Here is a 57,671-nt window from a genome sequence, read left to right as displayed (position 1 = left end):
ATCGAAAAATCTGGATACAAAAGAAATTCTGCACCATTCCACGCCGACTACGGAGTCCAATTCGAGACAAGGGAAACCACTCCCATCCTCGTATTCATAAACCTTAGCGGAGAGGAACTCCTCTTTACGGGAGGACCCCAGAAACTTGCCTGCAAGCTGACCGAAGAAGGAGCGAGCGAATTGCGATTCGTGCTCCGTCCTTGGATCAAAAACCGGCCTAGCCCTGAGCATAGAACGTTTTTCCAACAAGCCATCGAACTCAACGAAAACGGTGGCCTAAACGACGACTAGGCTCTGCGATGCCCCTACTTCAAATTGCCCACTCCGGGAGAATAGTTGGCAGAAACTACTGAGCTGGCTAGAAGCGAATCGCACTGCAGAACTCCGGAAAATTGCACCACCGGCGCATTGACTGATATATTGGCGGCATCGATTTCCAGCGTGGAACTTCGGGCTTCAATTTTGATTCCCGCTTCCAGCTGTATTGTTCCTCTGTCCAGCTTGATTAAATCCCCTTGCTCGCTGGAGAGAGTCACCGAACCATCGGAATCATCTAAACTCAGATAATGTCCACTCGCGGTCTTCAGCTCGACCTTTTGGTCGCTGAATACCAACTCATGCCCGGCCTTGGTTTTGAGCGACTTTACTTCAGGATCGCTTTCAACTCGAGCGTCGCTCGCCCGGGAGAGCGACCCAAGAACAACCGGCTCGCTGGATGTCGCCGTTGCAAAAGCAACCAGTACCTCATCACCAACTTCTGGAGTAAAAAACATGCCATATCCATTGCCCGAATACGGTGTAGACACTCGAGCCCAACGAGCAATACCGCCAGCGACTCCGACTGGAAGCACCTGCACTCGTCCCCGCCCTTGAGGATCTTCAACATCTATAACTTCCGCACTACCTATTGATTCGTACATAATTTCAAAATCTCCGTATCAGTTTGCAGGGTTCACATTTCCAAAGCCAGAAGGCCTCACGCTCCGGGTCCGCCGGTTCGAGACGATTCTGGACGACGTAGAGGGCGAACGAGTCGCCCTAGCTCGTCGAACCTTGGGCTTCGCCAGCTTCTTTTTATGAAACAAGCCCGACTCTGAAAATTCGCAGTCAAAGTAAGTTCTCCATCCCTGATCCCGATCATAGCAATGTCGGACTTCTGAAACGAACGCGACTCCATCATACGGACCTCCCAAGCCTGAAAACCGCAGTCGAGATCCAACCTGCATCGAGGGACTGAATACACACTCTCCTTCGCCCAAAATAAACTGCCGGCAGATTTGTCTAAAGACAGAGACCGCACCTTCTTGCAGATGGCTGTATCCCATTCGTCCGCCGGGCCAGGAGTGCAAGCATGGGCCAAAAACGAACTCCGCAGCGGCCGGCCCGGCGTTGCTTCCACTACTACGATTCGGTAAGGAATTTGCACTTACACTCACACGAACAGGGCTCCCCGTAGACTCATCCATCAATTCAGATTTAACCTCAGTAGCCATACCTCCCACATCCGCTACGGCACGAAACGACTTCAATTTCCTTTTGGGATTGAGCGTCAATGAGCTAGGGGGCGAAACATGACGCTTCGCAACTACGAGCCAATCCTCGTCGTTAATGTACCAATACAAGTCTGACTCGACCAAGAGATCCGTCAACAGGTCATAGTCCGTTTCACTCTCTTGAGCCAGTGTCTCCATTAGCCCACTGCCACCTTTCCAATCTAGCTGAAGACCACATCGGGAACAGGCAGACTCCACTAGGTCGGAAAGGCCCAGCTCTTGATGTAGCTCCGATCGTTCATCTGCCGCTAAGCGCTCTAGTTCCGAACCTACATACAACCTTAAGCAAGGGTGGGTTCCCGATTCGTATATTCCTTCGAGCCCTCGGACAAACCCCTTCATCAATCGAGTCCCATCGACTACGACTTCGATGACGTCTCCCATCAAAAACGGGGTTTTAAAAAACGGCAGCTCATCGGTCGCTTTGCTTCCTAAGGGCAGACGATTCTCTAAGACGATATTCGAACATCGACCGATCAGCCAATCTTCGAAGGTTTCCAATTTTAGCAGGTGATCAGACGCATCCAGACGCGGTTCACCATTGTGGATTATCTCAACGGAAGTTGGCATAGCAGCAAACGGGGTAGTGGGTTGGCCTTGTTCAACGAACAAGACGAGATGGCATACAAGAACTGTATTATCGCCCCATTTCACGAATTTGGCAATTCCCGGCTTCGAGAGTTTTGCCCGGCGATGCTGAACTAGTCGGTAGCCTACTCTAAAGAAGGCACCAATTCCCCGACGGCCGTTAGTTGCCCTCTGGGCCTCTTGAATAAAACGGCACGAGCTCGTTTAAGTGCCCCTGGATGATCTTAGCGATATTGGCCGCCGGCAGCTCCCGCTTGTGCAACTCGAAAATGGCGACCAAGAGAGACAGTTCGATATCGTTCTTCTTGGGCGACACGGCTTTCATCTCGGCCAATAGCTCCATCGCCTTCTTCTCGGCCTTTTTGTAATCTTGGAAATTTTTCTCGCTCGGTGTCGCCATAAATAGGAGCAAGCTTTCGATCCGCCTAAGCGTCAAATCTCAAACGCAGTTTGCGACTCCGCTCGCTCTGCCAAGCGTTGAACCTCTGTTCGCAATTCGATGGCGAGCTCCTTCCGGTCTCCACACGCTTGTCGTTGATTACCAAATACGATGGTCGCTAGCGTTTTACGCACCGCGAGCAGGCGAAACAAATGGGGAGCAAACGCCATATCGCCCCACCAGCAAACGTCCTGGCTCACATCTCCTCCTTCGCAGACGTATTTGAGATAAGTCGGAGTAATCGGCCAAGTGTTCGCAATGAGCGGCTGCAAGAGCGAAGCACGAAACGGCAACACATCCCGGCCATCCGAAGATGTCCCCTCCAAAAAGAAAGTCATGCCAATCCCCTCTTCGATCACCTCGGAAAAGCCCGCTTCCTTGCGAGCCACATCGCTACGGCGTTTTCGGTCGATATAAAGCGTTCCAGCCATGCGGGTGAATCGGCCCACGACCGGCCAATCATCTACCTCGATCTTGGAAAGAAAGACCTGCGGAGCCACTGAAGACAGAACAATGATATCCATATAGCTCATGTGATTCGGTGCGATAAACCCTCCAGGCGGAGCCTCGCCGATCTGCCGCACTTCAAACCTCAAGGCTCGCAAAAGTCTGCGAGCAGAACGCTGCAGCCAAACGGCTCGATCTTTCCGACTCGGATTGCGAGGGACGCGAAAAAGAAAATCCGCTCCAGCGATCGCGAAAACGCCCAAGACCGCTAGCAAGCGTTTAGTCTGACGAAGGCGTTTAAGCAAAGAATTCACGCCCCTGACAAAGCCCAGCGACGCTGCGATGACAAGCTTTGACCGACGCCTAAACCGAGCGTATTTTAGCCAAGAAACTTCGCCATGGCCCGAGGGCCCATCGATCTCAAGTCGATCAAGGTCAGGAAATCTATGGTTTTAAAATCCCTATCCAACGCGGGCTCCCCACAAATTCTGGCGCCCAAGGTCAGATAGGCTCGCATGAGTCTCGGGATATCCACGCTTCGAGATAATTCGATTACCTCGTATTCTCTCTCTGGCTCCACGTCGCAGCGGTAACGTTGCGTTGCGCGAGTCAGGAACTTGGCCTCCGCCAAGTAGCGCGACAGTTTGCAAAAAGCGGCCTGCCCCACGACTGGATCGGTTGATGTGATCGAGCTACACCCCACAAGATATCGAGCGCCAAAAATCTTAGCGTACTGAGCGATCCCTTTCCACAAGAGGCCAAGTACCACCATGTTCCGATGCTCTTTGGCGATACATGCCCGCCCGAGCTCAACGAGCTCAGAGCGTATCGGCTCAAAAGGGGCGAAATCGAACTCCTGCTCGCTGTAGTATCCGATGTGATCGCCCGCGGAGCGACCAGTCTGCAAACGATAGGTTCCTATGATCTCACCACTTGTCACGTGCTCGATCAGGAGATGGTCGCAAACCGCATCAAAGGGGTCTTCATCTTTTCCCGTAGCCTCGGATTCCTTGAGGCCTTCTCCCAATTCGACATTAAAAACCTTGTAGCGCAGACGCTGAGCTCCGGCTACGTCCAAATCGGTCCCCGAGATGCGAACCTTGTAAGCAGAAGTTGGAGACGGCGGGATAAACTGCTGGACGCGACGAATGCGATCGGTGGCACTAAGTGGCATTGTTTCGGAGGTTGGATTAGCAAGTGGCTCGGAAGCCTTAACTTAGCTGAAATTCTCCCGAGAGAAAAGCAGCAGTCAAGAGCGCCGAGATACGGCTCGTTCGAATTAACAGAGGCGTCACCCCTGCTTAACATTCCCGAAACAAGGAAAATAAATTAAAACTCCTGGAAGTAAAAGTCCTTCGACTTTTCATACTCTTCCATCGCATCGAACAAATAGCCATGCAAGGCGTTCAAACGGTCGACCGATGAAGGGTGAGTCGAATTGTAGGTGCCTCCACCTCTGCCGGAGTCGAGCTCCACCATTCGTTCCATCACAGTAATCGCCGCATGCGGATCATATCCCGCGCGGGCCATATAAATAATGCCAATGTGGTCCGCTTCCGCCTCCTTGTTTTGGTCCCATTTTGCAGCGCTTTGACCGGCCTTCATTCCGTAGAGTCCTGTGATGACAGAAGACATGTTTATATAGCTGCCACTTCCCACTCCGAGAAGCCCAGCGCCCGTTACGGCGGTGGCTACGTTTACGAGCGTGCCCCCTCCGTTGAGGACCATCGCCTGCGAAATTCTCTCGTGCGTGTGTCTCGCCGTCACGTGAGCGATCTCGTGGGCGACGACTGAAGCGAGCTCATCTTCGGTTTTCACGATCTTGAAAAGCCCTTCGAAAACGCCAACCTTCCCACCGGGCATGGCAAAAGCGTTTACGTCCTGCTGATCGAAGACGACGAACTCCCATTCCGCTAGCGGCATGGCCGAGAACACTTGCTGAGAAATCCGGAAACCAACCCGCTGCAACATATCGTTGTATTCCGGATCAGTCGATATCGGCATATCGGCCTTCATTTGCTCAAATGAGGCGATCGACATTTTGGCGACCTCCGTTTCGGAGGTGAGATTCATCTGCTTCCGTCCGGTTACTGGCGTGGTGCTGCAAGAGCACAAGAGCATGACGGCAGCGAGGATCGGGGTACCTTTTAAGAAAATCTTCATGGCAAATCGGTGTGAGATTGGGCGCTACGAAAAAAGGATACGCCTGAAATGCGAATTCGGTTTCACGCACACTCGTGCGAGCCGCCAAACATTGCAATAGATAAGGCATTAACCACGTAACGCTCTAGCGCAACTCAGGCCAAACTTTGAACAAATTTATACCAATAAAAGGAGCTCATTTAGCCCGCTGCGGTCCCTTAATTGAATCCGCAAGGAAACGGTTTTCGTATTTTTACACAACCACGCTTCACAAGTGCCCACAATTGGCATAGGTTGAGCGCTAAATTTGCTTCTCAAAAAGCCCTGACAACCAGACCCCACGATCGACGCGACCTCACCAAAGGAGAGTAAACTATGGCTGATCTTCAAGATCCATCACGGCAAACGCCCAAACGACACAAAGTAATCCACTGGAACCCGGAAGAAGAGGACCAAAGCGCTAACGCTAAACCAGCCGTGAAAGCGTACTTGGGTGGTGCGATCGCGACGCTAGTCATCCTCGGCATCGGCTTGATAAGCTACTTCCTCTTTTTCTACACGCCGCCCTCGACAGAGGTACAAATGACGGCCGATGGCGAAATAGTGGAAGTCGATCCTCGCAGAGCATTCGAAAGCATTTCGAGAGCCCAAGGCGTGAAGGACGCGGTCGATCGCAAGTTGGATGCGGCTCGCCAAATGCCAATCACCGGCAACGAGGTGCTCCGGCAGATGCTGATCAGAATCGAGAAGGAAAAGATAGATGCTGACGACCTCATGAACGATTCCCGCTTCGCCAGAGCCATCAATCAATACAATCAAGTCGACACCCTGATAGAGGATTTCACGACCGAGGTTGAAAACAAGCAGAAGGCTCGCGACCTCTACAACCAGTTCCTCGTACGCTCCAGCGAGCTCGAGATAGGCAAGCACCTCGCGCCCGATAGTTTCGAGGCCGCCTTTGGCGCCGCATCGGAGGGTAAGAATTTCTTGGACGACGGAAGCTTCTCGCCCGCTCTCACCCGCATGGAGGAAGCCGACGACTACCTCGACCAAGTCAAGCAATCCATCACGGACTTCATTCGCTCCAACGCCTCCCAAGGCATGCGATTCATCGCTCAGGGCAAAAGCGAGGAAGCTATCCAAGCATTTACCAAAGTGCTCGAAATTGAGCCGACCAACGAAGAAGCCATCAAACAGCTCGAGCGCGCTCGCGTAGCTGACAAAGTATTCTCCGCTTTGCAGTCCGCTGTCTCAGCCGAGCAGAGTGGCGATTTCGAAGCCTCCCTCAGCCACTTCCAAAACGCGGCTAGCATCGACTCTGGTTCGGCGAAGGCCCAATCGGGAGTGACCCGTCTTAAACGGAAGATCGCTGAGCGAGACTTCACAGCTGCCTACACCGCAGCCGAAACCGCGATGAGCGACTCTAGATTCGAAGATGCGATTCGCAACTACCAAGCCGCGTTGGCCATCTTCCCTGAACGTACCGATATCGAGGGCTCCATTTCTCAAGCCCGTTCAGAAAAGCGTCAAAACGACATCGTCACTCGGATCACCCAAGCCTACGATTACGAACGCGTCTACGACTGGGAAAGTGCCCGCGACCTCTATCAGGAATTGGTCAACATGGAGCCAGACCTAAAAGAAGCCAAAGACGGCCTCCTGAGAACAGGCCGCATGATTCGTAGCATCCTGCGCTACGAAACCTTGCTCGAAGTCGCCAAAACGGAAGCCCAGCGCACCGAATTCCAAATGGCTATCCGCACTTTCGACGAAGCCATGAAATCGAAGCCGGAGTATCTCCCGCTCACCGAAGAAGGCGACCGTCTCCGCAAGTTTCTGCAACTGCAAAGCCAACCCGTCAGCCTAACGCTCACTTCCGACGGAAGCACTTGGGTCAGTATCCAAGGGCCTACCATGCGCAAACCAGAAAAATTCGAGTCCACCACCGTGGCGCTCCTGCCGGGCAAGTACTTCATTATTGGCAGAAAAAAGAACTACCAAGACGTCCGCTTCGGGCTGCAAATCCGAGGAGGCATGACCCAAGACCCGATCAACGTAGCAGCCACCATCAAAAACGATTACTGATTAGCAGCCACCAACAATCAACTCCGCTCCCATTATGAAAGAACTCATTCCAAATCGCCGCCGGCTAGGACTGCTTTGCGCAAGCTTGAGCATCTCGTTTCTTTCCACTCTTCATGGGCAAATCGATCCGGATCCCTCGATCTACGACGCTGTCGTGAACGGAGCCAGCTCAAGCGGTGGCAACATACAGTCAGACAATAATCCACTCGGCGGCTCGATCAATGTAGTCAACGAATCCCAGCTTCCCCCGCTCGACATTCAGACCAACCTCCCCGGTTTGAACGGACTTAATCTACCGGGAATGAGCGGTTCTTCCTCTCAAAGCTCTAGCAGTTCAAGCAGCTCCAGCAGCATTCCAATCATGGGTGGAAGCAGTGGATCTAGCTCAAGCAGCAGCCAGCAAAGCCCCTTCCCCATGCCACCCCAAAGCCAGCAGAGCCAATCGCAAAGCGAGAGTCAGAGCCAAGGGCAAATGTCTGATTCCTCTCAACAACAGGGGCAGCAGGGCCAACAAGGGCAACAACAGAACCAGCAAGGTCAGCAGGGCCAACAAGGGCAGCAAAGCCAGGGGCAAATGTCAGATGCCCAAAGCCAGTCAGCCTCCGCTCAAGCAAGTAGCCAATCTATTTCGGACCAGCTTCCGGAAGCGCCGGCGGAACAAGCGATTGGAGACCAAGCGGCCCAAATCGATCCAGACGGTACTTCTCAGAGCGAAGGAGCGGGATCCGAGGGCGAGTCTTCCGAATCTAGCGAAACAGCCCAAAATAACTCCAAGCGGAATGGGAATCAAAACCAGCAAGGCGACCAGCAGGATAGCGAGGGCGACGGACAAGCCATGCCAGAGGACATCGGTGGCTCATCCGGCAGCAAACGGGAAAAAGGTACCATTGACGACGTTGCGGTTCCTTCGAACCTGTAGGGTCACTTTTCCAATCACGTATGAAAAAACTCCTTACCTTAGCGATGTTGGCACTCTCAGTCGCCACACTGCAGGCTCAAGCCGATAAAGTGATCGTTTACCCGCTTGAAGCCATTGCAGACGGTGCCAGATTTTCAAAACAGAAATTCGACGAAACGTATCCAGGCATCGACGTGACCCAATACGGCCTCTCTGACGAAGGCTGGTATATTCGCTATAAACACGAACTCCTCACCTACCTTTACGGCCCTATCGATGACTTGAATACGGCTCGTCGCCAAAAAAAGCTACTCGAGGAGATACGTCTCTCAGTCGTATTGAAAAAGCCATCACTCAGCAGCAGTACAGTAGATATTATCCGCTTCGACTTCAATGCAACCCCCGACAATATGGGAGTTAGCGAGGACGTTGATAATCCTTACCTCATTCCGGAGTTAACCGGAGAGGGCGATAAATAATACGTTCGAAACGACTCGCCCGAACAGGCTACAGGCTGACCCACGCTGAATCTTCAGCGATGGACTGGATGGCCGCATCGGTGAAGCGCATGTAAGCCAGCCCATCCGCGAAATTTGTTAACTCGATCGGGGCTCCATCCAGGATGCTGTCAACGAAATCTGCCTCCACGTTCCAAGCGGACACGTCTTCCTTGGCTGGTTCGACGACGACCTCCTTTTGCCCCGCGAGGGCGAGCTTCAAAACGCCCGCCGCCAGATCAAGCCGCAGCGTCCCTTTGCTGCCAGATATAACATAACCATCGGTCGCTTCTCCTAATTCCAAGCCACTCATACGGCAAACGAGCCGCATGCCACTTTCGTACTCCGCGATCACGTCAATCGTTTCAGGAATCTCGACATCGACCAAAGCTCCCCCCGCAGAGGATTGTCGTTGCTTGGTGAATACCTTACCGCTGGCGAGCAATCGTTCCGGCTCCACTCCAAGCCACCGCTGCACAACCTCATAGTAGATGCCCAGCATCAAAGTATTGTTACCACTAAGCGCTTTGTTTTGACGCCAGTTGAGCGGAGTCTCCGAGCTTACGTTCATCCCTAAGGCCTTAGAAAAGCTGACCTCTCGGAGTTCGCCTAGTGTTCCCTCCTCCAGAATTCGCTTGATAGTCTTGTCCCACTTCAGAGTGAACGGCGAAGGCACGATCTGGGCGACTAGGTGAGGATTGTCCAAAGATGCTTCTACCATGGCTTCCGCTTCCTCCGTGTTCATAGCCATGCGAGCCTCAGTCAAAACATGTTTGCCGGCTTTAAGGGCCGCGATGCTGATCTCCGCATGCAGGTAGGGCCAGGTCCCAATGCAAATGGCGTCCACATTCGGATCCGAGACCACATCCTGCCATTTTTCAGCAATTCGCGAGATGCCAAAAGCGTCGGCAGCGGAGCGGGATGAGGCTTCACTCCGGTTGCACACGACTTCTACACTGACTCCCTCGATTGCTTGAAAACCTGGTATGTGATGCAAACGCGTGTTTGTTCCGGCTCCGACAACTCCAATCCTCAAATTTTGCATTTAACCAAAATGGCGTATCCCAGCGAGAACTACAATGTAATAAAAAAGAGGCCGGAACGATTCCTCATCCCGGCCTAAAATGTAAACGCAGCGGTTTGACCTACCCTACTTCGCGTTCGGATAGCTGCCTAGCCATTTGACGAAGGGACAAAACGCTTTCAGATCCTCGACAGCAGCTGCAACCGTTTCTTCCTCGAAATGGCCAAGCACATCCAAGAAGAAACAATATTCCCAAGCTGTCTTACCGCTAGGACGCGACTCGATTTTGCTCAAATTCAAGCCACGTGACGAAAAGACGCCGAGAGCCTTCTCCAAAGCGCCTACCTTGTGGTCAACGGAGATGAGGAAACTGGTCTTAAACTCTACTCCCTTGGCAAACCCACTGGACTCCTTGCCGATAACGAGGAAACGAGTCGTGTTGTCGAGGCGGTCTTGTATTCCCTCCGCAACTACTGGTACTCCGTAAAGATCCGATGCCAAAATAGACGCGATCGCGGCAGCCTTGGGATCGTCCTTGGCGATCTGCACCGCTTTTGTCGTGCTGTCGCAAGTGTGGATCGAGGCATTCGGAAGATGGGCGTGCAACCAATTGCGGCACTGACCAATGGCTTGATCCTTGGAGTAAACTCGCTCGATCTCATTTGGCTGAGAGAGAGAAATCAAACTGTGGGAAATGGGAGTGAAAATCTGAGCGCAAATCTTCAAATCTGACTCGAAGAACATGTCCATGGAGTGCGATACCGCTCCTTCCGTAGAATTCTCGATTGGGATAACGCCATGATCCGCATCGCCTTTCGCCACCAAATGAAAGACATCCGGGATGGCAGGGGCCGCGATATAATCGATGCTCGCTCCAAACTTCTTGAGAGCCGCCTGATGCGTATAAGTTGCCTCCGGTCCGAGGTATGCGATCCGCATAGGCTTCTCCAATGCGATCGCGGCCGACATAATTTCGCGATAGATAGCCCGGATAGCTTCGTCGCTCAAAGGACCTTGGTTCAAGGCTCCCAACTTTCGGAGAACTTGTTCCTCCCGGCTGGCCACATAGATAGGTGAACCTTCCAGACGCTTGACATGTCCGATTTGCGCGGCGGTGCGAACTCGCTCGTTGAGAAGCTTGAGCACCTCTTGATCGATTTCGTCGATCTTCTTTCTTAGCGTATCCAGATCCATACTACTCAGCTATCTTTTCATCTTCAGAGGATTCCTCCTCTACAATTTCTTCGTCGGCGGGAGCTTCCGGCTCGTCGCTTTCTTCAGAATCGGGTTCGGACTCTGCAGCCTGACTCTCATCTGCGGCTTCGTCGCGAGGCTCAGGCTCGTCATCTCTTTCCCTTTCAGGAAGCCCCATTTCTTTCTCTGTCACTTCCTGCTGGTTTGAAACCTCATGCAGCCACGCGTCTAGCTGGCCGGGAGAAAGGACATCCGAAGCGGGAAGCTCTTCGATAGAACGAATCCCAACAAACTCTAAAAAGGCCTCCGTGGTACCGTACTGGATAGGTCGACCTGGAAGATCCGCTCGGCCTACCACTTGCACAAACTCTCGCTCTAGCAGCTTGCTAAGGGGCGAATCAATGGAGACGCCGCGGATCTTTTCGATTTCCGCGCGCACCACCGGCTGCCGGTAGGCGATCACCGCTAAGGTTTCCAGTGCCGACTGGTTGAGCTTGATCGGACGTGGTTCGTCGCGAAGCAGGCTGATCCATTCCCCCACCGTGGGAGAAGTCACCAGTAAAAAGCCGCTGTGGCGTTCGATCAGCCGGCAAACATCGTCGCTTTCGATCAAATTTTCGGCGATTCGATCCATCGACTCGCGGATCTGGGCCGAAGTGACCAGCGATGGCACTTCGGTGGTAGGCATTCCGTCTCCGGGCAAAAAAGGTTGCTCGGGCTCTTCGTAGTCCTGTGGTTCCTCACCCTCCTCACCTTCCGGCGTCTCGAGGGCAGCATGATACTTTGTAAACACAGCTTGGATGTCCTTGATAGACAAGGGTCCTGAAGCTCCGAAAAGAAGCGCTTTTAAAACTCGATCTAAGCTAAATGCCATTGGTTAGGAAATGGGGAAACGGTCACTGGTATTGGGCCAAAGAGTAAGTTGATCGCAATCCAGCCCTTCGATGTAAAGGTTCTCTTTGCAGCAGTATCCGCTACGGGCTGCAGACAAGAAGGCAATTCAAACTTTCCCTCAACAAAATCCAAGGCCAAGGGACAGACCCACGAGCAAACGCCCCTACTCCTCGACTTCACTAAAGAGAAACGACCGAGCCCCAAAAATCGCGATGCGTCCTTAGGAAATTCGCAAAACTGGCCACCTCAACCTCCATGGGCGCCGTCTTGGAAAAAACCTGTAGAAACTTTGCTCCTTTGAGCTGGCTTCCAAAGGCTAGCGAACATATCGAGATAAAGCCCGGGCCTAGCTCTGGGCCATTCCCTTCTGAAGCATCAGTTTCATTCATATCCAAAGAGAAAATAAATAAGCATTATGTCTTGGGACACCTATAAAGCACTCACCTTCAACTTCCCAGCAGTGGAGCTTTCGCTCGACCTAAGCCGACTTGGTTTGCCCGAAGGATATATAGATTCGCAGCGTGGAGCGTTCGCCAAAGCATTCGCCGCCATGGACGAGCTCGAAAAAGGAGCTATCGCTAACCCGGATGAAGGCCGCATGGTCGGCCACTACTGGCTGCGCGACGCAGACCTCGCTCCTAACGAAGAGCTGAAAACCACCATTTCCTCCAGCGTTGAGAAAATCAAAGCCTTCGCGGCTAAAGTTCACTCCGGCGAGGTTAAAGGCTCCAACGGGACTTTCACCGACGTGCTGGTAATAGGCATCGGAGGTTCCGCCCTCGGCCCGCAATTTATCGCACACGCCCTGGGTGTGCCTAGCGAAGACAAAGCGGCGATCCACTTCTTCGACAATACCGACCCAGAGGGAATGGACCTCGCCCTCAACGCGATCGGCGATCGCCTCGGCAGCACCCTCTCACTCGTCATTTCCAAATCAGGCGGAACCGCCGAAACCCGCAACGGTATGCTAGAAGCCCAGAAGGCTTATTCCGATATGGGACTCGACTTCGCTAAGCACGCCGTGGCCATCACGGGCGTCGATTCCAAACTGGACAAGGTTGCGGTTTCCGAAGGCTGGCTCGAGCGCTTCGAGATGTGGGACTGGGTGGGAGGACGTACCTCCGTTCTTTGCGCCGTCGGCCTTGTCGCCGCAGCTCTGCAAGGGATCGATATCCAAGCTCTTCTCGATGGAGCTTCCGCCATGGATAAGGTCACGCGCGCCAAATCCATCGAAGAAAACCCAGCCGCCCTCCTCGCTCTTGCCTGGTTCTACGCGACCAATGGCAAGGGAGAGAAAGACATGGTCATCCTCCCGTACAAAGACCGCCTTCTCCTTTTCTCCCGCTATCTCCAACAGCTCATCATGGAGTCTTTGGGCAAGGAGTTTGATTTGGACGGCAATGTGGTGAACCAAGGCATAGCCGTATACGGAAACAAAGGCTCAACCGACCAACACGCTTACGTTCAGCAGTTGCGCGAAGGGGTGCCTAACTTCTTCGCTACCTTCATCGAAGTCCTGAAAGACCGCCATGGTCCTTCCATCGATGTAGAGCCAGGCATCACAGCCGGCGACTATCTGCAGGGCTTCCTTTTGGGAACTCGCGAAGCGCTGGGCGAAACAGGCCGCCAATCCATCACCATCACCACTCCGGAAGTGAGCGAAGCCACCGTGGCGAATCTCATCGCCCTCTACGAGCGCGCGGTCGGCTTCTACGCCACCTTGACCAACATCAACGCCTACCATCAACCAGGCGTCGAGGCAGGCAAGAAAGCCGCGGGAGCCGCGATCGAATTGGCAAAGGGTATCGTAGGCGCGCTTGAAAGCTCCAAGGGTACCGCCATGGATGCTCCGACCATTGCCGAAAAGCTTGGCAAGCCCGAGTCTACCGAACTGGTTTACAAGATCGCCCTACACATGGCAGCCAACGCCAAGGCCGGAATTTCCAAGATCGATGCCGAAAACTGGTACGACGCGAAGTTCCTTATCCTAGCCTAGTCCGCAATAACCCCAGTTTTCCAAGAGCCTGCATTTCAGTAGTTTCTGCAATGTAGGCTCTTTTTTTTACCGTTTTGAATTTCCACTCGCCAAACGCAGCCAAAATAGCCCTAAATTAAAAAGTTTTTAAAAGGTAAATACTGTCGAGGACTGGCAGCCAAGACGTGTGTGATATACTTTCAAAAACTCTCCTTAAATTCCCCATTTAATCCTCCTACAAACGCTTTTGGATCTCCTCCCTGTGACTCAAAAAGTTCAGAAACGACAAAGTCCAAGGCAAGCCAACACGTGACTCCCCTAAGTCGAATACATGGACCAAGCGGATACTAGTCTGAGCTACCGCATTCGATCCGCCCCGATCTCGAGTAAAATCCTGCTCATCGTTCTAGCCTGCAGCCTCCTGTCGCTGGCGCTGATAACTGGGTCTAGTTTGATTCGCGAGTACAAGACGGCCACAGATCGAGAAGTAGAGGGACTGGTTTCACTCGCTGGCGTCCTCTCCCAAAACCTAGAAGCGTCGCTTCGCTTTTCCGACAAACTTGCTGCCCGCGATATTTTGTCTTCGCTCGTGAGCGAAAACCAAATCACGAAAGCCCAGATAACACTCCCAGACGGTACTCTTTTCGCCGAATTTCGCGGCAGACGCGACACGCAAGCGATCGAACAGAAAGGCAAGCTCGGCACAACCATCGACGGGACGACCATTACCTACCGCGAACAGATTGACTTAGCGGGGGCTCCACTGGGGTTCATCACACTTCAAGCCGACAATCGCGATTCATGGAGCCAGCTCCTAACGAGCGCCGCCATCAATTCCATAGTCTTGGCAATTTCGCTTCTCGCTTCTCTCCTTTTAGCGAAACGACTCCTTCCTATCATCACGGATCCGCTGGAGGAATTATCCGCAATAGCCCAACGGATATCGAAGGAGCGCAACTACGATTTACGAGCCACTAAACGTTACGACGACGAAATCGGGAAACTAGTCGATAGCGTCAACTTCATGCTGGCCACCGTTCGCAACCGAGACCGAGAAATCAACGAGACCAACCGGAATCTGGAAGTACTCGTAGCAGATAGAACTGCTAAGTTGGTGGCAGCACGCGAAAAGGCTGAAAAGGCCCTGGAAGCAAAAAGCGAATTCCTATCGACGATGAGTCACGAGCTTAGAACTCCCATGAATGCCATCATAGGCATGAGCTCGGTTTTACAGCTGGAAGATCTCGATCCCAATCGATCCCGCCAAATCGAAGTCATTCAAAAAAGCGCCGGCAACTTGCTCAATCTGATCAACGACATTCTCGATTTTTCCAAGATAGAAGCAAATCGCCTCGAGCTTGAAAATCAGCCCGTAGATCTGGTCCCCTGCATCGAGGAAGCTCTCGACATTTCCTCCGCCGCTAAAAAGCAGAATCGCCTCATCTATAGCGCTTTTTTCGATCCCAGTCTTCCTGCAAAGATCAAAGGAGACACTTCGCGGCTACGCCAAATACTCGTCAACTTGCTGAGCAATGCTTTCAAATTCACCCATTCAGGCTCCGTAACAATCGAGGCAAATCGCATCTCGGCCAGCAGGAGAGAGGGCGAACGGCTTCAGGTCTTGGTACGTGACACCGGACTTGGCATCGCGGAAAATCAATTGGAGAGCATCTTCGAGTCGTTCACGCAAGCGGACCAGGCGACCTCTCGCGAATACGGCGGCACCGGCTTAGGACTCACCATTAGTCGTAAGCTAGCCAGAGCGATGGGAGGGGATCTCACCGTAGAAAGTGAACTCGGAACTGGGTCCGTCTTCCAACTCGTCCTACCGTTGAGGCGAGTCGATTCATGCCATGAAGTTGTGGGCAAACCCCTCGCAATCGAGGGAGAGTTTCACGTTCGCCTTAAGGATCTTCCTGCACCCTTGGATACGTCCGTTCGCAGCAATTTGATCGCCTGGGGCTGCAAAGTAATCGACGCTCACGGTCCCGCGGAAGAGCCGGATCTGACCATCGCGTCCGCACTGTGCGAAGACGAGTTTCGAGCCGTCGAAAAAGCAACGCGCATCCGCAACTTCGACAACACCATCTTGCTGACACACCCAGATCACTCGATTCTCATTCAGAAGTCGACGAACGCGGCTGTGTTAACTCTCCCAGTGCGCACCCGTGACTTGCGCAACATGCTGCTTCGGCACGTCGATAGCAACGAGTCTCCCGATTACGACGCGACGACCCCTTTCGCTCCCTATCAAACTGAGAAATGGCAATCCCTTCGAATCCTTTTGGCAGAAGACAACGAACTTAGCCGGAATGTATTCATCCACCACATGGAGTTGATCGGGCTCGAAATCGACACCGCAGTAAATGGCATCCAAGCCTGCGAAATGGCATCCGAGAACGACTACGACATTATCTTCATGGATGTTCGCATGCCGCAACGCGACGGGCTAAAGGCATCACGATATATTAGAGACAACCAAGAGAAGGACCGGACCCGACCTTGGATCGTCGGCTTCACTGCCAACACCGAACAAGACGCTCTACTCCAGATCGAAAAGGCGGGCATGGACGACTATTTGTCGAAGCCAGCGGTTATCAGCAACATAGCCGAAAGCATCGACAGGTTCGTTTTCGCCCGTAGCGACAGCCGGTCTGCCTTGAAGGACGCATAGGCCTTGCCCATTCCCCGATAACAAACATTGTGCCGGGGTACTTTATGAGTCTCACGCACACCATCGAATACTGGGCCCTCCTTTGCTTTGCGCGCTTGCTCTGCATCCTCCCTCGAAAGTGGTCCTTCGCGATCGGATCCGCGATCGGAGCATTCGGCTGGGCCATTGGTATGCGACAAAAGCTCGTGCTGGAAAACATCGCGGTCGCTCGGCCAGAAGCTGACGAAAAGGAGCTAAAACGATTGGGCAAGCAGGCTGCCAAAAACTTTGGCCGCACAATCACCGAATTCATCCGCTACGGGATTAAAGACCGTGATCTTATTTCGGACCTAGTCGAAATAAAGGGGATCGAAGAACTCAAAACAGCCCTCCAAGGTGGTAAAGGCGCCATCGTCCTCACTGGCCACTTTGGAGCTTGGGCTATATATTTCGCAGCGATGTCCATGGCAGGCGTCCCCCTTTCTTTGCTGGTTGGGAAGCAGCACAATAAGAAGGTCGACGACTTCATTTTGAAAATCCCAGGCGACAGGGTAGAGTTCATCTCCAAAGGCCGAACTGCCATTAAAAAGATCCTCGCCAAGCTCACCGCAGGCCGGGCCGTGGTCATGGTGGCGGACCAGCACGCCGGCAAGTCAGGCGTAGTGGTTCCCTTCTTGGGTAAAAATGCTTCTACCCTGCCCCTCCCAGGATCCTTTGCCGTGAAATATCAGGCTCCCGTTTTCATCATGACCGGACAGAGGAAACCCGACGGTACACACACGGTAACGATCGAACCTATCGAGATTTCCGCGAGTGAGGATTCCGAAGATCCTAAAATAGAGGTGTTGAAAGCCTACAACCACAAACTGGGCAGGGTCGTGGCTTCCTGCCCGGAACAGTATTTTTGGTACCATCGACGCTGGCGGGAAGAGAGCGAAAACTCCCAGTAAAACCAACCGAAGCCACAGGTTCCAGACGAGCTCTTTGGGGCGTCTTACTTGTAGGAAATCATGGCCTGGCTGCAGAAGTTCTGCGGAGCCCAAGGGCCATTGTAGGAGAAGGTGAAATCCGGAGCGAAACGATCGCCCGCATCATAGATAGACTTTTCAAATACCCGCAAACGCTCCCGATTCACGAGGCAATTAAAAGTCACTACATCCATTTCAGATAGCGGCAGGTGGCTTTCACGTATCTCAGCACACCAAGGTCCCACCATTTCCTTGAATTGGCTCTTATAGATCTCCTTCTCCTTCGCCAAAGTCCGGGTAAACTTTTCACCCTTCTTGGCTCGGTCGCCCAAGTAATAAAGCAGACGCCCGTTGAGAACCTTCCCTTTCTCGTCGCGTAAATAAGGATACTTAGAAATTAGGTGATCCAATAGGTCCGGAACGTCGAACCGCATGGTCACTTCCATTTCCACCTTGCGGTAGATGCGGTTGAGTTCCTTTTCTAAAACTTCCTCATTGTTGGTAAGAACTTTTTCGACCTGAGACAGGCTAGAAAGAGTCAGACCATATTGTAGAGGCAGGATGGAAGCCTGAGACATCAACAGCCTTTGGGCATGTTGGTGAGCGAAAATGTCGTCGCCGCTCAGGCTCAGTGTCTTCTGCCCGTAAGCGCTGACAATCGCTGAAACGTTGCCACAGGTTACCATAAAAAGGTTTCTTCCCTCCACCCCAGTCAGGTCTTCCAGATCATGTGGGGCGTCGGCTAAAGTGTAGGCGTAAAGAAAGATGCTCATGCGTGGATCGGCTTTAATCGAGTCGCTGGTACAGGCTCGTAAAAAAGATGTGAACCGAGGGCCGATCTGAGTCAATGACGCCTAAAAGCCTTTACGTCAAATCAGGGAATCCACGAGGCCCCGAGGCCCCTCACCCTAGGCTTGTTCCTCTAGGAAGAGCGGCTTTACCGCAAAAAGAGCTAGATCAACTCCTCGCGCAGCAACCAAGCCGCATGGGCAGCCCCTACGAGAGAGATGGAATAATCCTTTACGATATAAACCGGAATCCTACGCAAAATCCGCTTAACCTGCTCGCGAGCATTTTGCTCGAAGAAGTAGATGAATTGGCTTCCGTCCAAAAAGTGACGTTCGTTTTTACCGACAATTCCGCCCGCTAAAAAGAGTCCGGAACGCGGAAGCACAGTGGCGGAGAAGTCCGCTGCCACTCGTCCATACACTTTTACGAAAAGACGAATCACATCACGGCAGACAGGATGGTTCTCAGCATGGCGCGATATCAAAGCGGGACGCTGCAAAGGCTCCGTAGCGAGGATTTTCGAGAGCGTATCGTCCACTTTCATTCCTCGCATCAAAATAAAATAGTCCAAAATGGTATTGAGGCCTCTGCCGGAAAGCAGGTCTTCAATCTCGACGATAGTATTGGCGCTGCCTTGAGCATGAGCTCTCAATTCTTCCGTCTCTAAATCAAAAGCCGCGAAACACGCATGGCCCCCCTCTGAAGGCAGCACCCGATATCTCTCCCCTTCTTGGATTAGCATACCGACTCCAAGGCCGGTCCCAGCTCCAACAATAAGACTAACTCCACCAATCGGTTCCGGGTCATGGCCATCGGTGTGCGGCAAGTGCGTCACCTCTTCGGGATTGTTCAGATCCAGCAAGGGCACGCCGTAACTGATCGCCTCAAAATCATTTATGATCTTGGTCGGAAAACCAAATTCCATCTCGATCTCCGCCCCATCCAAATCCCAATCCAAATTCGAGAGGTCACAGTGGTTGTTGGAGATTGGCCCCGCACCGCTTATGCCGGCCACTAGAACTTTGATGTCCGGAAACTTCTCCTTCGCGGAAGAAAGGAGGGTTCGAATCGCTGGTAGGATGGAATCGACCTCATTGCTAGCGACCACGGTTTCATTCAGAATCTTAAAACTGCCGGCGTCGACCTTGACCAAAGCTAGATTCGAATTGGTGCCTCCAATATCTCCAGCGAGGACAACGGGTTCTCCGTTCCAGTTTTCGTCGTACCAAGTCGTTTTAATAGATTTCTGTTCCATGAGAGAAGTCGGGAAGCAAGGCGTAGAGAAGCGAGCTTTCTGATTGCGGCCACCAGAAAATCGCTCTTCCAAAACAGCGCAAGCCCGCACAAGCTATCTGATCGTCAAGCAAGACAAATGCCTACACCCGATCCAGAACAACTCTCGCTCCTTTTAGCTATCCTGAACGCGGTCGCCTTCTTCGCCTACGGGATCGACAAGTTTTTGGCTAAGTCAGGCAAACGTCGCATCTCCGAAAAAGCTCTGCTCATCCTGACGGCACTACTAGCAAGTCCGGGCGGAATATTGGGCATGGTTTTGTTCAACCACAAAACCTCTAAACCAAAGTTTCGATACGGAGTACCCGCCATCCTACTGGCGCACGCCGTCTTGGGCTACTGGTTGGCTTACTATTGAGCCTGACCCCAAGCTTCTGCCGCGTTCTTAAGCTTGAAGAGCCCTTGATCAAACATGGGCGAAATCATACCGGGCATCATGCGGGCAAGGTAGCCTCCTACGACAGGAGCGGGAATGTTTCCGCTCATCTCCCAGGTAACGACTAGACCTTCCGCCGATGACTCATAAGTGATCGAGGAGACATTCTTGAATGAATCCTCGTTGAAAAAGAGATCGAAGACGACTCCCTTTTCCGGATCTGCCTGGGTGAAAACCAAGCGGCCATCTCCATCCTTGCCCACCCATGACTGCGACGCCCCGACTCCCGTAGTCTTCTCGCCCAGTTCCACAGTAAGGGAAGCATCCGCGTCTTTCCACGGGCCCCACACTTGCCAATTCTTCAAATCGCCAACCAAGGCATACACCGCTTCCGGCTTCGCGTTGATCGTTACCTGACGCGAAACCACGAAATCCTTGGATAGAAAAAAGCTAACCACTACTGCTAAAATAAACAGGAAGGAAAACAGGGAAAAGACGCCAACAAAGAACTTTTTCATACCTCCCGTCTTGTTCACTTTCTAAGGGCTGGCAAGCGAGGAAAGACGACGAAGTGATCAAAGGCTTTCTAGGATAGATTGAAGAATTTCCTCCTTCGATTTTCGGATATCCAGAATCAAAGCATTCGTAGGCTCTTCCAACGTTTCGAGTTGCGAGTCCAACAATGACTCGGGCATGAAGTGGTCCTCTCGATTCCCGATTCGCTTCGCAAGAATCGAGCGATCCCCTTTCAAATAGATCCAACGGTAGTGCTCGAGCCCATCTTGCAAAACGACTCGGTAGGCTTCTTTCAATGCGCTGCAGGCTAGAACCACCGACTGCTGCCGATTTAGCCGGATCTCAAGCTCTTCATTCAATCGTCTCAGCCAGCCAGCCCTATCTTCGTCATTGAGAGCTCGGCCAGCCGCCATCTTTGCAACGTTTTCGGGCGGATGAAAATCATCCGCATCCAACATCTCGATACGCAAAGCATCCGCCAACGCATGAGCGATGGTTGACTTGCCGCTGCCGCTTACCCCCATAATGAAGTAAGCGACTGCATTCGGATCAGGCAGGTTTAGCCCTCCCACTTAAACATAACAGTGGAAAGCGGAGGCAGTGTGAATTCGCCAGATTGCGGGAAGCTATCGTATTCGATCGCCTCAGAATTGACGCCATTGACATTACCGGCATTGGAGCCTCCATAGAATTCGGAGTCCGTATTCAAAATTTCACGCCAGTGACCTGCAGACGGAAGACCGATACGGTACTTCTCGCGCTTCATCGGAGTGAAGTGGCCAATGACTAGGATCTTGCTACGGCCATCAGGAGAAGTGCGCACGTAACTGATGATGCTTGAATCAGCATCCCAGCACGCGATCCACCGGAAGGACTGCGAGTCGAAATCGGTGTAGGCCAAAGCCGGCTCTTCCCGGTAAACCCGATTGAGATCACGAACCAGACAGGAGATGCCGCTGTGATCCTTGAACTCGTTCAAGTGCCACTGCAGGGACTTGTCGTAATTCCACTCTTCGGATTGCCCGAACTCGCTTCCCATAAAGAGCAACTTCTTGCCTGGGTAAGCCCACATGTGACCGTAGAGAGCGCGCAAGGTCTGCGACTTATCGGAAATGGAGCCCGCCCCCATTTTCATCAGCATGGATCCTTTTCCATGTGTCACTTCATCATGGGAGAATACCGTCACGAAATTTTCGGCGTACTGGTAAAGCATACCGAAGGTGAGATTGTTGTGATGATGCTTACGGTAGATGGGATCCTTCTCGAAGTAGGACATATTGTCATGCATCCACCCCATGTTCCACTTCAGGTCAAAACCAAGTCCGCCTTCCGATGGCGGCTTTGTGACCCCACCAAAAGAGGTCGACTCTTCGGCGATCATAAGGGTCCCCGGATAGTAGGTGTGCACCAAGCTATTCGCTTCGCGAAGGAAAGCGATCGCCTCGAGGTTCTCGTTTCCGCCGTATTGGTTAGGAATCCACTGCCCTTCTTCTCTTGAATAATCGAGATAAAGCATGGACGCCACCGCGTCGACACGAAGACCGTCTATGTGATAACGGTCGAGCCAGCTCAAGGCATTCGCCACCAGGAAGCTCTTCACTTCGTGACGGCCAAAATTGAAGATCAAAGTTCCCCAGTCCATGTGAGCCCCAAGGCGAGGATCCTCGTGCTCGTAGAGGCAAGTCCCGTCAAAACCTGGCAGAGCAAAAGTATCTCTCGGGAAGTGAGCCGGTACCCAGTCAACCAATACGCCGATGTCGCGTTGGTGCATGTAGTCTACAAATGCCTTGAAATCGTCTGGCGTTCCAAAGCGGTGAGTCGGAGCGAAATAGCCGGTTACCTGATAACCCCAAGATCCGTCAAACGGGTGTTCCGCCACCGGCATCAACTCGATGTGCGTAAAACCGTGATCCACCACATAATCCGCTAACTCCTTGGCTAACTCGCTGTAGGACAACGGACGATTGTCCTCTTCCCAGCGGCGCTTCCAGGAACCGAGGTGTACTTCGTACACGCTCATCGGTTGATCGAGAGCCTGGTGATTAACCCGCTTAGCCATCCAACTCTGATCGTTCCAATTGTAAGCGGAATGATCAAAAACGATCGACGCATTATTGGGCGGAGCTTCGAAGTAGCAGCCGTACGGGTCGGTTTTGAGGAAGAGGTCCCCATTTTTGGCACGGAGTTCGAATTTATACATCTCTCCCTTTTCCAAGCCCGGGATAAAAAGCTCCCACACTCCACTTGCCCCTAGCGATCGCATCGGATGGTAGCGGCCATCCCAATCGTTGAACGACCCGACGAGAGAAACTCTCGAGGCATTCGGAGCCCAAACCGCGAAGGATACACCAGGAACGCCGTCTATGGTCTTCGGATGAGCACCCAGCTTTTCGTATATCCGGTGCTCGTTGCCTTGATTGAAGAGATAAAGGTCGGAGTCCCCGATCGAAGGCAAAAATGAATACGGATCGTAAAATTGCCTGATCTCACAATTCCGCTGCTCGGCTCGTAGTCGGTATGGAAATACCTGATCGCGATCTTCGATCAAGGTTTCGAAAAAGCCATCTTCATGGATTAGCTCCATTTCATACCGAGGCCCATTCTCCTGGCTGGAGTCCACCACCTCGCACTTTTCGACCCCACTCAAGAAGGCTCTGACAAGGATCCCTTTGCGGTCTCCTTTTTTGTAGGGATGCATCCCCAAAATGTCGTGGGGGGTGGCGACAGTCGCTTCTACGAACTGGGCGAGGTCTTGTTTGGAAGTGAACATAGAACTGTGAGAAACGTGAGGGTTAAAAGCTCTCAAAATTGACGCCTGACGAAGGGAGTTCCGACAAACTATTCAAGAACAACACCTCCTTTAAGAGCAGTCTTCTTGCCAAGTGTCAAAGGCTTGTGAGCGATCAATGAGCCAAGGAACCAAACTGGGCAAAAGACGTCCCAATCGAGCGTCTTGATTCTTGCCACCCAGAGCTCCCCCTCCCTTAGTACTCTGCTTTCAACTACCTGACCGATGACCTCGATCCTTCGCCAACTCCCTCGTATCGCCCTGCTGACCGCGTCCCTAGCAGGCCTCTCCCATTCCGCCCTAGCCCAAGAGGTCGAACTCATCCCTAGCGGCGACCTTACCTTTGACCAAAACACCGGGGAAATCGTGGCGACCGATGGGGCGCAGATCCAATACGGCGAGTGGCTCCTTTCCGCCGATACCATTCGCTTCAATCAGGAAACCAAAGACGCTTCCGCCACGGGCCACGTCGTTTTCACCCGAGCAGACCTGCGTCTGACCGCTGATTCGCTGACCTATAAACCTGCTGAAGAATTCGCTCGCGCCACCAATTTCAGGGCGGGCAACGGCAGAGTCTACGTGGACGGTGCCGTTCTGGAGGGAAACCCTGACAATTTCCGCTTCGAAGAAATCAACTTCTACCCAGGAGAGCCCGGCACCTTCTTGTTCATTGCCCGAGCGGGAGAGCTCTCTATCGTCAACCAAAACGAAATCCGCGGGAAGAAGCTATTCTTCAAGGTAGGAGCGGTCCCCTTCCTTCTCATCCCAAACATCACCCAACCACTGGATGCGGAAACCAACCTTTTCAAGCCGACTCTCGACTACAGCGGCCACATCGGAGCCGCCATCGGAGCCGAAGCGCTCGCCCCAGTCACGGACCACATCCGCCTAGGCGGAAACGTCACCTTAACCTCCAAGCGAGGCATCCTCGCCGGTCCCGCTGCGAGCTACTCTTTTGAAAACGAAAGCTACGTCACTGACGGATCCTTCATTTCCGGATACATAAACGACCAAGGCGAACCCGGCTTGGATATAAACGGAGCCACCATTTCGGACCAACGCTACTTCGCCGAGTGGCAGCACAAGCAAATCTGGAACGACAACCAGGCGAACATTTCCGCCTACGCCCGCTACTGGTCCGACTCCGAAGTCACGCGCGACTTCTACGAGGATTCTTTTGACCGCATGCAGGATCCAGACTCCTACATTGAGGCCAACTACAACGGCCAAAACTGGCAGGCATCCCTTTTCGCAAGGGCTGCACTCGGGGATTTCCAATCCTACACGGAACGCCTCCCAGAAGTCCGTTTCTCCTACTTTCCTACCAATCTTGGATACGGCTTCAGTCACAGCGCGTACCTTTCCGCCGCAAAAATCGGCGTCGACGCAACCGAAGACGTTAACCTGACCGGAACCAAAGCGGATCTGTTCTACGGAGTAGAATGGAATCACATCCTAACCGACGGAATCGGGCTACGCGTCAAAGCCGGGGCACGCAACATAAGTTACCAAGACGCTGAGACCTACTTGCAAAGCGAAGCGCTTTACGACGAGGCCGACACCTTCGTATATCGAGATTCAGTGGACGGCTCCCGCGCGTTCGGCGATCTGGGAGTCGACCTCAACATGAAGGCCTATTCGACCTTCGATTTCCAAAACGAAACATGGAATATAGATGGATTGCGGCACATCATTGAGCCTCGTATCTCCTATCGCTACACGCCCGAACTTTGGAGTTCGGGGGACCTCGAGCAAAGCGTCGTTCTGCCGGCTATTTATGGCTTCGAATACGGAAATAGCGTCATGTACGCAGACCAAGGCACTTTCGCGAACTACCTTCCCTCCATAGACTTGGAGAATCGCCGCGACTCCGATTACCTGCGGGAAGATCACAAAATTCGCTTCGAGCTCGGAAACCGCCTGCAAACTCGAGGAGAAGACGGCGGAGCTCGCGACCTAGCCCGTTTTGACATCGCTGCGGACTACTATCTCGGTGGCTCAGATTACGCAGAGGATAGCTACTCGCTGCTGAGCTTGGATCTGGAATTGACTCCCGCTCCTTGGCTGGAATTTGGCTTGTTCAACCGGCTTGATCCAGAAGGAGGTTTATCCACGCAAGAACTCAACAGCTACATAGCCATCAAGGATCCTGGCTATTGGAAAATCGCCTTCGGTTCCCACTACCTTAAAGGGCCTTCCTCTCTTACCGAGTCTTACTTTTCGACAGCCTACTCCTACCCTTCCTTCTATTACAGTTGGGTTGGCTGGCCGACCTACGGCATGGGCTCCTACACCTATCCAAACCAGCGTTTGGAGCAGTACTTCGCCCACATCGAATACCAGCTCAGCGAGAATTTCAAACTATACGCCACCGCTCGATACGACGATGAATCCGGCGTGTTCTACGAGCAACGAATCGGCCTCATGCAGCGAGCTCTCGAAAACTACGGCCTGAAATACGAATTGCGCATCTACGACGGCGACCGCCGCGAATCCGACTTCGGAATATCCATCGCCATCGACCTTTTCGACGAGTAGAAACGTACAGGAATGAGCAAGCCGCTGTTCAATAAAGAGATAAGCCTACACCGGCTGCACAATCAGCGGCGTATCTCCTTTTCTCTGATCGAAAGATGTCGCTCGCTGCTCAACCCAGGGGTCGCTTTCACCCGAGAGTTGCACGAACTTTTTCGGGCCCAGGGAAAATTCGGCTCCAAAGACCGGCGCCTCTATCGCGAGCTCATCTACACCTACCTTCGGTACCAACCCTGGCTGGATTCTAAACGAAGCGACCAGGAGGCGTTTATGGATTTGCTCATCCAGCTCGCTGTACCGACTGCTGAGATCCGAAGCCTGTATCCCACCCTTGCCAACAAGCCAGCTATCCCTGTCGAAGAAGCGAATCGCTTCAAACTTCTCGGCAAGGAAGCCACAGAGATAAAGGAGCTGCTACCCGATTGGTACGCCCTCCACACGAAACGACCTCTCTCCACCAAAGGCCTGCTTACACTGGTAACTCGCCCTCCCCTTTGGCTTCGGATCCAAAAGGACCCCGGCGACGACATTATTAAACGGCTTAAAGAGCCCGCTTCCCCCGAACAGGCCGCTCTCATTGCCAAACATCCGCTCATCCCTGGCTGCATCCACGCCCCTGCCGATTTCCCGCTAGCAAACCACCCCTGCTACCTAAACGGCGATATTGAGATCCAAGATATCTCCTCTCAAATTTTGCTTTTAATGCTGAAAGATAGCCCGCGGGGAAAATGGCTAGATGCCTGCGCGGGAGCTGGCGGAAAAACCCTCCAACTCGCGGAACTCCTGAGACCCTACGGGAAGGTGGCCGCCCACGACTTGAGAAGTTCGGCCCTGCGGGAACTGCAGTCCCGCGCCAAACGCTCCGGACTCAAAAACATCGAGGTACTGGCAAAACGGCCTACCGAAGGGAGTTACGACGGCGTGCTCGTAGACGCGCCCTGCAGCGGTTCCGGCACTTGGAGAAGGCACCCCTACCTCATGCGGCAAACTCGCGAAAAAGACGTTTTTGACTATGCGAAAAAGCAGCTCTCTATTCTGAAGGACTATTCCAATCTCGTGTCGGAGGGCGGCCTGCTCGTCTACAGCACCTGCTCGCTCAGTCGCCACGAAAACGAAGAAGTCGCGGCCAAATTTCTCGAGACCGAAACCCGTTTCATTCACCAGCCGCTGGCACCTAGATTCGGATTCGACGACCTCGGCCACGGGATCACAGTTTATCCCGAGGACCACAACGGAGACGGTCTCTACGTGAGAGCCTTCCGGCGCGTCAGCTAATCGAAAAATCCGCCGAAGAGCGGGCCTTGTGAATAATTTCGCATTGCCAGCCGAGCAACTCCCACCGTGAATTCCCACGTGGAAGAGCAAAACGATCCCAGAATCAAATTATCCGTGTTCGAAGGCCCGATGGACCTTCTGCTCTTCCTTATACGCAAACACGAGATCGACATTTACGACATCCCCATCGAGCTCGTTCTAGACCAGTACCTCAAGGTCATCAGCTCCATGAAGGAGGTTAAACTCGAGGTGGCGGGAGACTTTTTTGTGATGGCCGCCACTTTGATGGAAATTAAAAGCCGCCTCCTTTTACCTAAGCAAAGCCGTAGCGCCTCTGAAAGCGAAGACGAGGATGCCGATATCGACCCTCGCTGGGAGCTCGTGCACCAGCTCCTCGAATATAAGAAGTTCAAGGAAGCCGCCGACTCGCTCGACAAGCTATCCGAACGTGCCGCTCTTCTCAAAGAACGTGACTACAATTCGGTTAACAAAGCCGAGACTCCGCTCCGCCCTCTCAAGCCAGAAGACAAAATCTCCGTCTGGAATTCCTTCAACATCGTGCTGCGGCGCTTGACCGAAAAACTCGTGGTCGGAGAAATCCAGGACGATTCCGTCACAGTCGTAGACCAGATGGAAATGCTGATCGCCAAGGTCAAGACCCAGCCCGTATTCAATTTCTCATCACTCTTCGACGGGCACGTCGGACTCCGTACCCTCGTCACCACTTTTATCGCAATCTTGGAGCTCACCCGCTTGCGGAGGTTAAAAGTCGAGCAAAACGCCGCTTTCTGCGACTTCATCGTTACCGGCCTTGAGGGCGGGGAAAGCCTCTCCTTCGAGGAGGAAAACGAGCTTGAACAGAATCTCGCTTCGCCCACGCTTTAAGGCGTGCGTGACCAAAGCCAACCAAACAAGCAATCACACCTGCTCGGAGTCGGCCTCGACAACGAGGACGGCCACAAGCGTATAACCCGCGCCGATAAGTTCTCCATCGTCGGTGGGTCTCAAGAAACCCACGAAAAAATGACTGAAACCGTCATGAAAACCTTCGAGGACATGAAAAAGGCGGGCAAGCAGTTGGAAACGATTGAGCACAAACACCTCGCCGAACTGATAGAGAAAAACCGGCCTTCAGACTAGGCTTGCAACATGTCAGAGCGCCGCAGCAATCAGCCACACTCCAAGTCCCTTTCCATACGAGATGGGGACGGAAATGAACTGCTTGGCTCTCAAATCGAAAGACAGGAGACCGTCGTCATTGCAACCGATGCGAGTGGAAACTCGTTAACTCTGCTTGAAGAACTTGCAGCACGCAAAAAAAGCCGCGTCTCGCCCGCCGAATTCCTAGTAAGCTTCGTCTGTGCGACAGCTTCTCTTGCATTTGCGGCACTCATCTATTTTAACGATCACTAATCATGGCAGCAGACATCATCAACCTGAACGAACAGAGTTTCAACGACGCGCTTTCGAGCGCCAAAGGCCCAGTCCTCGTAGACTTTTGGGCTCCTTGGTGCGGACCTTGTAAAGCGATCGCCCCACTTCTCGAAGAACTCTCCAAAGAATTGGAAGGCAAGGCAGCGATCACCAAGGTGAACGTCGACGAAAACAGCGCTATCGCCGCAAAGTTCAACGTACGAGCCATCCCAACCTTGATCATCTTCAAGGGTGGCGAGCAGGTTGACACCATCGTCGGCATGATTGGCAAGGACGACCTGAAGGCCAAGATCGAGGCCCACGTCTAAGACCGCCAGCCACAGACTTTACACCAACGCCCCCAAGCCGCATGGCTCGGGGGCGTTTTTTGTGAGTATTTCCGAGAGCAGTCTACCCTAACGCTCTTGGTAGGTGTCAAAAACAGAGCGAGCGGATATCGCCGCCTTAAATGCCGTAGCCGAAACTCGATTCGTCGGAGTCACGCGGATCGTCGCGGATTCGCCAGCCATTAGATGGACAAAATTATCGCTGTAACGGGCATCGATCCCCTTCGCTTCCAACCAGGTCCATAGAGACGGTTTCTTGGAGGTGATGGTCACGTCGAAGGCTCCCTTCACCAAAGCCTTCACCTTAACGCTCAGCTTCGGATCCTCCAAAGTCAGATGCTTCGGACGGGCGAAAGTCACGAGGTTTTCGCTTATCGTCTTGCGGCCCTCTTTCAGTGAAAGCTTCACCATCAAGCCACGTTGCCCTTGCTCGGCCACGATTTTCTTAAGCTTAAGCGTCTTAACCACCTTGGTCGAATTCGCGCCAGATCGAATCTTTTTCTCGCCGGTATCCAACTCCTTGCCGGTAACGTCTACAACCTTCCAAGCCACAACGAGGCTCTTGGCTTCGAGCAGGTCATTCACCACGTGAATCGCCACGCTATCCGTATCCGGATCTTCAACACCGCAAACGAGAAGCGGGTTGTAGAAATTTCGGGCTGCGTAATGCAAGGCCTTCCATTTGCCGAAATAGTCCACGGAGGACCAGCTGGCCACTTGCCAACAGTCATTGAGCTGCCAATACAATGCGCCCATGCAACGTGGTTTGTTCATTCGCCAATGTTCAACCGCGTACTTGATCGCTAGACCTTGCAAGATCTGCGTCAGCCAAATCGTGTTATCAAAACCAACCGGCAAACGGAACCAGCTGAGCATGTAGTCGATGATAGCGCTGTTTCCAATCGGGCTACGTTGGTGCTGCTCCATTACATACGAAGTGACGTTGCGTTCCTCGATATCAGTATAGGTTTCGATCGTGCTCGGCTCAGGAAAGCTCTGAAAACCAAACTCGCTGCAGAAGCGGTGAAAGGCAGTACGATACCATTCGAAGGGACGGCGACCGTGCCAAACCTTCCACAAGTGAGCATCCCCGCAGTCTGGATTTTGAGAGTACTTTCGATCGCCGACCGGAGAGTGTTCGCTAGAGGGCCAGTAGTCTCGCTGAGGATCCTGCTTCTTGACGATCTTACCGATCACCTTGTCGAAAAGCTCGATATACTCATCCCAGGGCATCTGGCCAGGTTCGTCCCCGAGAATCGGCGGTATGTGCTCCAGCTCGTTATTTCCACACCAGATAGCGAGCGAAGCGTGGTGGCGGATACGTTTAACGCTCTGCTCTATCTCCACCTTTACGTTCTCAACCCAGGTGTCGTCGAAGCCTGGATACGCCGAACAAGCGAACATGAAATCCTGCCACACGCAAATGCCGAGCTCATCACAAGCGTCGTAAAAATCGTCTCGCTCATACTTTCCGCCACCCCAGACGCGAATCATGTTCATGTTCGCTTCCACCGATGACTTAAGCAAATCGCGGTTCCGTTCGTCAGTCCCCCAAACGTCGAATTGATCGGAAGGAATCCAATTGGCCCCTTTAGCAAAGAAACGGTTACCGTTCGCTTCGAAGCAAAACGATTCGCCCCACTGGTCCTTTTCGCGGACCAGCTTCAGCTCCCGGATTCCGATTCGCCGGCTTGACTGGCTAATGACTTCACCTTCGTCGTCCAATAGAGAAACGGCTACGATGTAGAGCGGCTGTTCCCCTAATCCGTTCGGCCACCATAGCTCTGGGTTCTTTACGGACAATTTGGCTTTAGCCTTGCCGCGAGAAACCGGGCTTTCACCGCTGGCAACGACCGCTCCGTCCTTTGAAATAGTCACAAAGGCGGCAAGTTTAGAGCGTCCAATCGTTTGCACCGCAGTCTCAATCTCCAGCTCGGCGAGCTTGTAGCCTTTTCCCAATGTCTGCTTTATATGCAGATCCGAAATCTCAGCCGTGTCGAACCCTTGGATACGCAAAGAACGCCAAATTCCCATCGTCACGATCATGGGACCCCAGTCCCATCCAAAGTTGGACTGTTCCTTACGAACCCACTGGCCCCCTTCTAAACGGTGGTGGTCAATTCCGGTCTGCCAGAGAAAACGCTCCTTCTGCTTTTCGAGGCCATAAAGGAGAGCGGATTCAAAATCGATACGGATGGAATTCCCTCCGGGCTTGAGCAATTCCTTTACGTCAAATTCCCACTCGCGGAACATGTTATCAGTCGCGGCCAGAAGCTTTCCGTTGAGCGAGATTTTCGCGAGCGTATCCAGTCCATCAAAACGAAGCAGTACTCGATCGCGCTGGAGCAACGATTCGTTGACTTCGAAATCTCGCGTGTAGCTCCAGCTTTCCTCTCCCACCCACTGTACCAGCTTTTCGTTATCCCGAAAATAGGGATCGGGAATCAGGCCTTCTCGGTGCAAATCGGCATGCACGCAGCCGGGCACCACAGCGGGGATTTCGATCTTCTTTGGCCCTTTAAGAGTCCAAGTTCCATCAAGCGAGAGCGTTTCTATCATAGTCTAATCGTACGGTTTTGTTCCAGTTGCTGGATATGACCGCCTCAAATTGCGCAAAAGCGTTAAATGCTCCAGAACTTATTTTACTTGAGATTTAGCGTACGAGATTAGATAGGCACGCAAGGCCCCTGGCGTTACTCTTGCAGAGCCTTTTTGACGAGTGCCGCGCTTGCCTCGTCCATATCCAATCCGAGAGCCGCCTTCTGTCCGGCTTCACTCATTTTGACCCAGCTCTTCTGCAGGATGCCGATCATTTTTTCCTCATCAGTCTTCTCGCTGAATTGAGCGAACTGCTTTTCGAGAAAGACGAGACAAAGCGCGTCCTCCATGGTCTGGCACTCAGGATCCGACTTGATCCCCTTCTTCAGATTGAGATCGGAAACGCGGGTTCGCAGTTCCTCCCCATATCCCATAGATTCCAAAATGGTCGAAACCTTGTGAGCGTGAAACTTCTTTAGATCCGCTCTCCACTTCAAGTAGCCGGGACGGTCCCGCGTGTAGTCCTCTCGCGGAATCATCCAACGACAAATGTGCTGGCCTCGGGCGGCCAACATCAACGCCTCCGAGGCTTCAGGAGCTAGCTTCAAAACCCAGCGCGTGAGCTGCACCGCGAAAAAGAGCTCGTAGCCAACATTGCGGCCATTCATGGCGACTCGCTTAGGATCGTCGTCGTTGAGCAAATCAATCTCCCCAATGGTCTTAAGGAAGCGGCGAGGGTCTTCCACCCGCTCCAATTGCGCCTCAAGCAAATCCGTATCAAAGGTGCGATTCATAGGCGGCACCATAGCCTCGCTCCTTGCGAACGCAATAGTCCTGCCCACTGAAAATCGACCTCGGGTTTTCCCAAGCGCGAAGAGACCCTAAGCTTAAGCCCCACAAATTCTTCAAAGCTCCCCTACCCCTTTCTGACTTCCCAAAGCGCCTGTCGTTTTTAACAATGCATTTACATTAACAAGCGTTTTACAAATTCGCTGGAAGATAACTTCTCCTCAAAAGCAAACATGTCCATCCGATCCATTCGCCTCGCCGCAATCGCAACCTGCGCCGCAATCACCGCCTCTATCGGCTTTGCTTCGCCTAAGATTATGCAGGGACCAATGCTCGGCCACGTCGATCAGGACTCCGCTCAGATCTGGGCTCGTATAGCGGGGGAAGCGGAAGTTTCCATCCTCTACTCGGAGAGCGCAAATTTCTCCAACGCGAAACAAACTCCGGCAGTCAAGGCTCTCGCGGAAAACGACTACTGCATCAAAGCCAATATCGACGGCCTGGAGGCAGGATCTTTCTACTACTACCAAGTGCTTATCGACGGCGAGCCCCTCGACTCCGCTCGCGAACGCCAAGGCTACCCTCTCCTCACTGCGCCGCCATCGGATATGGAAGTTCAGTTCACAGTGGCATTCGGAGCGGGAGCTAAGACCGAGATCGACGGGATGCAGGCCATCTGGCTGCAGGTGCAAAACGCACGTCCGCACGCTTTTTTCTGGTTGGGCGACAACGAATCCGCCGAAGGCCTCGCACCTGCCTTCCAAGCAGAACAATACCGCAAGCAACGTAACATCCCTTTCCTCCAGCCGCTGCTACGTTCCATCCCCCAGATGGCGACTTGGGACGGGCCTCGTCAAGATTCCGAAAAGTCTCTCGAAGTCTTCCAACGCTACTGGGCGAACCCAAGCTATGGTACTGACAGCAACCCGGGATCGTACTTCAAATACAACTACGCCGGTGTCGACTTCTTCGTACTAGACACCTACAGCTTCCGCCAGACTGGCTCAGAATCAACCCTGCTAGGAAACCCGCAACTTCAGTGGTTGAAGTCGGAACTCGAAGCCAGCCAAGCGCCTTTCAAGGTTCTATTGAGCAGCAGCAGCTGGACCGACATCAAAGAAACCACAGACTCGACATGGACCGCGTTCCCCGAAGAGCGCAAAAACCTGCTCGGCTACATAACAGAGCAAAACATTTCCGGCGTGATTCTCGTTTCTGGCGACAATGATCAAGCTGAGGTCAAAGCAATTCCCTTGTCCAAGAATGGCGGATACGATCTTTACGAGCTCGTTAGCAGCCCGCTCGCTCAAGACCCAATCGCGACCTACGACGAGCAGGAAGAATCAACCATCAACATCCACGAGCCCTACTCGGCTAGCATGAACTTCGGTCTGCTGAGCTTTGATATGACCGGAGACGACCCTAGCTTCTCCTACGAGGTAATCAACGTGTTTGGGGAGAGCGTATTCCCAGCCTTGGAAGTGAAGGCGAGCGAGCTTACCAACGGGACCGAATCTTGGCAGACAAAGGTTGACGATCCCGATGCCTACGCCTCCGCGAATTCAGTCGGAAGCCTGCCATCCGTCCAATAGCCAACGACATATTTCATAACAAAAAAACGGCCGTCCTTTATCGGGACGGCCGTTTCTGTTTCAATAAATTCAACCCTTAAAAGCCGGGCCCAACCACGAGTTCCACTCGATTTTCTAAGCGGAAGTACTTCTCGGCAAAGTCGCGCAAAGACTGGACAGTAACCGCGTCTATTTTCTGGTCGTAGGTGCGCCACTCATTCACGTCCAATCCATAAACCCCGTTCAGGACTGCTTGGCTCGCGCAGCTGGAATTAGTTTGCATGCTCATCCGCTTCGCCGCCTTCAGACGTTTCTTGCAGCGGAGGAGCTCCTCTTCGGCCACTCCAGACATAACTCGCTTCGTTTCGCGATCGAGCTCCACGATGACTTCCTCGAAACGCTCCGGTGAGGTGCCGGCATAAAAGTAGAACATGGATGTATCCAGCCCAACCAGACGGGACGAACGCACGAAATAGGCCAGACTCAGCTTTTCTCTCACTCGATCGAAAAGCTCGCTCGACATGCCCGAAAATAGTTCGTCGGCCACTTCCGATACATAATAATCTTCAGCCTTCAAACCGGGGCCCGGATAGGCGTGAAAGACAATCGCTTGTTGGCGATCCATTTTGAGACGATGTACCCCAGGATCCGACGGCTTAAGGAAAGCAACTTCACGACGAGGCAGATTCGTTTCTTCAACTTTGCCGAGCAAGCTTTCAAGGCGGTCCTTGAGAAGGCTCCGATCGAATTGCCCCGAGACGCCGATCGTTATGTTTCCACCCACTACGATCGCTTTCCAGAACTTTTTCACCTCATCTAGAGTGATCGATTCGACCGTATCTAGGCTTCCACTACCGGCGATGGAAAAAGGGTGTTCGCCGAAGAATCGCTTCCGCAATTCGTGCCGCCCTGCGGTTACAATATCGTCTAGATTCTCTTTGATACCAGCTATGTGCGATTCCTTTTCCAGATCAAAGACATCCTCCTTAAAAGCGGGACGCAGCAGTGCCTCTTCGATCAAGTCTAGAGCAAGCTCCGTATCGCTGGGAAGGACTTCGACTGAAAAGCCTAAACTGTTGTTGCCGGAAAACTCGTAGAACGAACCGCCAGCCCCTTCGATCGCTTCCGCCACTTCCAAGGCGCTACGTTTAGCGGTATCCTTGGTCATCATGGTAGAGAGCAAAGCGGTCAGACCTTGCTTGCCTTCTGGTTCGAAAAGAGCCCCTGCTTCGAGGGCTATTCGGAAGTGCAAATTCGGCAGGCGTTTGTTCTCGCGGAGGAGAACTTTGCAGCCATTGGAGAGAACGATCTCCTCGAAATCGAGCGTCGCCTTCTCATCCGCCGTATCTTGAGACTCTTTGTCTAAATCCGATTTCGGATTCATGGTAACAATGGTCAAGCGATCCCATCGTATCCATGCATCTAGCACACGCTTTAGATCAGAAGCTGTGACCTGCGAGATCCGCTTCAAATAATTGCGAGCGTAGCCAATGTCTCCCACAACGACCTCAGCTGTTCCCAATCTCGACGCTTGCCCGGATGCGGTTTTGCGGGAATTCACTTCGTTGACCAGTAGCTGACGGCAAACCTTGTCGACGATCTGTTGCGTAAAATCCGATTCTTCCAGCGAACGAAGATAGCTCTTCATCTCGGCTAACGCTTCTTGCTGCTTATCCGGATCGCAAAGCATCGAAACGTAGAAAACACCAACGTTCCCAGGAGTCCAATTCGATACGTCTACGTGGTGAACGAGTTGCTTGTCCTCACGCAGATGCTGATAAAGCAAAGCGCTATCGCCATGCCCCAAAGCCAAGGCAAGAGCGTCCAGAGCCGGCGTATCGGCGTGAGTCAATCCGGGAACTTGGAACCCCATCGCCACACGGGAAATCTGTACGTCTTCGTACAAGTCCTGACGTCGGTCTGATAGCTGGAGCGGTTCTTCCGGCAGGTAAACTGGAGCTAAGGAACTACGTTGGAATTTTCCAAAATGCTCCTCGACGCTAGCCCGGATCGTTGCGTTTTCGAAGTCGCCCGCGATCACGAGGACCGAATTGTTAGGCACGTAGCGGTTCTTGTAGTAGCCGACTAGGTCGTCCCGCGAGATTCGGTTAAAGACGTCCTTGTATCCAATGATCGGATAGCGGTAGGGATGTTTATTGAAAGCCGTTTCGAAAAGGGCATGCATGACGCGGTTGTCAGGATCGTCCTCGCCCATAGCGATTTCCCGGTTGATGACCTCCCGCTCCTTGTCGACTTCTTCCGCAGGGAAGACCGACGCAAAGACAGAGTCAGCCAACACGTCTACCGCTACCGTGGCATTTTCTGCGGGCATATCGATGTAGTACACCGTGCGGTCAAAAGTGGTGTAGGCATTGATGTAGCCTCCGGACTCGTGAACGACTCGAGAAATCTCCTTGCCCGGACGCTTCTCTGTTCCTTTGAAAAGCATGTGCTCCACGAAGTGCGAAATACCCGAGCCGAGATGTTCGGCCTCGTGAATGCTGCCCGTTTTCACCCAAACCTGAACCGAGCAAACGGGCGAGGAGCGATCCTGTTTGAGAAGCACAGTCAATCCGTTGGGAAGAACATAGCGTTCCACTGGCTCTTTGAGGAGCGGAGCGATCATCGACTGGCTGGCGTCAATCGAACGGCTTTGCGGTATTTCTATCATGCGTAAAATGAGATGGAGTGTGTCGGCCGCGCCTGAAGCGGCTTTATAAAACGAAAGAATCGTCCGCTAAAAAAACGGACGACCTGAAAGATCAACGGTTAATCTTATTGGAAGGCTTCAAAGCGATTCGATAGAGCGGTAGCTCGGGCGTTTCAAAGTATGTTTCTTGGGAGTGAACGGTTTTTCGAAGGCGTCCTTAAACGTATACGTGGCCGCAAAATCTTCTCTCTCGTCGCTCTCGTTTTTACTGAAAACGCCGTACTCGATGAGATTGAAGACCATCTCTCCAAAATCTTCGCATCGGTTGATGCCCCATGAAGTGAGGATGTAGTAGGACATGGGTCCATATTGCTCGAGGGCATACTCGCGAATGCCATCTAGCAACTCCTGGCCCGATACGTGCCGCTTGGCGACTTTGGTGACTACTTTTCCGTGGCGTTTTCGCTCCCGGTCGATGGTGAAGTTCAAGGCCTTCTGAAGAAAAAGATAACCGTTTTTGGCGTAACGGGGATCCTCCTTAACGATCAGGCTCACAACTTCGGTAAAATCGTGCTCTTTCATTTGAGTATGTCGCCCCGGTACACGGGACGCGAAATGCTGTTAAATGACCCCACAAAGCGAGGCCCTCACTGTCAATCTCGCAAAAAGAAAGTTGAGCGGATCACAGAGCCGAACATTTTCGGTAACTTTACGGATCCTAGCGAGTAAACAGGGTATTCCTGCTCAAATGCCTAACTCTAACTTTCCTTCCCAATCCAGCTACCAAGGATGAAAAAGAACCTAATCATCGCAACGACCATCGCGATCTTGCTCACCGCGTGGATGATCATCGGATCCATCAACGCCGAAGATCCCAACAACGCCCAAACGCAAAACAGCCAGGCAAGCGAAACCGAGGAGAAAGAGCTCCCCAGAGTTCGCGTCCGCGATTCTGAAGCCCAAGCCTACGCGGCGGAACTAATCCTGCGCGGAAAAACGGAAGCTTCCCGCGACAGCGTCATAAAGGCGGAAGTGGGTGGCCAGATTCTGGAGATCTTAGCCCCGCGCGGTGGAAGCGTGAAAAAAGGTGATCCCCTCCTGAAGATTGATCCACAAAACCTGCCCGAGAAGCTGGAGGAAGCGAAAGCGCTTTTGGACCAACGTACTCTGGAACATCAGGCCGCCAAGAAACTGCAATCTAGCGGATACCAATCGGAAACGCGACTCGCCGAGTCCTCCGCCCTACTCGCCGCAGCTAAGAACCTCGTCGCCGCAACCGAGATTGCCTTGGAGAACACAGTTGTCAGGGCTCCATTCGATGGAGTCTTCAATGATCGCCTCGTCGAAGTAGGTGAATTCGTTTCCATCGGGGATCCGATCGCCCGGTTCTTATCTTTGGATCCCATGATCATCACCGCGGAGGCGACTGAAATAGAAGTTCAGAAGATTCACCAAGATACGCCAGCCGTCGCTCAAATCGGCAAAAAATCCGTGGAAGGACGGATTCGTTACATTTCCCGCTCCGCAAATGAAGCGGTCAGAACTTACACCGTGGAAATGGAATTCGAAAATCCAAAGCTCACTTTCGTGGCGGGACTAACCGCCGACATTATTGCCACCACCGAAACCCAGATGGCCCATAAGGTTACGCCCGCCATCTTGGCCCTCAGCGCCGACACGGATGGAGAACTCGGCCTCAAAGTGGTGACGGAGGAGCAAACCGTCGAATTCTACAAAACCGAGATTATCGGCACGGCAAACGACGGAGTTTGGGTGAGCGGACTGCCTGACCAAGCGCGCATCATCACGGTCGGGCAAGGCTTCGTGCTTCCGGGCGCAAAAGTGAAAGCGGTCGAAGAGAGCAGCATACAATAAATGGAGCTGCCCATTCTCCTCTCAACGAAGAACACTCAAATTTCCGAGCATCGTGATAGAAGCCATCCTAAGCCGAAAGCGAACGGTTAACCTCGCTCTCATATTCATCCTCGCCGCGGGTCTTTTCGCTTACATCGATATTCCCAAGGAGTCGGACCCGGACGTGACCATCCCTACCATCTACGTTTCCATGTACATGGAGGGCGTCTCCCCCGAAGACGCGGAACGCCTACTCGTGCGTCCCATGGAGCAGGAGCTATCCAGCGTGGAAGGCGTGAAGGAAATGACCTCCACTGCTTCCCAAAACTCCGCCTCTGTGACGCTTGAGTTCAACGCCGGATTCGATCCCGACGCCGCTTTGGCCGACGTACGCGAAAAGGTCGACTTGGCCAACGCGGAGCTGCCACAGGCCGCCGAAGAACCTACCGTACACGAGATAAATCTCTCCCAGTTTCCGGTCATCGTGATCACGCTTTCCGGCGACGTTCCGGAGCGGGCCCTGACCAAGATAGCGAAGGATCTCGGAGACGAAATCGAAGGCATCGGACAAGTCCTCGAGGCTCGTGTCATAGGAGATCGGGAGGAAGTCGTAGAAGTCATCATCGATCCAAGCGTACTTCGCTCCTACAATCTCTCGCAGGGCGAAATCATCGGATTCATTTCCCGCAACAACAAGATCGTTGCCGCCGGAAATATGGACAAGGGAGACGGCCGCTTCGCCGTAAAAGTCCCCGGGCTTTTCAAGACCGCTCAAGAGGTAATGAGCATTCCGGTCAAGCGAGATGGAGACAAGGTTGTCCGTCTCCAAGATGTGGCTACGGTGCGACGTACCTTTAAGGACCGCTCCGCCTACGCCCGACTCAATGGCGAGCCAGCAATCGGCATCGAAGTCTCGAAACGCTCCGGCGAGAACGTGTTGGATACCATCGCCGCAGTTAAGGAGCTGGTCGAAAGCACGCGCCCCAACTGGCCGGAGACGCTCAGCGTAACCTACTCACAAGACAAGTCCACCAGCATACGCGATATGCTCTTGGACCTGCAAAACAACGTGCTTTCCGCCATTCTGCTCGTGATGATCGTTGTGATCATCGCCCTCGGGGTTCGCTCCGCCCTACTCGTTGGGATCGCCATTCCTGGTTCCTTTCTCGCCGGAGTCCTTTTCCTCTACGCAGTGGGATACACAGTAAACATTGTGGTTCTTTTCTCGCTGATCATGGCAGTAGGCATGCTCGTCGATGGAGCGATCGTCGTCACCGAATTCGCGGACAGAAAGATGGCCGAGGGCATGGAAAAGGGTCCTGCCTATGCGGAAGCGTCTAAACGTATGGCGTGGCCAATCATAGCCTCCACCATGACGACCTTGGCCGCCTTCGCGCCTCTCATCTTTTGGCCCGGAATAATGGGGGAGTTTATGAAATACCTCCCCATCACCTTGATCGCCACTTTGAGCGCCTCGCTGGTCATGGCGTTGATATTTGTGCCGACCCTGGGCGGAATGTTTGGCAAAGCGAACAACATGGATAACGAAGCCTTGGACGCTTTGGAAGGCGCTAAGCAGGCCGATCTGACTCAGCTCCAAGGATTCACGGGAACCTATGCGCGTTTCCTGAAAAAAGTTATCCGCCACCCGGTTTTGCAGCTACTCTTCCTTCTTGTCCTCTTCACGGTGGTCATGATCCTGCAATTCACTCTCGGCAAAGGGGTCGAATACTTCCCGAACGTGGAGCCAGAGTTTGCGAGCATGAACATTCGAGCTCGTGGAAACTTATCCGTCGACGAGGCGGACTTGCTGGTCAGACAAGTTGAATCCCGCATCCACAACATTGATGGGATAAAGTACCTGTATAGCCGGGCCGATCCGGCGCTTCGCGGCACGAATATACCTTCAGACACTATCGGCATCATACAATTCGAATTCACCCATTGGGAACACCGTCCCAAAGCTCATGAGATATTCGATACGATCCGTGAGCGAACCGCTGATCTCGCAGGTATCCACATTGAGTTTGCTCAGCAGGATGCAGGCACCCAAGGCGGCAAGCCGGTGCAGTTGCAGGTCAGTTCCGCCTTTCCCGAAAAACTGGAAGCGGCCACGAAAATTATCGTGGACAAGTTCGAGGCGACAGAGGGCCTGATAGACGTCACCGACACCCGTCCCATCGAAGGCTTCGAGTGGGAAGTGACGGTCGACCGAACCGAAGCGGCTCGCTACGGCGCTGATATCACCACCATCGGAAACGAGATCCAAATGCTGACGAACGGAGTTGAAATCGGTGAATACCGCCCACTCGACGCCGACGACGAAGTAGAGATACGAGCTCGCTATCCTTTCGACGACCGCAATCTGGATCAGCTAAATCAGCTCAAGATCGTTACAGAGCAAGGCCTCGCTCCCGTATCCAATTTCATTACACAACGCCCCGCTCAACGGGTTCAAAACATAAACCGAGTCGAGCAGCGTCGCGTCTATACCGTCTCTGCCGAAGTGGAGGACGAAGTTCAGCCGGCTGCCATTTTCGAGCAACTTAGAGAGTGGCTTCCCGAGTCCGGCATCGATTTTTCCAGCGTAAAAATCGAGTTCCGCGGAGAGGATGAGGAGCAGCAAGAAGCCATGGCGTTCTTGGGCAAAGCATTCCTCGTAGCGGTTTTCGCGATCGCGATAATCCTGATAACCCAGTTCAACAGCATCTACCAATCTGGCCTGATCCTCACTGCCGTGATGTTCTCAACTTTTGGCGTATTCATAGGCTTGTTACTCACACACCAGCCCTTCGGCATCGTGATGAACGGAATCGGCGTCATCTCCCTGGCGGGGATCGTAGTCAACAACAACATCGTGTTGATCGATACCTTCAATACGCACCGGAAAAACATGGATACCTATGACGCGGCTCTGCTGACCGCCGCCCAGCGTTTGAGGCCGGTTATGTTGACGACTGTCACTACGATTCTGGGCCTGATTCCCATGGTCTTCGGGATCAATCTCGACTTCTTTACACCTCACGTTTCCGTGGGAGCTCCTTCCACCCAATGGTGGACACAGCTCGCCACATCGGTCGCCTTCGGATTAGCTTTCGCCACAGTGCTCACCCTTGTATTGACGCCTTCCCTACTTGCTTGTGAAGACAACATAAAGCGATTCTTACGCTTGAAGAAAAAAGAGCCTGAGAACTACGCTCCACTTGGGACCGAACTTAATAGCGAATTGAACTAAAATATGAAAAAAGCCCGTATCGGCGTAATCAATATTTCGGATCGTGCCTCCCAAGGCGTCTACGAAGACATCCCAGGAAAAGCATGTCTCGAACTTCTGAAGAAATGGCTGAAGACAGAATTTGAAATCTCCTACGCCATCGTACCGGACGAGCAAGACCAGATCGAATCTACCCTGATTCGCTTTGCGGACGAAGAAGACTGTAGTTTGGTCGTAACGACAGGCGGCACCGGTCCCGCCCCTCGCGACATAACGCCAGAGGCAACAGAAGCAGTCTGCGATCGACTCCTCCCTGGCTTCGGGGAGTTAATGAGATCCGCATCTCTGAAGTATGTGCCAACCGCTATTCTTTCCCGTCAAACCGCAGGGACTCGAGGCAGTTGCCTTATCGTCAACCTACCCGGCAAACCCAAAGCGATTCGGGAGAACCTGGAAGCTGTTTTCCCGGCCATACCTTACTGCATCGATCTCATCGGCGGTGCCAGACTCGAGACGGATGAGGGCGTGATGAAGGCGTTTCGCCCCAAAGGGGCATAGATAGCGAAGCCTAATCCTCGTCGCTTTCCCAAGCTTCGAAGTTGAGCCGTAGCTCTCGGAGGCACCGCAAAGCCTTGAGCTCGTCTTCATCGAGGGCGGCGGCCTCCAAGTCTTTGGAATCGAGGTAAAGCTGGTCGATACCCAGAGCCATAGCCGTATTGGCTAGGTAGTGAGCGTCTTCTTTGACCATAAACCATTCCTTGGCTGCCGCGTTTTGAGCCATGGCTTCATACTTTGAATACACCTCGGCAATCGCGGCCTGAACAGCTTCCTTCGGATAGCTGTCTATTCCACCAAATACCGAAGTGGGAACGGCGGGCTTCGCTGGAGCAGGAATCTCTGGCTCTACATCAGCTGGCCCGATGAAAAGCGGAGTATGCTCGGGCTCGGCTTCCTTTTCCTCTTCCGGCACAACATCGACCCGCTTTTCTTCGATCCAAGGAATATCTTCGATCTTTTCCAGAAGGTCAGGAGCGTGAAACGGTTTTCCAAGAAAATCATTAATGCCCGCTTCGCTGGCTCGCTTAACCTCGTCTTCCTGCAACGAGGCCGAAACGGCTACGATCCAAGGCCGAACTGGGTCGCCCCCCTTTTCACGGATCATGCTGGCCGCGGTCGGGCCATCGACCTCTGGCATACGAAGATCCATTATGATCAAGTCGTAATTGAGACCGACTTCCGCCGCTGCCTTACCGCCATCAAGCTCGTCAGCCTCGTATCCTATCGCATCAAGATACTGCAACATCAGACGACGAACCATCGGGTTATCGTCAACTACGAGGACTTTGATTGGGTAAAGCTTGGCCATGGGAACGTTTGGTCGGAGTGGAAATTGTTGTTCTACAACCTCTCTATCGGACTCAACTTGGCTTTCTAGAAACTCAAAATCAAATGAGGCGGTAAAACAGGATCCCTCTCCGACCTCGCTCTCCACATCGATCCGCCCCCCCATCAGCTCCACAATTCTGTTTACGATGGCCAAACCGAGACCCGCTCCTTCGCGAGGAAACCGGCTCGAATGCGCCAATTGGATGAAGGGTTCGAACAATCTTAGCCGATCCGCTTCCGCGATGCCGACTCCTGTGTCCACAATTTCGAATTTCAGCGGCAGTGCCTTCCCGCCTTCCGAATCGTCCACGAGGGCTCGCAGCAAGACCTCGCCTTCTTCCGTGTATTTAACCGAATTTCCGAAAAGATTGAGCAGGACCTGCCTCAGACGGACCCCATCGGCATGGATAAGCTCAGGAACGTCTGGGGCTATTTCAAGATTTGCCAAAAGGCCTTTACGGTCAGCCATAGGCTTGATCGTGCGGAACGTTTCTTCGATCAGGTGGCGCAGTCGAACCGGACCGTATTCCAACTGAAAGTTCGCCTTCCTCAAGTTACTGAAATCCAAAATGTCCTGCACGATACGAAGCAGGATCTTTCCTTCAGATTGGATGGTATCCAGACAGGCACGTTGTTTTTCATCCAAACGCGTTCCTTTCAGCAGATCGCTATATCCAAGCACACTTTGCAGCGGCGTTCGAATTTCGTGACTGATAACCGCCAAAAATTCGCTCTTGGCCCGGTCCCCCGCTTCCGCTCTTTCCTTTGCGAGAACCAGATCCGCTTCGCTCTCATGCTCAATCTGGTAGTAGAGGAAGAAAATAACCAAGGACATGATTAGCCCGGCAATGATGATCGTCTGTAGACGCGAGAGGGAAACGTTCTTGAACCAGTAGGCTCCCGAAATGTCGATCCCGAGCCAGTAAACGACCTCGCCCGTTTCCCGATCCAAAATCGGAGCGCTCAGATGAAGAAGCGACTTCCCCCCCAAGGCGAAGGGCCCCGCCAAGAAGGCTTTCCCCTCTTGATAGCTTTCCAGCTCACTCACATCGAATCCTCCAGCCTTGAGAAATGGCGTAGCGCTTTGTTCGGACTCAAACGCCGAGGCTCGCACCCCCGTTTCGGTTCCACTCCAAAAGTAAGTGCTCAGGATGTCAGGGCCAACGCTTTTGATGGCCACCAACTGCCGACTTAGAACACCGCGTAACCTCAGCCCGTAGTCGCCAAGCTTTGAAAAGTCTATATTCTCGGAAACGTCGATCGGCACCACCGCAGTCTGGGCGCGGGAGAGGTAGTCCTGCTCCATGCGCTCCTTCATGCGTTCGCCATTCCAAGTCGTGACCAAGAAACTACCTCCCGCCACCAATGCTAGGGCTACCGGCAAGACACGATGCCCCCAAAGCTTAAGCTGAGCCCCGATGCTCGGAACGACGTCCTCGATGCGGCGTTGCAAACGATAATACCAAAAACCAGCTAGAATCGTCCACGCGGCAACGATGCGAAGAAGCAACAGGTCAAAGCCGTAATAAGGAAAATCTTCGAAAGCGACAGTCCCCTCCGGAAAAACAACCCAGACGCGTCCCGGAGCGAGCAACCAGGTTGGAAAGACCAAAGCGAGCCCAACTACGATCACATACAATTCCCGCCGATTCTCCTCCCTGGCCGCGATCACAAAACACCGGCAAGCCCAGAAGACCGCTCCCGCCGCCACGATCCCCGAAACAATCAAAGTGTAGAGCAGGTCGCCAATCTCGATAGAGAGCCCCAGAAAAAGCCCACCTAAAGCGGAGTATGGGAAAAAGTAGCGGTCTTCGTCCTTCTTGGCGTAGCGAATCGCTGTCTCCACCAGCAGTCCGTATCCGAGCATCTCAAATCCGACTTCTAGACTGAAGGACCGGAAAAACTCGTCGGAAAAAGAAAGCGTTCGCAAAAAGTCAGAAAAGGCCTGCGAAAAAGCATAGAAGCCAATCCAAAGCCACGGCATACGAACTGCCCCGTGGTCCGACAAGGGCTTGGACAAGGCGAGCAAACCAACCAGCACCCAACCGAAAAAGGAGAGAAAAACCAGAAAATCCTGCTCGAAAATCCAGTTCGGAATTAGTTCGGGTGAGTTAGGATCGACGGAAAACATGCAGCGAAGTTGGCGGGAGAACCGCCCGAATGCTCACATCGTTGCAAGGCACAGCCAATCAAGGCAATCCCACAATGCCCTCTGGCCTAATCCTTTCGGCAAGTTTTCATTCTGCAGCCCTTAGGGATCTTACCTCCTACGCTTTTGAGTAATTTGGACGATACTAGGGAACTAGCTAGTCACAGCGAATTCAGCCGCAACCGTGCAATCACTCGTTTCAAACAAATTATCCGCCCCAGTATTGATGGGGCTGGTGGCCCTTTACGCCTTGGGCCAGCTAATTTGGTACGCCGGTACCCCGATGGGGATCAGCCCCGTTCTCGACGGGCAAGAGAACTTGCTGCTGGCTCAACGTATCGCACAGGGCGATTTCGGAGAAGAGCCCTTTTACCGCTCCATACTCTATCCGGCCGTGATCGCCTACTTTCCGCTCGGATACTCCTTCCTAGGACTGATTTCCCATTTAGCGAATACATGGCTGACCGGACGCATGGCTCACTTGTTCTGGAGCAACAAACTGGCCCAACTTACCACGATGGTCTTAGTAGGCTTCAATCCAGTGCTTCTGCATTTTGCGTTCGATCCACTCGATACTACCTTGGCCCTTAGCTTTTTTCTCTGCTCCCTTTATGCGGGCCTCCTGGCAAGTCGATGCAACAAGCAAGCAACTCAGAGGCTTTTGCTCGCAGCATGCGGGATCTCAATCGCCCTCGCCACCCTCACCCGTCCCCACTATCTGCTGACAGCCGCCGCGATCGGGATTCTACTTCTCTACGGAATCTTTCGCCAGCGGCTCAAGCCCACCAGCCTAGCCAGCTTCACCATCGCTTTGCTCATTCCGCTTCTAGCAATGGGCTTTTTTCAAAAGTCACTTTCCGGCGAGTTTCGAATTCTCCCATGGCAAGGCGCTTACAATCTCTGGACTAGCAACAGCCCCGATGCGAACGGACTATACTACCGCCAAACCTTGTCCTTTCATTCGCTCGAGGAACATCAGAACCCTAACAAACTCGAAGGCATGGCCCTCTACCGGGCCGCAACTGGCGAAACGGGAACGATCGACGAGCGTAAGGCCTACTGGCGGCAAAGGACGATCGAACATATTTTGGCCAATCCGTGGGATTGGACCAAGCTCATTGCCTTCAAACTCTACGCTTCGCTCAACAATTTCGAACAATACAACAACAAGACCTTCAGCTTTCACAAAGCACTGTCGCCATATTTCAATTACAACCCCATTTGCTGGGGATTGATTTGGTCTCTCGCCGTTTTTTCCGCCGTATCGACCTGGAGGTCGAAAAAATGTGATATCCTTCCGCTCGGCATCATCGGCCTTAGCTTAGTAGCCGGACTATTGATGTTCATGGCGAGCGGGCGCTTTAGGCTGCCGCTCGTTCCCCTGGCCGCGATTCTCGCAGGCGGCGTTCCGATTGTATGGAAAAGTTTAAAACAAACTTCCTCACGCCATCGTATTGCCATCGCCATTTTCACTTTTCTCGCAGCGTCATTATCCTTTTCTCGCTTCGCTGACATCGCCTCCACAGATAGCTATCTTCAAGACGCCTTGCTGATGGCTGACTCGGCCGCCCGAATCGGAGCAGACCAAGAGGCTATAAAATGGTCAGGCTATGTGATCGAAAAAAGCCCACAGCAACAACAAGCGCTTCGACTGAATTTGATCAGCCACTACAACCAGATCGCAAGTGGGGAGCATGCCGCCACTGAACAAATCTGGCAAGAGCTGGCAAATAGAGATACCCATCTACAACTCGACGACGAGCTACTCGCATACATCAGAGGAGTTATCGCCTGGAACCTTGGTCAGAATAAAAGAGCCACCCAGCTTTGGCAAAGTGGATACGATAATTACGGTCTAAATGCGAGCGCCTGTCTCGCTGCATTGGAATACGCAGGGACGCCTGTTCGAGAATTCAACTACAAAGAGATCTCCCTGGATCAATGGAGATCACCCAACAACTGGCTTTACGCCGTAGCCGTAGCTCAGAGTATGAGCCTAGAGGAAAGAGCGGCCTTCTTGCAGAGTGTTGGCGTTTCGCCAGAGTCGTTTAAAAACATCAGCGAAAGCCTTGGCCGCGTAATTCCCCGCGAACGCTAGCTCTAAAAATAAAGTCTGAAGAGAGCTTGGGTGCCGTCATCCCCATGGCCGTCTTCGACTAATTTTTCGAAGAGAGATTTGGCGAGTTCCAAACCAGGTAATTCGAGCTCCATCTCTTCCGCTGATTCAATGGCTATCTTCATATCCTTAAGAAAATGTTTCACGTAGAAGCCGGCAGAGAAATCACCTCCCAAAGCCCGCGGAGCAAGATGACTCATGGACCAACTACCCGCCGCACCGGCGGAGATGCTCTGCAAAACACTTTCCGCCGAAAGGCCAGACTTCTTGGCGTAGGCTAGGGCTTCGCCTATGGCTACCATCCCACCTGCAATGGCGATTTGGTTACACATCTTGGTATGCTGACCAGAACCGGAAGGACCTTGGTAGACGACGTTTTTTCCCATGATTTCAAACAAGGGCAGAGCCTTTTCGAAGGCAGCCTTCTCTCCTCCCACCATAATGGACAGGCGAGCTTCTCGCGCACCGATGTCACCCCCCGAAACCGGAGCATCCAAAACAGAAACCTGCCTGCGGCTTCCAATCTCCGCTATCCGCGCTGCCAACAGCGGACTGGAAGTTGTCATATCGATGGCAATACCTCCTTCCGAAAGAGCGGAGATAATTCCATGTTCCCCTAAATAGACCGACTCAACATCGCTCGGGTAGCCGAGAATAGTGATAACAAAATCCGCACCCTGGGCAGCCTCGTAGGGCGAGTCCTTCCAGACAGCTCCCGCCGCCACCAGCTTGTCAGCCTTTTCGCGCGTTCGGTTGTAGACATTAAGCGAGTAGCCAGCAGCAAGGAGATGACCTGCCATGCTCGCGCCCATCACTCCTGTGCCGATAAATGCGATACGTTCCTTTTTCATGCCAACAACCTTAGTTGGTTTTCTCGTAAAATCGATATGTTCCTGACGTAAAAAGGCCGACTTTCTCGATTGAAAGCCGGCCCTCGAAAATTTGTAGCTGTTTTTAAACTACGACTTATACAGTGCCGAAGATTGTCTTTCCTTCGGAGAGAAGGTCAGCTGCAGCTTCTTGCAAGCGCTTCGCCATGTTAGCTTCGCCCTTCTTGAGGTAGCCGCGTGGATCGTAAGTCTTCTTGTTACCTACTTCACCGTCGATCTTGAGAACGCCTTCGATGTTGGAACAGATGTGAGTAACGATTGGACGGGTGAATGCGTACTGGGTGTCGGTATCGATGTTCATCTTGACTACACCGTAGTCGAGCGTTTCACGGATATCGGAAAGCTCGGAGCCGGAACCGCCGTGGAACACGAGATCCATTTCAGCTTCCGCGCCATGCTTGTCCATAACAGCCTTCTGACCGTCGCGGAGGATGGTTGGCTTGAGCTTAACGGAACCTGGCTTGTACGCGCCGTGAACGTTACCGAAAGTAGCAGCGAATAGGAAACGGCCGATTGGCTGAAGGGTTTCGTACACTTCCAACATATCTTCTGGAGTCGTGTAGAGCTTTTCCGCTGGGAGACCAGAAGTGTCGTGTCCGTCTTCTTCACCACCTACGCAGCCAGCTTCGACTTCGAGGATGATTCCGAGCTCGGCGCACTCCTTGAGGAGAGCCTTGGAGATCTCGAGGTTTTCATCGAGTGGTACAACCGAACCATCGAACATGTGAGACTGGAAGAGAGGTCCCTTCCCTTCAGCGACGCGCTTGCGGGATGCTTCGAGCAATGGCTTGAGGAAGCTATCAACCTTCTCTGGGTGACAGTGGTCAGTGTGAAGAGCGACGAGTACGTCGTACTTTTCAGCGAGCAAGTGGGTTGCTTCAGCCAAAACGATCGCGCCATATGCCGCGTCTGCTACGTTGAGTCCGGAAGCGAACTGGCCGCCACCGGTGGAAACTTGGATGATACCGTCAGTCTTCGAATCCGCGAAAGCCTTAAGGGCTGCGTTGATCGTCGTGAGAGACGTAATATTTACGGCTGGGTATGCGTAGCCTCCCTTTTGGGCGGCATCCAACATCGCTTCGTACTGCTTAGGTGTTGCGACTGGCATTTCTCTTTTTAAGATTAGATGTTCTTATTTGTATATCTACCGTCTAGTAGGATGTCTGATCACTCTACTAAGAAAATGTTTACCTTCAAACAAAATCGATGCGACGACCCCTCGTATTGATGAATTAGAGGGAGTTATTTGGCTTAACTGATCAGTTTCGGCAAATTCGAGAGGCGCTGAGCACCCAGAAAATATGCTTCTGATCACATATCGTCCGCTTTGAAACAGAAGTCGTATTCTGAATTCCAGTCAGGTCGCCCCTCCACCCTGAGTATCAACTTAAAAGTTTGATCCTCAATTTCCGGTACCTGGAATCGAAGCGTCGGCCCGATGCGGTTCTCTCCTTCCTCCAAAGCGTCGAAGTACCAGCCTAGCACGAAGGTTTCGTCGTCGTCGAAACGCAAATAAGCCTCCACCCGATCGCCTTTGATCGAACCTAGCCCATCGTGCAACATCCACAACTCCGCTTCGAACATATCCCCAGCTCTCCAGGAAAAGCGTTTAACGCGAGCAGATGCCAAGGTTGATCGACAACTTTGACGCACCGACCTCAAGGCTGGCTTGGGCTCACAAGGCCAGGAGACCAGACTGTTGTTAGCAGCGGCAGGCCAAGGCTCGTTGAAGCACCAGCTTATCGCCATCGAGCAATAGGGCTTTTGCCTGCGAGCTTCTTCGAAAATGGCCTTGAGTCCTTCCGCCTGCAGCAATTGCCCCCAAGCGACTAGCTCCTCGATAGATTCAGGGCGGCCGAAATAGTGTTCGATTGTATCCATGCAGAGCCAAGTGTCCGGATGTGATTCCCAGGCCCCAAAAGCGTGTCGTAGCTCCCAAACCCCACCTTTCTTGGGAGGGAACAAATCTTCTTCCTCAATGAGGCTGCTCAACTTTTCAACCGATGCAGGGCCCGGTATTCCAAACTCCACGTAAGCTGAATTTCGAGCCGATTGAAAAACGTCGATACACTCCCGGCCCGTCGCATCGCGGAAAAGATAGCCGCCGTGACCAGCACCCATTATGGGCGAAGTTGCAAGGAAAGGAGTATCGGGATCCAGTTCGAAACACTTTTTGTTCAGAAGGCGGAGCGCTTTCGACTGATCAGTCATCCCAGACCAAGAGTTGAATAGTTCGTTTCCACCGCACCAAATAACGACGCTCGGGTGGCCCTTGAGACGCTTGAGGATAGCTTCCGCCTCTTGGTCCAAAGTATCTAAAAACTGGGGACTCTCAGAGTAGCAATTGCAGGCGAGTGGAAAATCCTGCCAAACCATAATCCCTAACCGGTCACAGAGGTCAAAAAACGAGTCCTTTCCGATCGCCGAGCCTCCCCAACATCTCAGGAGATTGAAGTTGCTGTTGGCTGCCTTCTCGAGGAGCGGTCGATAAGCGTCTTCACCAGACACACCGGAAAACACGTCCGGAGCCACCCAGTTAGAACCCTTCACGAAGATCCTCTTGCCATTTAGCTCCAGAGCCATGGGCGGAACGCAGCGAGTCTTTGGCATCGCCTCTTGATCTTTCCAAGCCCCCTCGTTCATGACGAGTTTGCTACACCGGAAACCAATGGTCCGACTTTTGGAGTCCAAAACCTCGCCTTCGCTGCCGTGCAGCGAAACTCGCAAAGAGTACAGAGGTTGCTCACCATATCCTCTCGGCCACCACAATTCCGGATCATGTATCTCACAGAACCCGTCGACCACGTCAGCGCCAGCGAGCGATATAGACTCCCCATCCACCACCTCTCCGCTCGGATCAACGAGGCTCCACTCGATTTCGCCACTCGAGGACCGGCTCAATTCCACCGAGATATCCAGCCGCACAAGCGACAATTCCTCTTCAATCGTATAGTCGAAACAAAACTCGCGGATGTGCTCCGCCTCCCGTGTTTCCAAGTGGGTTTGGCACCAAATCCCTGACGGGACCAATCGAGGATGAAAGTCCCAACCGTAGCTGACCGCGGGTTTAACCGAGGCATTTGCCTCCACGCGGCCTTCTCCCTCCCCAGAGTCTGGTATCGGGAAAACGACTACCTCCAAGAATTCCTCATCGCTCGCGAATTCGGTCAGGTCCAACTCGACTTTCCGAAACATGCCTTCTTGGGCGTGCAAGGTTTGTTCGCCCACTCTGATAAGAAACCGGTAGTCGATCCCTCCAGATACGAAAAACAGTCGCTTATCTCCTAATTCCGACAAGGAAGGCAAAGGAGCACGGTAGGTCCAGTAGACCTTTTCCATCCAAGCATAGCGTCCGAAATCGCCATCCTGCCAAAAATGCGGCCAGCCTTCCGCCCGAGCCCAGTCGAGCTGTACTGCGCCTGGCACGGAGGCGTTCACCCACTTGCTCGGAGCCAGACTCGGATCCGAGGAGTAACCCACCTTCCAATCTAAGTTGTAACGATTCACCGGCATGACAATTTCGGTATTCACAACACCCCTAGATCCCAAATTACGTTCTCGCAACCTTTTGCTTAAAAAGCGAAAAGCGTCTCAACCGACCAAAGCTATGACCTCGCCAGACTCAACAGCCCCTAAGTTCCAGGCCATCGCCCGAGCTTCCATCCTCTCCAGTATCGAGAACAAACATACTCAATACGTTTCCATGGCAGACAGGAGAGCCCAAGGACTCCTCACGATCGCGGCCGTCATGTCTCCGATTGCCATTTCTAGAATCAGCGTCCCCGAATTCTTCCCCTCGGTCGTCGTATTCCTGATCGGCGCCGCCGCGACGATCATTGCCGCTACCCTTTGCCTATTTCCTAAACGATTCCGAAAAATAAAGCCTAACGATCGTTTTCTACTGCACTTTTCGTACATCAGCCGCCAAGACAGGGACGAATACCTTTCCCAGATGGCCGATGCCATTTCGGATACCACCGAACTCGCCAACGAAGTTGCAAAAGATTTGTATCATCTGAGCCACGACGTGCTCATACCAAAATTTCGGTGGCTGAGGATTGCTTACGCATCATTTGTCGCTAGCCTTCTAATATCGATCTGCTTGCTCGTGTTCAACGTCTTGCACCTCGTCGATTGAAGCAAAACCCTACCTACCCCAATGTCTACGGCATTAGCGATCAACCTACATAAACTGGCTCGTTTCACCAATACGGCCCTCCCCATAATAACCCTGCTCTTCTTCTTGGCCGGTTGGCAAATCTCCTTCTATTTCCATTTTCTCACCGTCCCCTTCATCGGCCTCACGTTCGTCAATGTCTACTATCTCTACATACAAAAGAACCACTCTCTCCTGAGAAATTTCGGTATTTTAGGCCAAGGGCGGTACATGCTGGAAAGCCTCGGCCCTGAACTCCGGCAGTATCTGTATTCTGGAGACAGAGAGGAACGCCCCTTCAACCGTACTGAAAGAGCCGAAGTCTACCGAAAGGCTAACAACGTCGACTCCGCGTCATCCTTCGGATCCCAGAATGATTTCGACGCCACGGAGATAAAACTTCGCCATTCCCTCTTTCCAATTTCCAAAGAGCAGCTCGAGCCCTACAGTCTCACTTTCGGCGAAGAGCGAGGTATTCAAAACACCTATACCCTCACAGTTCCTTTCATCATAAGCGGCATGAGTTACGGAGCTCTGGGCAAACGAGCAGTTCGCTCCCTAGCCCGAGGAATCGCTCGAGTAGGCGGGCTTATGAATACAGGAGAAGGAGGCTATCCGAAATACCACTTGATGGAAAACTGCGATTTGGCTTTCCAAATCGGGACCGCAAAATTCGGCGTAAGAAACGAAGATGGCACGCTCAACGATCAGCTATTGGCCGATCTCGCCGCGAAAGAGCAAATCAAGATCATTGAGATCAAATTAAGCCAGGGAGCAAAACCCGGAAAAGGCGGGATGCTTCCCAAGGAAAAAATAACTCCGGAAATTTCGGAGTTGAGAGGCGTGCCCATGGGCAAGGATGTAGTTTCTCCCACCCACCACTCCGAGTGCGAAGACTATCCAAGCACAGTCAAATTCATCCGCAGAGTTCAGGACGTTTCCCAACTTCCCGTCGGCATAAAAATGTGCATCGGCGACCCTCGGCAATTTTTCGAACTGATCGGAGAAATGAAGCGCCAGGACATCTTTCCCGATTTCATCACTATCGATGGAGCTGAAGGCGGAACGGGAGCCGCTCCCAAGGCATTTATCGACCGAGTGGGCATGCCTCTGTTTCCTGCCCTCAAAACTGCCAACGACATTCTCCTTAGCGCTGGCGTGAGGCAGAAGCTCAAAATAATCGCATCCGGCAAGCTGATCAATCCCGGCTCCCAAATCATCGCCTTCTGCCTCGGAGCAGATGCGATAGCAACTGCGAGAGGTTTCATGCTATCGATTGGCTGCATTCAGGCGATGCAGTGCGGCAGCAACACTTGCCCGATCGGGATCACATCACACAAGGAGCACCTCGAACGAGGAATCGACATAGCTGATAAAGCGATTCGGGTAGCAAACTACGTGCATAATCTTGAACACGACCTCAACGAGCTCCTTTGCGCCACGGGGTCGCGATCAGTGAGTGACTTGACCTTCGACCAGCTCTACGTACCTATCGAATCTGCCCTTTTCCCCTTTAGCTCACACAACTGATGGCCATTGCTTCCAAGAAATTGAAGATCGCTTCCTGGATAGCCCAAATCATGGCTGCCGCCATTATGGGGCAAACCTTGTACTTCAAGTTCACGGCTGATCCTCAATCGGTAGAACTCTTCACAAAACTCGGCATGGAGCCGCACGGAAGATTGCTGATCGGGGCCCTCGAGCTAATTGCCTGCATTTTACTGCTAATTCCCTCTAGCGTAGTCTACGGCTCGTTGCTTGGTTGCTGCCTGATGGCCGGCGCGATTATCGGGCATCTGACCGAACTTGGATGGGAAGGTCCTATGCTCCAGCTGGGCAGTCTAGCCGTCTTGGTTTTCTGCTGCTGCTTCGCCACCATCCTTATCCGCCGCAGAGAACTGCCCTTGCTCAAGGCTGTGCAGCAAGAAGTTCCCGCCAAACGGCCACGCCGTAAATAGAGCTCCCCGGTCAGGGAACGCAGAAGACTTTCTCTTGTCAGAGTCGCTTGGATCGACCAGTTTCTGACCCAACTTTTTACGACTTTAGCGACTTTCTAAAAAAAGTCAGAAAAAGTTGAATGCTTTAGCGAAATAAGCGTCTACCTCCACGATGCCGGAAAAAAGAAGTAAATTTACTTTGGATGAGCTCATGCGCAGCAAACGCAACGAGCGCCCTGGACCCGAGTTCTGGGTTCGCTTCGACCGAGAATTCAAAGCCAAGCAGAAGCTTCTCATTCAGAAACAGCTAGTAGACGAATCCCGTCTAAAGTCCCCCTTATTCAACCGGTTTTACCGTATCGGAGCCCTGACCGCCACCTGCGGCATCGCAGTGGTCGCCGTCTACTTGGGCTTCCAGACGCCAATTCACGAACAAGGCTTAGCCTTGCAGGAAGGACAAAGCACCGCTCCAAGCGCGACGCCTAGCTTCGCAGTAGCGAGCACAGCTTCCTCTAAATCCAAAATCAGCGAGGTGAAGCAACAACCTGCGGGGCTTCAGGAATTCGCCACTTTGGCCCAGAGCAGAGCACCCAAAATAGTAGTCCAATCAGCATTGGCTGACAACTCCACCAAGCCGACTCGCTCTCAGCTCACTGCCATGGAGACGCTCGCCTCCCTTGAGGAAACGATTCGCGCCAATCGGGCAAGTGGACCTGCTCCGACTCCCAGCTACCAGTTCGTCAGCTCCAATGGCCTTTTCGAAACCGCTATGGCCGATCAGGAAGAAGATGAGCTCGAAGGCGTATGGGACTTCGAAAACGCTTTCATGCTAGGCAGGTACGCGGATCCGTTGACTGGAACCTTGAGCTCCGGACTTCCAAGTCGAAGCTTGAACGACATCCAGCAAGTCAGTCTTTCCCAGCTCGACGAAGCGTTATCCAACACTCGCCGCCAGAGCAGCCGGTCTTTAGATGCCCTAACAGTAAGGTTCTAGGAGCACACCGTCAGAAACAATTTAGAAACGAAAAAGACGCAGCGTGATAAACGTTGCGTCTTTTTCGCTTTCTTAGGTTGGCAAATACCGCCATTTGAGAAATTTCAAATGGCAGCCCGACAGGGATTCGAACCCCGACTGACTGGACCAAAACCAGCTGTGCTACCGTTACACCATCAGGCTAACCTTTGAAGGCCCGATAAGTTGGTAACAAGAATACGGTTCGTCAAGCGCCTAAATTGCGATTATTTTCAGCCCCCCTCCAACGAGCCGCATCACTAAACCAAACCTAGCATTGACGAGTTGAGGAGGCTTTGGCTTAACGAGTTTTTAATGTCATCTGCGCAAAATCTCGCCGAAAAACCCAAGTACAAACGCGTCGTCCTCAAGCTGAGCGGAGAGGTCCTGCGCTGCTCCGAGACAGGAGACCCGATCTCTTGGGACACCCTGAGAAAGATCTGTAATCAGGTTAAGGAAATCCATCAGCTTGGCGTTCAAGTCTGCATCGTAATCGGCGGCGGAAACATTTTCCGAGGCCTTTCAGGCTCCACAGATCAGGGAGTCGACCGAACAACTGGTGACTACATGGGGATGCTCTCCACAGTCATCAACGGCCTAGCCTTCATGGAGTGCTTGGAAAAGATGGGAGTACAGACACGTGTACAAACATCCATTCCTATGAACCAAGTCGCCGAACCGTTCATCTTGAGAAGAGCGATTCGCCACTTAGAGAAAAACAGAGTGGTTATCTTTGTCGCAGGAACGGGTAACCCTTACTTCTCCACAGACACCACCGCCGCGCTCCGCGCCAGTGAAATCGAGGCAGAAGTCATCATGAAAGCAACAAAGGTGGATGGCATCTACGACAAGGACCCGATGAAGTTCGACGACGCAGTGCGCTACGACAAACTCAGCTACATCGACGCTCTCCAACAACGCCTCAACATTCTCGATTCCACAGCATTCTCGCTCTGCATGGACAACGAAGTACCAATTCTCGTCTTCAGCCTCAACGATTCAGACTCCATCAAGCGAGCGATCGTGGGCGAAGACGTAGGAACCTTGGTCTCCTAAATTCAATTACATACCCTACCGACAATGGACGAAGATACAGTATTTCTCACTATGGATGAACGAGTCGAAAAGGCTCTCGAACACACTTCCGGTGAATTCGCATCCGTAAATACAGGCAAGGCCAACCCTGGCATGGTTGAAGGCATTTCAGTCGAAGCGTATGGAAGCCAGATGTCCCTGAAGGAGATGGCTGCCATTACCACTCCAGACGCTCGCACCATCGCCATCCAGCCTTGGGACAAATCCACTTTGAAGGCTATCGAGAAAGCGATCCTAGCCTCTAACATCGGGATCACTCCTGCCATCATGGGCGATGTTATCCGCCTCCCTCTTCCAGAGCTAACAGGCGAACGCCGCCAGGAACTAGTCAAGGTTGTCGGCAAGCAAGCTGAAGATGGACGCGTAACCATCCGCAACGCTCGTCGCGAAGCAATGGACGCTCTCAAGAAGCTTCAAAAAGCGGGCGACATCACCGAGGACGACTTGAAGGACGACGAAAAGGAAATCCAGAACAAGACCGACGAAGCCATCAAAAAGATCAACGATCTCTTGGCTGCTAAGGAAAAGGACCTGACCACCGTTTAGTCCCCAAACGAACCGGAACTTTTGTTTAAGGCTGTAGGCGCTGGCCTACGGCCTTTTTCCTTCCAGAAGCCCACCCTCTCCTCCACTCCATTCCAATGAGACGCGTCGTCATCAAACTCGGTACGGGAATTCTGACCCACGGTATCGGCCAAGTAGATACAGATCGAATCAACAAGATTTGCTCTCAGGTGGCGGAACTTCGCAAACGCGGCATCGAAACTTTGATCGTGAGTTCCGGGGCGGTCGGCATGGGCATGGGCGTCCTAAATCTGCAAGCCCGCCCTAAGACAATGGCTAAGCAGCAGGCATGCGCGGCGATTGGTCAGTCTAGGTTGATCCAATGCTGGCAAGATGGCCTATCCCCGCACGGACTAATCGGAGGGCAAGTGCTTCTGACTCACGACGATCTAAGGATTCGCAACCGCTACGTAAACGCGAAGGCGACCATCGACCAGCTTCTCGCTTTCGGAGTCGTTCCCATCATCAACGAAAACGACACCGTATCCTCCTACGAAATACGCTTTGGCAACAACGATATTCTGGGAGCCATGGTGGCAAGCCTATGCGATGCCGACCAATACCAGATCCTTTCTACAGCCCCGGGCTTGATCGATATGGATGGCGATGGACTGATTATTCCCGTGGTTGAGAAGATTACGCCCGAGATCCAAGCGCTCGCCAAAGGCACCAATTCCCCCACTGCGGTAGGCGGAATGGTATCAAAACTAGATGCTGCGATTCTTGCCGCTGACTCAGGCAGCGAAACCTACATCGCCAATGGAGCGGCGGAAAATATCATTCTGCGCATTATCGACGGCGAGCAAGTGGGGACACGCTTTCTCCGTTCCACCAAGCCGATGGGATCAAAGAAACGTTGGCTGGCTTACTTCCAGAGAAGCAGCGGCTCTTTGACCATAGATTCGGGAGCTAGCGAGGCGATCATTCAAAAAGGCAGCAGCCTTCTGGCAGCAGGGGTGACCGGTTTCAAAGGGGTTTTTCGCACAGGAGATGTCGTCGATATTCAAAACGCGGACGGTGAAACCATTGCTCGCGGCGAGATCAGTTTTTCCAGCACCGAA

The 57,671-nt window shown here is 52.8% G+C and carries 48 protein-coding genes and 1 tRNA gene (2 of these 49 cut by a window edge); 26 read left to right on the top strand and 23 right to left on the bottom strand.

What is annotated here, in order from left to right; all coding sequences use genetic code 11:
- On the top strand, positions 1-291 hold the 3' portion of the coding sequence (locus H5P27_RS02550; RefSeq protein ID WP_185658804.1) for a hypothetical protein. 387 nt of this gene lie to the left of the window's left edge; only the last 291 of its 678 coding nucleotides appear in the window; its start codon lies beyond the left edge, outside the window; its stop codon occupies positions 289-291.
- Positions 292-305: 14 nt separating this feature from the next.
- On the opposite strand, the gene H5P27_RS02545 is transcribed toward H5P27_RS02550, so the two are convergent.
- From H5P27_RS02545 to H5P27_RS02520, 6 genes are all read right to left on the bottom strand, one after another.
- Positions 306-920 (bottom strand): phage baseplate assembly protein V, encoded by a 615-nt coding sequence (locus H5P27_RS02545; protein WP_185658803.1) that lies wholly within the window; start codon positions 918-920, stop codon positions 306-308.
- 18 nt (positions 921-938) lie between these two features.
- Positions 939-2,123 carry a hypothetical protein gene (locus H5P27_RS02540; RefSeq protein ID WP_185658802.1) on the bottom strand — a complete coding sequence of 395 codons (1,185 nt, stop codon included), beginning with the start codon at positions 2,121-2,123 and terminating at the stop codon, positions 939-941.
- A gap of 178 nt (positions 2,124-2,301) precedes the next feature.
- The gene (locus H5P27_RS02535; RefSeq protein WP_185658801.1) at positions 2,302-2,541 is read right to left on the bottom strand and encodes a hypothetical protein; all 240 of its coding nucleotides are present in this window, start codon (positions 2,539-2,541) and stop codon (positions 2,302-2,304) included.
- 32 nt (positions 2,542-2,573) lie between these two features.
- A complete protein-coding gene (locus tag H5P27_RS02530; protein WP_185658800.1) occupies positions 2,574-3,341 on the bottom strand; it encodes a 1-acyl-sn-glycerol-3-phosphate acyltransferase in 768 nt (255 codons plus the stop codon).
- 65 nt (positions 3,342-3,406) lie between these two features.
- The gene (locus H5P27_RS02525) at positions 3,407-4,201 is read right to left on the bottom strand and encodes a GNAT family N-acetyltransferase (RefSeq protein WP_185658799.1); all 795 of its coding nucleotides are present in this window, start codon (positions 4,199-4,201) and stop codon (positions 3,407-3,409) included.
- 155 nt (positions 4,202-4,356) lie between these two features.
- On the bottom strand, positions 4,357-5,190 hold the full coding sequence (locus tag H5P27_RS02520; RefSeq protein WP_185658798.1) for a M48 family metallopeptidase: 834 nt from the start codon (positions 5,188-5,190) through the stop codon (positions 4,357-4,359).
- A 354-nt stretch (positions 5,191-5,544) separates the two neighbouring features.
- Between H5P27_RS02520 and H5P27_RS02515 the strand changes: the two genes are divergently transcribed.
- From H5P27_RS02515 to H5P27_RS02505, 3 genes are read left to right on the top strand one after another with little or no spacing between them, the layout of a single operon-like run.
- Entirely contained in the window at positions 5,545-7,254 is a 1,710-nt protein-coding gene (locus tag H5P27_RS02515) for a hypothetical protein (RefSeq protein WP_185658797.1), read from the top strand.
- A 34-nt stretch (positions 7,255-7,288) separates the two neighbouring features.
- Positions 7,289-8,173, top strand: a complete 885-nt coding sequence (locus H5P27_RS02510) for a hypothetical protein (RefSeq protein ID WP_185658796.1) — start codon at positions 7,289-7,291, stop codon at positions 8,171-8,173.
- 20 nt (positions 8,174-8,193) lie between these two features.
- Positions 8,194-8,631, top strand: coding sequence for a hypothetical protein (locus H5P27_RS02505; protein WP_185658795.1), 438 nt, complete (start codon positions 8,194-8,196; stop codon positions 8,629-8,631).
- 28 nt (positions 8,632-8,659) lie between these two features.
- Here the strand turns inward: H5P27_RS02505 and H5P27_RS02500 are convergent, their stop codons facing one another.
- The 3 genes from H5P27_RS02500 to scpB all read right to left on the bottom strand — a co-directional run bounded on the left by H5P27_RS02500 (position 8,660) and on the right by scpB (position 11,741).
- Entirely contained in the window at positions 8,660-9,694 is a 1,035-nt protein-coding gene (locus H5P27_RS02500; RefSeq protein ID WP_185658794.1) for a Gfo/Idh/MocA family protein, read from the bottom strand.
- A gap of 105 nt (positions 9,695-9,799) precedes the next feature.
- Positions 9,800-10,867: a prephenate dehydratase gene (pheA, locus tag H5P27_RS02495; protein ID WP_185658793.1), complete on the bottom strand. Its 1,068-nt coding sequence runs from the start codon at positions 10,865-10,867 to the stop codon at positions 9,800-9,802.
- 1 nt (position 10,868) lies between these two features.
- Positions 10,869-11,741 carry an SMC-Scp complex subunit ScpB gene (scpB, locus tag H5P27_RS02490; RefSeq protein ID WP_185658792.1) on the bottom strand — a complete coding sequence of 291 codons (873 nt, stop codon included), beginning with the start codon at positions 11,739-11,741 and terminating at the stop codon, positions 10,869-10,871.
- A 435-nt stretch (positions 11,742-12,176) separates the two neighbouring features.
- Between scpB and H5P27_RS02485 the strand changes: the two genes are divergently transcribed.
- From H5P27_RS02485 to H5P27_RS02475, 3 genes are all read left to right on the top strand, one after another.
- On the top strand, positions 12,177-13,757 hold the full coding sequence (locus tag H5P27_RS02485; RefSeq protein ID WP_185658791.1) for a glucose-6-phosphate isomerase: 1,581 nt from the start codon (positions 12,177-12,179) through the stop codon (positions 13,755-13,757).
- A 310-nt stretch (positions 13,758-14,067) separates the two neighbouring features.
- Positions 14,068-16,410 carry a hybrid sensor histidine kinase/response regulator gene (locus tag H5P27_RS02480; RefSeq protein ID WP_185658790.1) on the top strand — a complete coding sequence of 781 codons (2,343 nt, stop codon included), beginning with the start codon at positions 14,068-14,070 and terminating at the stop codon, positions 16,408-16,410.
- Between the two features lie 44 nt (positions 16,411-16,454).
- Positions 16,455-17,339, top strand: coding sequence for a lysophospholipid acyltransferase family protein (locus H5P27_RS02475; RefSeq protein WP_185658789.1), 885 nt, complete (start codon positions 16,455-16,457; stop codon positions 17,337-17,339).
- A gap of 44 nt (positions 17,340-17,383) precedes the next feature.
- Here H5P27_RS02475 and H5P27_RS02470 read toward each other — a convergent pair whose 3' ends face one another.
- Both H5P27_RS02470 and H5P27_RS02465 read right to left on the bottom strand, forming a co-directional pair.
- Positions 17,384-18,130, bottom strand: coding sequence for a GvpL/GvpF family gas vesicle protein (locus H5P27_RS02470; protein ID WP_185658788.1), 747 nt, complete (start codon positions 18,128-18,130; stop codon positions 17,384-17,386).
- Positions 18,131-18,309: 179 nt separating this feature from the next.
- Positions 18,310-19,401: a glucokinase gene (locus tag H5P27_RS02465; protein ID WP_185658787.1), complete on the bottom strand. Its 1,092-nt coding sequence runs from the start codon at positions 19,399-19,401 to the stop codon at positions 18,310-18,312.
- Between the two features lie 117 nt (positions 19,402-19,518).
- Here H5P27_RS02465 and H5P27_RS02460 point away from each other — a divergent pair, with 117 nt between their 5' ends.
- Complete coding sequence (locus H5P27_RS02460; protein ID WP_185658786.1) at positions 19,519-19,797, top strand: DUF1294 domain-containing protein; 279 nt, start codon at positions 19,519-19,521, stop codon at positions 19,795-19,797.
- On the opposite strand, the gene H5P27_RS02455 is transcribed toward H5P27_RS02460, so the two are convergent.
- Genes H5P27_RS02455 through glgB form a run of 3 tightly spaced genes read right to left on the bottom strand, consistent with a single transcriptional unit; the run spans position 19,791 to position 23,101 of the window.
- A complete protein-coding gene (locus H5P27_RS02455) occupies positions 19,791-20,333 on the bottom strand; it encodes an SRPBCC family protein (RefSeq protein ID WP_185658785.1) in 543 nt (180 codons plus the stop codon). The two genes, H5P27_RS02460 and H5P27_RS02455, sit on opposite strands and share 7 nt — an antisense overlap.
- A 57-nt stretch (positions 20,334-20,390) precedes the next feature.
- The gene (locus H5P27_RS02450; protein ID WP_221774579.1) at positions 20,391-20,903 is read right to left on the bottom strand and encodes a gluconokinase; all 513 of its coding nucleotides are present in this window, start codon (positions 20,901-20,903) and stop codon (positions 20,391-20,393) included.
- On the bottom strand, positions 20,891-23,101 hold the full coding sequence (glgB, locus tag H5P27_RS02445) for a 1,4-alpha-glucan branching protein GlgB (RefSeq protein WP_246462465.1): 2,211 nt from the start codon (positions 23,099-23,101) through the stop codon (positions 20,891-20,893). Before glgB ends, H5P27_RS02450 begins: the two co-directional genes overlap by 13 nt.
- Positions 23,102-23,344: 243 nt before the next feature.
- Here glgB and H5P27_RS02440 point away from each other — a divergent pair, with 243 nt between their 5' ends.
- The 6 genes from H5P27_RS02440 to trxA all read left to right on the top strand — a co-directional run bounded on the left by H5P27_RS02440 (position 23,345) and on the right by trxA (position 28,671).
- Positions 23,345-25,657: a putative LPS assembly protein LptD gene (locus H5P27_RS02440; RefSeq protein ID WP_185658784.1), complete on the top strand. Its 2,313-nt coding sequence runs from the start codon at positions 23,345-23,347 to the stop codon at positions 25,655-25,657.
- Positions 25,658-25,669: 12 nt separating this feature from the next.
- The gene (locus tag H5P27_RS02435) at positions 25,670-26,929 is read left to right on the top strand and encodes an RsmB/NOP family class I SAM-dependent RNA methyltransferase (RefSeq protein WP_185658783.1); all 1,260 of its coding nucleotides are present in this window, start codon (positions 25,670-25,672) and stop codon (positions 26,927-26,929) included.
- Positions 26,930-26,995: 66 nt separating this feature from the next.
- Positions 26,996-27,814, top strand: a complete 819-nt coding sequence (locus H5P27_RS02430; RefSeq protein WP_339382544.1) for a segregation and condensation protein A — start codon at positions 26,996-26,998, stop codon at positions 27,812-27,814.
- A 3-nt stretch (positions 27,815-27,817) separates the two neighbouring features.
- Positions 27,818-28,069, top strand: coding sequence for a hypothetical protein (locus H5P27_RS02425; protein ID WP_185658782.1), 252 nt, complete (start codon positions 27,818-27,820; stop codon positions 28,067-28,069).
- Between the two features lie 9 nt (positions 28,070-28,078).
- Positions 28,079-28,342, top strand: coding sequence for a hypothetical protein (locus H5P27_RS02420; RefSeq protein WP_185658781.1), 264 nt, complete (start codon positions 28,079-28,081; stop codon positions 28,340-28,342).
- Positions 28,343-28,344: 2 nt separating this feature from the next.
- Positions 28,345-28,671 (top strand): thioredoxin, encoded by a 327-nt coding sequence (gene trxA, locus H5P27_RS02415; RefSeq protein ID WP_185658780.1) that lies wholly within the window; start codon positions 28,345-28,347, stop codon positions 28,669-28,671.
- An 87-nt stretch (positions 28,672-28,758) separates the two neighbouring features.
- Here the strand turns inward: trxA and H5P27_RS02410 are convergent, their stop codons facing one another.
- Positions 28,759-31,248: a beta-mannosidase gene (locus H5P27_RS02410; RefSeq protein ID WP_185658779.1), complete on the bottom strand. Its 2,490-nt coding sequence runs from the start codon at positions 31,246-31,248 to the stop codon at positions 28,759-28,761.
- 134 nt (positions 31,249-31,382) lie between these two features.
- Positions 31,383-32,021, bottom strand: coding sequence for a DUF4202 domain-containing protein (locus H5P27_RS02405; RefSeq protein WP_185658778.1), 639 nt, complete (start codon positions 32,019-32,021; stop codon positions 31,383-31,385).
- A 228-nt stretch (positions 32,022-32,249) separates the two neighbouring features.
- On the opposite strand from H5P27_RS02405, the gene H5P27_RS02400 reads away from it, so the two are divergent.
- Positions 32,250-33,608, top strand: coding sequence for an alkaline phosphatase D family protein (locus H5P27_RS02400; protein ID WP_185658777.1), 1,359 nt, complete (start codon positions 32,250-32,252; stop codon positions 33,606-33,608).
- A 76-nt stretch (positions 33,609-33,684) separates the two neighbouring features.
- On the opposite strand, the gene H5P27_RS02395 is transcribed toward H5P27_RS02400, so the two are convergent.
- Positions 33,685-36,258, bottom strand: a complete 2,574-nt coding sequence (locus H5P27_RS02395) for a M16 family metallopeptidase (protein WP_185658776.1) — start codon at positions 36,256-36,258, stop codon at positions 33,685-33,687.
- 117 nt (positions 36,259-36,375) lie between these two features.
- Positions 36,376-36,819 (bottom strand): Minf_1886 family protein, encoded by a 444-nt coding sequence (locus tag H5P27_RS02390; protein WP_185658775.1) that lies wholly within the window; start codon positions 36,817-36,819, stop codon positions 36,376-36,378.
- Between the two features lie 207 nt (positions 36,820-37,026).
- Between H5P27_RS02390 and H5P27_RS02385 the strand changes: the two genes are divergently transcribed.
- From H5P27_RS02385 to mog, 3 genes are read left to right on the top strand one after another with little or no spacing between them, the layout of a single operon-like run.
- Positions 37,027-38,112: an efflux RND transporter periplasmic adaptor subunit gene (locus tag H5P27_RS02385; RefSeq protein WP_185658774.1), complete on the top strand. Its 1,086-nt coding sequence runs from the start codon at positions 37,027-37,029 to the stop codon at positions 38,110-38,112.
- Between the two features lie 52 nt (positions 38,113-38,164).
- The gene (locus tag H5P27_RS02380) at positions 38,165-41,326 is read left to right on the top strand and encodes an efflux RND transporter permease subunit (RefSeq protein WP_185658773.1); all 3,162 of its coding nucleotides are present in this window, start codon (positions 38,165-38,167) and stop codon (positions 41,324-41,326) included.
- A gap of 3 nt (positions 41,327-41,329) precedes the next feature.
- Positions 41,330-41,863 carry a molybdopterin adenylyltransferase gene (gene mog / locus H5P27_RS02375; protein WP_185658772.1) on the top strand — a complete coding sequence of 178 codons (534 nt, stop codon included), beginning with the start codon at positions 41,330-41,332 and terminating at the stop codon, positions 41,861-41,863.
- A 10-nt stretch (positions 41,864-41,873) separates the two neighbouring features.
- Here mog and H5P27_RS02370 read toward each other — a convergent pair whose 3' ends face one another.
- Positions 41,874-44,822 (bottom strand): ATP-binding protein, encoded by a 2,949-nt coding sequence (locus H5P27_RS02370; protein WP_185658771.1) that lies wholly within the window; start codon positions 44,820-44,822, stop codon positions 41,874-41,876.
- A gap of 202 nt (positions 44,823-45,024) precedes the next feature.
- Between H5P27_RS02370 and H5P27_RS02365 the strand changes: the two genes are divergently transcribed.
- The gene (locus H5P27_RS02365) at positions 45,025-46,938 is read left to right on the top strand and encodes a hypothetical protein (protein ID WP_185658770.1); all 1,914 of its coding nucleotides are present in this window, start codon (positions 45,025-45,027) and stop codon (positions 46,936-46,938) included.
- A 2-nt stretch (positions 46,939-46,940) separates the two neighbouring features.
- On the opposite strand, the gene H5P27_RS02360 is transcribed toward H5P27_RS02365, so the two are convergent.
- From H5P27_RS02360 to H5P27_RS02350, 3 genes are all read right to left on the bottom strand, one after another.
- On the bottom strand, positions 46,941-47,807 hold the full coding sequence (locus tag H5P27_RS02360) for an NAD(P)-dependent oxidoreductase (RefSeq protein ID WP_185658769.1): 867 nt from the start codon (positions 47,805-47,807) through the stop codon (positions 46,941-46,943).
- Between the two features lie 115 nt (positions 47,808-47,922).
- Positions 47,923-48,954 carry a class II fructose-bisphosphate aldolase gene (fbaA, locus tag H5P27_RS02355; RefSeq protein WP_185658768.1) on the bottom strand — a complete coding sequence of 344 codons (1,032 nt, stop codon included), beginning with the start codon at positions 48,952-48,954 and terminating at the stop codon, positions 47,923-47,925.
- A 203-nt stretch (positions 48,955-49,157) separates the two neighbouring features.
- Positions 49,158-51,377, bottom strand: a complete 2,220-nt coding sequence (locus tag H5P27_RS02350; RefSeq protein WP_185658767.1) for a glycosyl hydrolase 2 galactose-binding domain-containing protein — start codon at positions 51,375-51,377, stop codon at positions 49,158-49,160.
- A gap of 76 nt (positions 51,378-51,453) precedes the next feature.
- Between H5P27_RS02350 and H5P27_RS02345 the strand changes: the two genes are divergently transcribed.
- The 4 genes from H5P27_RS02345 (at position 51,454) to H5P27_RS02330 (ending at position 54,933) form a co-directional block, all read left to right on the top strand.
- On the top strand, positions 51,454-51,984 hold the full coding sequence (locus H5P27_RS02345; protein ID WP_185658766.1) for a Pycsar system effector family protein: 531 nt from the start codon (positions 51,454-51,456) through the stop codon (positions 51,982-51,984).
- Between the two features lie 21 nt (positions 51,985-52,005).
- The gene (locus H5P27_RS02340; RefSeq protein ID WP_185658765.1) at positions 52,006-53,532 is read left to right on the top strand and encodes an FMN-binding glutamate synthase family protein; all 1,527 of its coding nucleotides are present in this window, start codon (positions 52,006-52,008) and stop codon (positions 53,530-53,532) included.
- A complete protein-coding gene (locus H5P27_RS02335) occupies positions 53,532-53,960 on the top strand; it encodes a DoxX family protein (protein ID WP_185658764.1) in 429 nt (142 codons plus the stop codon). The genes H5P27_RS02340 and H5P27_RS02335 overlap by 1 nt, the downstream gene beginning before the upstream one ends.
- A 151-nt stretch (positions 53,961-54,111) precedes the next feature.
- Complete coding sequence (locus H5P27_RS02330) at positions 54,112-54,933, top strand: hypothetical protein (RefSeq protein ID WP_185658763.1); 822 nt, start codon at positions 54,112-54,114, stop codon at positions 54,931-54,933.
- Positions 54,934-55,042: 109 nt separating this feature from the next.
- Here the strand turns inward: H5P27_RS02330 and H5P27_RS02325 are convergent.
- Positions 55,043-55,116: transfer RNA gene (locus H5P27_RS02325), tRNA-Gln, on the bottom strand.
- Positions 55,117-55,266: 150 nt separating this feature from the next.
- On the opposite strand from H5P27_RS02325, the gene pyrH reads away from it, so the two are divergent.
- From pyrH to proB, 3 genes are all read left to right on the top strand, one after another.
- Entirely contained in the window at positions 55,267-56,007 is a 741-nt protein-coding gene (gene pyrH / locus H5P27_RS02320; protein WP_185658762.1) for a UMP kinase, read from the top strand.
- A 24-nt stretch (positions 56,008-56,031) separates the two neighbouring features.
- The gene (gene frr / locus H5P27_RS02315; protein WP_185658761.1) at positions 56,032-56,592 is read left to right on the top strand and encodes a ribosome recycling factor; all 561 of its coding nucleotides are present in this window, start codon (positions 56,032-56,034) and stop codon (positions 56,590-56,592) included.
- A gap of 95 nt (positions 56,593-56,687) precedes the next feature.
- Positions 56,688-57,671, top strand: partial view of a glutamate 5-kinase gene (gene proB, locus H5P27_RS02310; protein ID WP_185658760.1) — the 5' portion only. The gene runs 102 nt beyond the window's last position; 984 of the gene's 1,086 nt are visible here — the first part of the coding sequence; it begins with the start codon at positions 56,688-56,690; its stop codon lies beyond the right edge, outside the window.

The sequence above is a fragment of the Pelagicoccus albus genome (assembly GCF_014230145.1).
Lineage (GTDB): Bacteria > Verrucomicrobiota > Verrucomicrobiia > Opitutales > Opitutaceae > Pelagicoccus > Pelagicoccus albus.
This window is presented reverse-complemented; position numbering and strand designations above follow the sequence as displayed.

What these genes read in the sequence shown, in the direction of transcription:
- H5P27_RS02480 (WP_185658790.1), top strand. Translation starts at nt 14,068, where the DNA reads ATGGACCAAGCGGATACTAGTCTGAGCTACCGCATTCGATCCGCCCCG.
- H5P27_RS02400 (WP_185658777.1), top strand. Translation starts at nt 32,250, where the DNA reads ATGTCCATCCGATCCATTCGCCTCGCCGCAATCGCAACCTGCGCCGCA.
- H5P27_RS02545 (WP_185658803.1), bottom strand. Translation starts at nt 920, where the DNA reads ATGTACGAATCAATAGGTAGTGCGGAAGTTATAGATGTTGAAGATCCT.
- trxA (WP_185658780.1), top strand. Translation starts at nt 28,345, where the DNA reads ATGGCAGCAGACATCATCAACCTGAACGAACAGAGTTTCAACGACGCG.
- H5P27_RS02335 (WP_185658764.1), top strand. Translation starts at nt 53,532, where the DNA reads ATGGCCATTGCTTCCAAGAAATTGAAGATCGCTTCCTGGATAGCCCAA.
- H5P27_RS02510 (WP_185658796.1), top strand. Translation starts at nt 7,289, where the DNA reads ATGAAAGAACTCATTCCAAATCGCCGCCGGCTAGGACTGCTTTGCGCA.
- H5P27_RS02405 (WP_185658778.1), bottom strand. Translation starts at nt 32,021, where the DNA reads ATGAATCGCACCTTTGATACGGATTTGCTTGAGGCGCAATTGGAGCGG.
- H5P27_RS02410 (WP_185658779.1), bottom strand. Translation starts at nt 31,248, where the DNA reads ATGATAGAAACGCTCTCGCTTGATGGAACTTGGACTCTTAAAGGGCCA.
- H5P27_RS02465 (WP_185658787.1), bottom strand. Translation starts at nt 19,401, where the DNA reads ATGGAACAGAAATCTATTAAAACGACTTGGTACGACGAAAACTGGAAC.
- H5P27_RS02330 (WP_185658763.1), top strand. Translation starts at nt 54,112, where the DNA reads ATGCCGGAAAAAAGAAGTAAATTTACTTTGGATGAGCTCATGCGCAGC.
- H5P27_RS02525 (WP_185658799.1), bottom strand. Translation starts at nt 4,201, where the DNA reads ATGCCACTTAGTGCCACCGATCGCATTCGTCGCGTCCAGCAGTTTATC.
- H5P27_RS02385 (WP_185658774.1), top strand. Translation starts at nt 37,027, where the DNA reads ATGAAAAAGAACCTAATCATCGCAACGACCATCGCGATCTTGCTCACC.
- H5P27_RS02505 (WP_185658795.1), top strand. Translation starts at nt 8,194, where the DNA reads ATGAAAAAACTCCTTACCTTAGCGATGTTGGCACTCTCAGTCGCCACA.
- H5P27_RS02515 (WP_185658797.1), top strand. Translation starts at nt 5,545, where the DNA reads ATGGCTGATCTTCAAGATCCATCACGGCAAACGCCCAAACGACACAAA.
- frr (WP_185658761.1), top strand. Translation starts at nt 56,032, where the DNA reads ATGGACGAAGATACAGTATTTCTCACTATGGATGAACGAGTCGAAAAG.
- pheA (WP_185658793.1), bottom strand. Translation starts at nt 10,867, where the DNA reads ATGGATCTGGATACGCTAAGAAAGAAGATCGACGAAATCGATCAAGAG.
- pyrH (WP_185658762.1), top strand. Translation starts at nt 55,267, where the DNA reads ATGTCATCTGCGCAAAATCTCGCCGAAAAACCCAAGTACAAACGCGTC.
- H5P27_RS02360 (WP_185658769.1), bottom strand. Translation starts at nt 47,807, where the DNA reads ATGAAAAAGGAACGTATCGCATTTATCGGCACAGGAGTGATGGGCGCG.
- H5P27_RS02390 (WP_185658775.1), bottom strand. Translation starts at nt 36,819, where the DNA reads ATGAAAGAGCACGATTTTACCGAAGTTGTGAGCCTGATCGTTAAGGAG.
- H5P27_RS02455 (WP_185658785.1), bottom strand. Translation starts at nt 20,333, where the DNA reads ATGAAAAAGTTCTTTGTTGGCGTCTTTTCCCTGTTTTCCTTCCTGTTT.
- H5P27_RS02540 (WP_185658802.1), bottom strand. Translation starts at nt 2,123, where the DNA reads ATGCCAACTTCCGTTGAGATAATCCACAATGGTGAACCGCGTCTGGAT.
- H5P27_RS02500 (WP_185658794.1), bottom strand. Translation starts at nt 9,694, where the DNA reads ATGCAAAATTTGAGGATTGGAGTTGTCGGAGCCGGAACAAACACGCGT.
- H5P27_RS02420 (WP_185658781.1), top strand. Translation starts at nt 28,079, where the DNA reads ATGTCAGAGCGCCGCAGCAATCAGCCACACTCCAAGTCCCTTTCCATA.
- H5P27_RS02485 (WP_185658791.1), top strand. Translation starts at nt 12,177, where the DNA reads ATGTCTTGGGACACCTATAAAGCACTCACCTTCAACTTCCCAGCAGTG.
- H5P27_RS02440 (WP_185658784.1), top strand. Translation starts at nt 23,345, where the DNA reads ATGACCTCGATCCTTCGCCAACTCCCTCGTATCGCCCTGCTGACCGCG.
- H5P27_RS02395 (WP_185658776.1), bottom strand. Translation starts at nt 36,258, where the DNA reads ATGATAGAAATACCGCAAAGCCGTTCGATTGACGCCAGCCAGTCGATG.
- H5P27_RS02370 (WP_185658771.1), bottom strand. Translation starts at nt 44,822, where the DNA reads ATGTTTTCCGTCGATCCTAACTCACCCGAACTAATTCCGAACTGGATT.
- fbaA (WP_185658768.1), bottom strand. Translation starts at nt 48,954, where the DNA reads ATGCCAGTCGCAACACCTAAGCAGTACGAAGCGATGTTGGATGCCGCC.
- glgB (WP_246462465.1), bottom strand. Translation starts at nt 23,101, where the DNA reads ATGTTCACTTCCAAACAAGACCTCGCCCAGTTCGTAGAAGCGACTGTC.
- H5P27_RS02475 (WP_185658789.1), top strand. Translation starts at nt 16,455, where the DNA reads ATGAGTCTCACGCACACCATCGAATACTGGGCCCTCCTTTGCTTTGCG.
- H5P27_RS02520 (WP_185658798.1), bottom strand. Translation starts at nt 5,190, where the DNA reads ATGAAGATTTTCTTAAAAGGTACCCCGATCCTCGCTGCCGTCATGCTC.
- H5P27_RS02470 (WP_185658788.1), bottom strand. Translation starts at nt 18,130, where the DNA reads ATGAGCATCTTTCTTTACGCCTACACTTTAGCCGACGCCCCACATGAT.
- H5P27_RS02340 (WP_185658765.1), top strand. Translation starts at nt 52,006, where the DNA reads ATGTCTACGGCATTAGCGATCAACCTACATAAACTGGCTCGTTTCACC.
- H5P27_RS02435 (WP_185658783.1), top strand. Translation starts at nt 25,670, where the DNA reads ATGAGCAAGCCGCTGTTCAATAAAGAGATAAGCCTACACCGGCTGCAC.
- scpB (WP_185658792.1), bottom strand. Translation starts at nt 11,741, where the DNA reads ATGGCATTTAGCTTAGATCGAGTTTTAAAAGCGCTTCTTTTCGGAGCT.
- H5P27_RS02535 (WP_185658801.1), bottom strand. Translation starts at nt 2,541, where the DNA reads ATGGCGACACCGAGCGAGAAAAATTTCCAAGATTACAAAAAGGCCGAG.
- H5P27_RS02460 (WP_185658786.1), top strand. Translation starts at nt 19,519, where the DNA reads ATGCCTACACCCGATCCAGAACAACTCTCGCTCCTTTTAGCTATCCTG.
- mog (WP_185658772.1), top strand. Translation starts at nt 41,330, where the DNA reads ATGAAAAAAGCCCGTATCGGCGTAATCAATATTTCGGATCGTGCCTCC.
- H5P27_RS02345 (WP_185658766.1), top strand. Translation starts at nt 51,454, where the DNA reads ATGACCTCGCCAGACTCAACAGCCCCTAAGTTCCAGGCCATCGCCCGA.